The organism is Polaromonas sp. OV174, assembly GCF_900112285.1.
Classification (GTDB): domain Bacteria; phylum Pseudomonadota; class Gammaproteobacteria; order Burkholderiales; family Burkholderiaceae_C; genus Polaromonas.
The window spans coordinates 1-57,093 of record NZ_FOKZ01000022.1; the positions used below are offsets into that span (position 1 = coordinate 1).

Sequence of the window (57,093 nt, forward strand, 5' to 3'; positions counted from 1 at the left end):
CCGGCAGGTAGGGTAGGTAGCTGGCAGGCATCAAGCTCTAACGTCCAGACTTCACCAAACGATGACTTCAGGCTTCTGCCGCGCAGACTCCTAGGTAAAAAGAAAGAGTTAACTTTGATCTATCCCGAAAAACCGCGGAATAACATGGTGTCTTGTGAAATAACATGCCAAGAAAAATTCGAAAAAACTGTTTTCTATTATTAAGTTGGATCGCTGGTCTGCATGAATGCAAAGGTCTATTGGTTTTGCCGAAGTCGCCGCCCAGGTGGTTTTCGCGCTTCCCCTTGCTGGGCAAGCTGTGAGGGGTTAACCAGCAGGCACTATGCCCGAAAAAGATTCGAAACCGACCATGCCTGTACGTGGTTTTCAGCCTTTGGCTTGGCTTGAGGCCTCTTCACAACATGCGCTTCCTGTAGAACGAGAAACATACAAGCTACAAGCCCCGACTAAAACCCTTGCCATCAAAGTTTTGTCCTCGCCCGGGAACTTCTCGCCGTCTAAACTCACGAACCAGCGGCCAATTTTCAATTGAGGGTGGATAAAAGGATGACGATGTTTTTGACTTACTCCGATAAAGTGCCGCGCCGTGTGCTGGCGCTGGTGTCTATGGTCTGCGTGGCCCTGCTGGCCTTCGGTCTGTATTTGCAGCATGTGGTGGGGCTGGAGCCTTGCCCCATGTGCATCGTGCAGCGTTACGCGCTGGTGCTGGTGGCCCTGGTGTCCGGCATCACCGCTGCTACCGATAAAAAAGGGCTGCAGTTCACGGGTCTGGGCCTGCTGATATTGACTGCTGGTTTCGGTGCTTTTGTGGCGGCTCGCCAGAGCTTTTTGCAGTGGTATCCACCCGAAGTCGCCTCCTGCGGCCGTGACTTTTACGGAATGATTGAAACCTTTCCGCTCAAGCGCGCCATCCCCATGATCTTCAAGGGCAGCGGCGACTGCAGCAAGGTCGACTGGACTTTCCTGGGCGCTTCGATTGCCAACTGGTCCTTTGTCTGCTTTGTCGCTATCACCGTGGTGGCGCTGGTGCTGGTGGTCCGCCTGGCGCGCAAGCCTTAAGGCCTTGGCTCGCCGCTGAGCCGACTTACTCTGATGACCAGGTCCAGGCGACCTGGAGAAACGACCCGGATAAGCGGCAGGGCGCGTTTGCCCCCAACTTGCATGGTCAATCCCCGGCTATAGCTATAGGCCGGGCGCCCTGAGGCCCTCCTGCCCTCCTGAACTGAGACTGAGTGCCAAGAGGCCGTCCACCGCGTGGACGGCGTCAAGGTATCGCCGCAAAGCTGTAAATACTGTATATTTGTACAGTTAAATATGCAGTTTTGAGGCCTCACCATGCTTTCCCCGATTCCTGTGGACCGCGCCTTGCCGGAACTTGCCCATGTGTGGCGGGCCGGCGAGCTGGGCAGCGCCAGCCTGCCAAGCATTGGCACGGGTTACGCAGCGCTTGATGCCGTGCTGCCCGGCGGCGGTTGGCCGCAGGGTGCGCTGATCGAGGTGTTGCAGCCGCAGGCCGGCATGCAGGAATGGGGTTTGGCCTTACCGGCCCTGGCTGCCGTGCAGGCGCAGAACAGCCAAGGGCTGAGCGTGCTGGTGGGGCTGCCTTATCTGCCCTTTGGCCCGGCGCTGGGGGCGCGCCAGTTCAATATGCAGCGCCTGCTGTGCGTCAAGGCCAGGCAGGGCGATGCCCCTTCGCTGTTGTGGGCCACGCGCGAGGCCTTGCAATGCGCCGACGTGGCTGCCGTGCTGTCCTGGCTGCCCGACGCCCGCAGCGCGCATTTGCGCCGCCTGCAGATGGCCGCGCATGCACACCACAAGCTGCTGTTTGTCTTTCGAACGCCACGCGCGCAGCAGGAGTCCTCGCCCGCGCCGCTGCGCCTGCTGCTCGAAGGCGTGACGAGCGAGGCCGCCAATCTGCGGGTCCATGTGCTCAAGCGCCGCGGCCCGCCGCTGGCGGCGCCGGTGCTGCTGGACACGCGGCCGGCCCGGCTGGCGGCGCTGCTGGCGGCCAGCCGCGAGCGGGCGCGCCGCCAGCGCGAAGAGGCCGCGCCCAGGCGGCTGCCTTCCTTTGCTTCGCTTCTCGCCACCTCACCGCAAAGCTCTGTCCATGCGCTGCTGGATCGCATTGCACACCTCGATCACCACTGAGCCCGCTCAGGCCGCGTGGGACAGCGCCGCCGTGCAGCGGGCGGTGGCCTGTATTGCGCTGGGCTTGACGCCGCGTGTGGCGCTGCTCGACGAGGCCGTGCTGCTGGAGGTGAGCGGCAGCCTGCGCCTGTTTGGTGGCCTGGTCCGCCTTATGCAGTTGCTGGAGCGACGTTTGCTCGATTTTTTCGAGTCAAACAAGGCTGTAGCGCTTATTCAACGGGCGCAAGGTGCTACTTCTTTGATAGCGTTGGGGCGGTTGCGCATGAAGATCGAATCCTCAGAGAGCGAACCCCCAGCAGCGCTGCGCCAGCGTGTCGCCGACCTGCCCATGCACACCCTGAGCGCGGCGCGCCCGCATCTGGGCGTGCTCGAACGCATAGGCTGCCGCAGCTGGGACGACCTGCTGCGCCTGCCGCGCGACGGCGTGGCCAGGCGGTTTGGCGCGGAGCTGCTAGCCGCGCTGGACCGCGCTCGCGGCAGCGTGCCCGACAACTACGACTGGCAGGTGCTGCCCGAGCAGTTTGAGGAAAAACTGGAACTCGACACGCTGGTCAGCCACGGCCAGTCGCTGATGGCCGGGGCCGAGCGCCTGCTGCTTCACCTGCAGGCCTGGCTGCTGGGCCGGCAAAGCGGGCTGAGTGCGCTCAGGCTGACCTGGCACCTGGACCAACGCCGCTTTCAATCCGACGACGTGCCCCCCACCGGCGAGCTGGAGATTCGCACCGCCCAGCCCGCGCAGGATTTGCGCCATGTCGCGCGCCTGATCGCCGAACACCTGGCGCAGCAAAAGTTGCCGGCGCCGGTGCATAGCTTGAGCCTGCAGTCGCTGGTGACCGAGCGCCTGGCCGATGCCGCCGCCGCCACCGCCAGCCTGCTGATGGCCGAACGCAAGCAGGGCGACAGCGCGCTCGAGTTGGTCGAGCGCCTGAGCGCACGCCTGGGCGCGGCCAATGTGCAAGCCTGGCAAGCCGCGGCCGATCACCGGCCCGAGCGCATGCAGCGCTGGGTGAATGCCCAGAGCGCTATTCAATCGATAGCTGGTGGCGCCCGTCTTATAAGGGCTGGGGGCCTAAAAGGCTTGAAAAATCCGGTTTCGGGCGAAACCCGGGCCGACGCCCTTTATCCCACCTGGCTGCTGCCCGAGCCGCTCAAGCTGCAGGTGCTGCGCGACAGCCCGCTCTACCAGGGCACGCTGGTGCGCCTAGCCGGGCCGCAGCGGCTGGAGGCCAGCGGCTGGCTCATGTCCGGTGAGGCGAATGACGTGGCGGAGGGTGCCCGTGGCAAGCCGCCGGCCATGCGCGACTACTTCATCTACCGCAGCCCGCTGGCGGGTTTGTTGTGGATTTACAGCGAACGCCTGGCGCTGGATAGGCTACAGGCCGGGCAGCGGCGCGCCTGGTATCTGCATGGCTTTTTTGCCTGAGCTTGTCATGTCGGCCATCCCACTTCCAGAGCTTCCCCAACTTCCTGAATACGCCGAGTTGCACGCGCTGAGCAACTTCAGCTTCCAGCGCGGCGCCTCGCACGCGCAGGAGCTGGTGGAGCGCGCCGCCCGTCTGGGCTACCGGGCGATGGCCATCACCGATGAATGTTCGGTCGCCGGCGTGGTGCGGGCGCATGTCGCGGCCAAGGCGGTGGGGCTGCAGCTCTTGCCGGGCGCCGAGTTCCTGGTGCAGGCGGCGCAGACGGAACAGGCCTTTCGCCTGGTGGTGTTGCCGCACAACGCCGCCGGCTGGGGCAATCTGTGTGAGTTCATCACCGCTGCCAGGCAGGCCGGCGACGATGTTGCAAAAGGCAGCTACCGGGTCGCCCTGGGCGAGAGTGACTTTGCGCTGCTGGCCGACTGCGAGGTCTTGCTTGTGCCCTTGCCGAATGCTATTAATACAGAAGCGCTTTGCGCCCATGCTGCCTGGGCCACAGGCCTTTTTGGCTTGAATGCCTGGCTGGCCGTCGAACTGCTGCAAGGCCTGGACGACGCGTTGCGCCTGCAGCAGCTGCAGCAGGTCGCCGGCCGCACCGGCCTGCGCCTGGTGGCGGCGGGCAATGTGCTGATGCATGTGCGCTCACGCAAGCCGCTGCACGATGTGATGACCGCCATAGCGCTGGGCAAAACCGTGCACGAATGCGGCTTTGCCTTGCAGGCCAACGCCGAGGCGCACCTGCGCCCGCGCATGCGCTTGGCCGGCATTTACCCGGCCGACTTGCTGCGTGCCACGCTGGCGGTGGCGGCGCGCTGCCGCTTCAGCCTGGACGAGATTCGCGGGCTCTACCGTTATCCGCGCGAGGACATGGTGCCGGTGGCCGAAACGCCGGCGCGCTGGTTGCGGCGGCTGACCTGGCAGGGCGCCCACGGGCGTTACCCGCAGCGCCTCCCCCGAAAAATCAGGCGGCAACTGGGCAAGGAGCTGGACTTGATCTCGGAGCTGGGCTACGAGATGTACTTCATCACCGTGCATGACATCGTGCGTTTTGCCCGGGGGCAGCAGATTCTTTGCCAGGGCCGTGGCTCGGCGGCCAATTCGGCCGTGTGTTTTTGCCTGGGCGTCACCGCCGTCAATCCGCAGGAAAGCAAGTTGTTGTTTGAGCGTTTCATCAGCCGCGAGCGCCGCGAGCCGCCCGACATCGATGTGGACTTCGAGCATGAACGGCGTGAGGAGGTGATCCAGTACATCTACCAAAAATACGGCCACGACCGCGCCGCCCTGGCCGCCACCGTGATCCGCTACCAGCCGCGCAGCGCGATCTGCGATGTCGGCAAGGCGCTGGGGGTGGCGCCCGACTTGATAGAGCGCTTTGCCAAAGAGCATTTCTGGTTTGACGGCAGCGAAGCGCTCCAGCAAAAACTTGAAGAGGCCGGCCTGCAGGGGCAGACCGGGCCGGTGTTGCAGTGGCTGGATCTGGCGGCGCAACTGATTGAGTTTCCGCGCCACCTGAGCCAGCATGTCGGCGGTTTTGTGCTGACGCAGGGCAAGCTGACGCGGCTGGTGCCGGTGCAGCCGGCGTCCATGGAGGCGCGCCGCATCATCCAGTGGGAAAAGCGCGATCTGGAAGCGATGGGCCTGCTCAAGGTCGATGTGTTGGCGCTGGGCATGTTGTCGGCGATTCGCCGCTGCCTGGCGCTGGTGAACCAGACAAGCCGCAGCCAATATGAGATGCACACGATTCCCCTGGAGGATGAAAAAACCTACGACATGATTTGCGCGGCCGACACCGTGGGCGTGTTCCAGATCGAGAGCCGGGCGCAGATGTCCATGCTGCCGCGTCTGAAGCCACGCAGTTATTACGACCTGGTGGTGGAGGTCGCCATCGTGCGGCCAGGCCCCATCCAGGGCGGCATGGTGCACCCCTACCTCAAACAGCGCGAAATATTTGCGCGTACCGGCAGCGTCGTGCCCGAATACCCGGCACTCAATCCGGCGCTGAAGCGCACCCTGGGCATACCCATCTTCCAGGAGCAGGTCATGCAAATCGCCATGATTGCCGCCGACTTCACGCCGGGCGAGGCCGACGATTTGCGCCGCTCCATGGCGGCCTGGAAACGTGAGGGCGGGGTGGGGCGTTTTCATGGCCGGCTGGTCAATGCCAAGGTCAAAAATGGCTACAGCGCCGATTTTTCGGAGCGCATCTTCAAGCAGATCCTGGGCTTTGGCGACTACGGTTTCCCCGAAAGCCACGCCGCCAGTTTTGCCAAGCTGGTCTATGTGAGCAGCTGGCTCAAGTGCCACGAACCCGCCTGTTTTCTGGCGGCGCTGCTCAACTCGCAACCCATGGGTTTTTATGCCCCCGCGCAACTGGTGCAGGACGCGCGCCGGCATGGCGTGGAGGTGCGCGCCGTGGACGTGACGGCCAGCGCCTGGGATTGCACGCTGGAGCCCGTCAAGGAAGCGGCCCAGCCTGCGGTGCGGCTGGGCCTGCGTCTGGTGGCCGGCCTGCGCGAAGACGCCGCCAGCCGGCTGCTGGCGGCTCGCGTCCAGGCGGTTTTCACCTCCACCGAAGACCTGGTGTCGCGCGCCCAGCTCGGCACGCAGGAGGTCAACGCCCTGGCCGCCGCCGACGCCTTGCAGCCGCTGGCCGGCCACCGGCGCCAGCAGGTGTGGGAGGCCGCCGCCATTCGCCCCGCGCCGGCCTTGCTCAAGTCCGTGCCCACGCATGAAACGGCGCTTGCGCTGCCTGAAACGCCCGAAGGCGAAAACATCTTGTTCGATTACCAGGCCACCGGGCTGACCTTGCGCCGCCACCCCGTGGCCCTGCTGCGGCCACGGCTGGCGCGCCTGGGCCTGCTTTGCGCCAGTGAGCTGCACGCCTTGCCCAACGGCGAAGCGGTCGCGGCCTGCGGCATCGTCACGGTGCGCCAGCAGCCGCAAACCGCCAAAGGCACCATCTTCCTCACGCTGGAAGACGAAACCGGCCCCATCAATGTGATTGTCTGGAAATCGCTGCGCGAGCGGCAGCGCAGCGAAGTCCGGCATGCCCGGCTGCTGGTGGTGTACGGCGTGTGGCAGCGCAGTTCAGCGGGCGATGGGGCCGCTTGTCACCTGGTGGCGCAGCGGCTGCAAGACCTCACGCCCTGGCTGGGGCGGCTGGGGACTTCCAGCCGTGATTTTCATTAGGGACGCTGGGGGCTTAGGGATGCTCGCGCCAGGCCTGTTGCAGCAGCGCGCAGACTTCCTCGTCGCTGACCTGCAAAAAGTCTTCGTACCACTGGCCTACCGCCCGAAACGGCTGCGGCGTCAGGGCGCAAATCACTTCATAGCCCTCATCCCGCAGCGCCTGGCAAGTGTCAGCGGCACCCACCGGAACGGCCGCCACCAGCTGCACCGGCTGCTGCTGGCCTATAGCCTGTAGCGCCGCGCGCATGGTCGAGCCCGTTGCCAGTCCGTCATCGACCACAATCACGCAGGCCTGGCGCAACTGGGGCGGCGCACGCTGGCCACGGTAGCGTTGTTCGCGCCTTAGCAGCTCGGCCTGTTCCCGCGCCACGACGGCGGCCAGCGCATCGGCACTGGGCATGAGGCCAGCCAGCGAGTTCATCACGCAGACGCCGCCGCCGGCGATCGCGCCCATGGCGTATTCCTCTTGGCCAGGCAGGCCCAGTTTGCGCACCACCTGCACATCCAGCGGGGCTTGCAGCGCGCGTGCCACTTCATAGCCCACCACCACACCACCGCGCGGCAGGGCGAGTATCAGTAGCCGGGGCTGCTTGGCGTAGTGCGTCAGTTGCTCAGCTAGCACGCGTCCGGCCTGGCGACGGTCGCGAAAAGGCAGTTGCGTCATGATGCTTGCGAGGCGGGCTCCTGATGCATCAGGTGGCGGCTGAACCAGGAGGCGGCCAGTTCGGCCACCTGTTCCAGCGCGCCGTGTTCCTCGAATAAATGCGTGGCACCGGGCACAATGGCCAGCTGTTTTTCGCAGCGCATGTGCAGCAAGGCCTGCTCGTTCAGTTCCAGCACGGCGTGGTCGGCGCCGCCCACGATCAGCAGCGTGGGTGCCGTGACGGCGGCCAGCGCTACCGGTCCGGCCAAGTCCGGGCGACCTCCGCGCGAGACCACGGCGGCAATGCGCGGACCCAGTCTGGCCGCGTCGATGATGGCGGCGGCGCTGCCGGTACTGGCGCCGAAATAGCCTATGGGGGCGTGCTGCAACTCGGCTTGTGCCATGGCCCAGGTGGTGGCGTCCTGCATGCGGCGGGTAAGCAGGGCTATATCAAAGCAGTGTTCGCGGGTGTGCTCGTTGGCCTGCGCTTCCTGTGCCGTCAGCAGGTCAAACAGCAAGGTGGCCAAGCCGGCTTGCTGCAGACTTTTTGCCACCAGACGGTTGCGGGCGCTGTGTCGGCCGCTGCCGCTGCCGTGGGCAAACAGCACCACGCCACCATGGCCGGCCGGCACGGTCAGGTCACCGTAAAGCCAGGCATCGCCGCAGGGAATGCGGACTTCATGGGCCAGGAGGGCAGGTGTCAGACTGTTCATGGAAGTCTCCAACTAGGGCATACGCTAGGCAAAGCCAGGAAGTGTGCTGTCAGAACGTTCGCATCTTTTACAGGAACGCCGCCGTAGGGCGATGGCTTTTTCTATTCTCAGGAGGAATGGCCTGCGAGTCCATACCTTTACAGGCCCTGTATGGGCCTATATTGCTACCAAATGCACGTCCCTTGCCGCCGCGTCAGGGTTTTTAGCGCCTGCAGCAGCTATGGCGCTCAGGGCTCTGCCTGGCAGCCGGCAGGCTTGAAGATGCGTTCGGTCGAGGCCGGGGAACTGGCCAGCTTGCCGGCGGGTCGGCGCGGTCGCACCAGCAACTCCCCGCCACAGTTGGGGCAAAGCCCTTTGAGCCGGGTGACTGTGCAATCGCTGCAAAACGTGCATTCAAAGCTGCAGATGCGTGCCTCGGTGGACTCGGGCGGCAGGTCTTTGTCGCAGCATTCGCAGTTGGGACGGAGTTGCAGCATGGGTCTTTCCTTCCAGGTGGAATTAGCTCAACTTCTTGACCAGCACCTGGCTCTTGCGGTCCCAGTTGTACTTGCGCTTGCGGGCTTCCGGCAGCCACTCCGGGTCTACCGGCACGAAGCCGCGCTTGATGAACCAGTGCATGGTGCGCGTGGTCAGCACAAAAATGCTTTGCAGGCCGGCGGCGCGGGCGCGCTGCTCGATGCGTTTGAGGACTTTTTCACCATCGCCCTGACCCTGACTTTGCGGCGACACCGTGAGCGCTGCCATTTCTGCGGTTTTGGCCTCGGGATAGGGGTAGAGCGCGGCGCAGGCAAAGATCACGCCGTCGTGTTCGACCACGGTGTAGTGGTCGGCGTCGCGTTCGATCTCGGTGCGGCTGCGCTTGACCAGCGTGCCGTCTTTTTCAAAGGGTTCAATCAGCTGCAGGATGCCGCCCACGTCATCGCTGGTGGCTTCGCGCAGGGATTCGAGTTTTTCGTCCACCACCATGGTGCCTATGCCATCGTGCACATAGATCTCCAGCAGCAGTGCGCCGTCCACCGAGAAGGGGATGATGTGGCTGCGTTCGACGCCGGCCTTGCAGGCTTTCACGCAATGCTGCAGGTAAAAGGCCGTGTCAGTGGGTTGCTGCGGGCTGGGCAGGCTGGCCAGCAGCTGCTCGGCGGCGGCCAGCGGCAGCTCGGTATCTATCAGGTTGTCGTCACTGGCGGGCTGGTCGGGCTTGATGCGTATGCCGGGAATTTCGGTCACGAAAATCAGCTTGTCGGCCTGGAGTGCCGTTGCCACGCTGGTGGCCACCTCTTCCATGGTCAGGTTGAAGGCCTCGCCGGTGGGGGAAAAACCGAAGGGCGAAATCAGCACCATGGCGCCCATGTCCAGCGTGCGTGAGATACCCGCCACATCCACCTTGCGCACCAGGCCCGAGTGCTGAAAGTCCACGCCATCCAGAATGCCGACCGGCCGTGCGGTGATGAAGTTGCCAGACAGCACGCGTACCGTGGAGCCGGCCATGGGGGTGTTGGGCAGGCCCTGGCTGAAGGCAGCTTCGATTTCATAACGCAGCTGGCCGGCGGCCTCCTGGGCGCAGTCCAGTGCCACGCCATCGGTGATGCGCATGCCATGCGAGTACCTGGCTTCGTGGCCTTTGGCACGGAGCTGCTCATTGACCTGCGGGCGAAAGCCATGCACCAGCACGATCTTCACGCCCATGCTCTGGATCATGGCCAGGTCTTGCGCCAGGTGCGGCAGCTTGCCGGCGGCAATCGCCTCGCCGCAGATCGCGACCACAAAGGTCTGGTTGCGGAACTTGTGGATATAGGGCGCGACCGAGCGAAACCAGGGCACAAAGGTGAAATTGAAGACGGCGGACATGGGCACGCTTTCGGGGTCAGAGGGGGTCAATGAAGCTGGCGTCGCTGGGTCATAAACCGGGCCGGTGGTGGGGCTGCGGGTTTTCCCGGAACGACGGAAATTTGCAATGAGTGTAAGGGAGTCGCCGCATGTTCGCTGCCTGCTGATCAAGGTTGCCTTATGTCTTCAGTACAGGTATGGTTCGGCTTCATGGAACAGTTTGTAACAGGATTCTGGGGGTGTTTTTTTGGCACCGCTGGCTTGATGCTGGCCGGTTCCGTATTGGCTTTCCTCAGATCGCTGCGTCGGGTGGCCTTGAATGCGGCCTTGTCTGCGCTGGCAGCGTCTTTTTTCGTGCTGGCTTTTCTGGGCGGGCTGCCGATCAATGACCCCGATACCCTGGCGCGCTTCCTGGCGCATGTGGCCTGCGGGGTTTCGGCGCTGCTGGTTTACCAGCTGCTTTCCATACTGGGCCTGCTGCGTCGGCCCGAAAGCCGGCATCGCGTCACCATGGCGCTGCTGGCGTTTGCCGCCGTGATGACGTTTGTCGGCTGGTTTTTGTCGCCACTGCAGGCTTTGCTGCTGGGCGCGCTCATGGCTTGCCTATTAGGTCTGCTGGCACTGGCCTTCAGTGTGCGCAACGCCTTGCGGGGTGACCGGCTGGCCTGGGTGGCGGTGTCAGGGGTTTTCTTCATGCTGATCGCCCTGGTCGGCTTGTACTGGGTTGCACTGGACCGGGCCGAGGTTCCCTGGCAGGTCCATATGTTCAGTGCACTGGCCGGAACCATTTATATGGCCATCATGGCTTCGATGATGTGGATGCGTTACGCCTACCTGATCGACTTGAACCATGTGATGGCCTGCGGGCCCAGCCATGACCCGGTGACGCGCATGCGTTCGCACAAGGAAACCGGGCGCATGGTGGGCGCCGCTTTCAAGTGCCGTCCCAGCGAAAGCGCGCCTCTGGGGGTCATTGTGGTGTCGATTGCCAATCTGTATGTGCTGGAAAAGCTTTACGGCCTGCCCGCGGTCAACCATGCGCTGTTTGTCTGCGCCGGGCGCCTGCGCCGTGCCGTGCCTGCCCACATTGAAATGGGTCGCCTGGCCGGTGATGGTTTTTTGCTGCTGGTGCGCAATGCTCGAGACAGTGGCCGGCTGATTCAGTTCGGACGCATGATCCAGGCGCAACTATCTCGCTCTGTGGCACTCAATACCGGCCAGAAAGGCGGCGCCTTGGGCAAGCAGCAAACCTGGTGGGCCGCCGACGTTGGTGTCGGGGTGCTCAAGGTGTCCCAGGCCGAGGCCCGTGTATCTGCGGCGGTGGCCATGGGTCGGGGCATGTCGCGCACGGCCTGGAGCTATCCCAGCCGGGTGGCCTGGTATGACGAAAAAAGCGATGAAATCGTCGGCATGCCCGTCGTAGAGTCCTGATCGCCGTCCAGCGACTGGCCAGAGCCGGCCAGGAACACCGATAATCAGCGGCTTTGACTGCTGGTTTTTCCTTGTCACCTCTGGCCATCACCTTTCCCGAATCGCTGCCGGTTTCCGGCAAACGCGAGGACATCGCCGCCGCGCTCAGCGCGCACCAGGTCATCATCGTTTGCGGCGAAACCGGCTCGGGCAAGACCACGCAGCTGCCCAAGATCGCGCTGGCGATGGGGCGCGGCAAGCTTAACTACCCGCCCGGCCAGGGCAAGCTGATTGGCCACACCCAGCCGCGCCGGATTGCCGCTTCCAGCGTCGCCAAGCGGATTGCCGAAGAGCTCAAAACCCCGCTGGGCGACGTGGTGGGTTACAAGGTGCGGTTTCAGGACCGGCTGAGCCGCGACGCTTCGGTCAAGCTGATGACCGACGGCATCTTGCTGGCGGAAACCCAGACTGATCCGCTACTCAAGGCCTATGACACCATCATCATCGACGAGGCCCATGAGCGCAGCCTGAACATTGATTTCTTGCTGGGCTATTTGCGCCAGCTGCTGCCGCGCCGGCCTGATCTGAAGGTGATCATCACCTCGGCCACGATTGATGCCCAGCGCTTTGCTGATTACTTTGCCAGCGCCAAAGGGCCGGCACCGGTCATCATGGTTTCGGGCCGCATGTTCCCGGTGGAGCAGCGCTGGCGCCCTTATGAAGAGTCGCGCGACTACGACTTGAACAACGCGATCGCCGATGCGGTGGACGAACTCTGGCTCAGCCCCCACAGCGCCGGCGACATCCTGATCTTTTTGCCCGGCGAGCGCGAGATTCGCGAAGCCGCCGACCATTTGCGCAAGCATCTGGCGCACCAGCCGCTCAATCGCAATGCCGAGGTCTTGCCGCTGTTCGCCCGCCTTTCCCAAGCCGAGCAGGACCGGATTTTTGACGGCCACACGGGCCGGCGCATCGTGCTAGCCACCAACGTGGCCGAAACCTCGCTCACCGTGCCCGGCATCCGTTATGTGATTGATGCCGGTACGGCCCGCGTCAAGCGCTACAGCTTTCGCAACAAGGTCGAGCAGCTCATGGTTGAGCCGATCTCGCAGTCGGCCGCCAACCAGCGCGCCGGCCGTTGCGGCCGGGTGGCCAACGGCATCTGCATACGCCTTTATGACGAGCAGGACTTTTTGGGCCGGCCGCGCTTTACCGACCCCGAAATTCTGCGCAGCTCGCTGGCCTCGGTGATTTTGCGCATGAAGTCGCTGCACCTGGGAACGATTGAAAGTTTTGCCTTCATCGAGCCGCCGCAGGGCCGCGCCATTGCCGACGGCTACCAGTTGCTGGCCGAACTCGGTGCGGTGAATGAGGACAACGAACTGACGCCGGTCGGCTGGACGCTGGCCAAGCTGCCGCTGGATCCGCGTGTGGGACGCATGATTCTGGAGGCCAAGGACAGGCAGGCGCTGGATGAAGTGCTGGTGATCGCCAGCGCGCTCAGCGTGCAGGACGTGCGCGACCGGCCCATGGACAAGCAGGCGCAGGCCGACCAGGCGCATGCCAAGTTCGACGATGAAAAAAGCGAATTCAGCGGCTATTTGCGGCTGTGGAAATGGCTGGGCGACTCGCGCGGCGGTCACGATGCGGTTCACAAGCTGACCAATCGCCAGTATGAAAGCCTGCTGCGCGAGAACTTCGTCAATATCCGCCGCGTGCGCGAGTGGCGCGATATTCATTCGCAGCTGCACAGCGTGGTGGGCGAACAAGGCTGGCATTTGAATGACAGGCCGGCTAGCTACGAGCAGCTGCATCTTTCCATGCTCTGCGGCCTGTTGGGCAATATTGGCTACAAGGGCGAGGAAGACGAGCACTATCTGGGCGCGCGCGGCATCCGGTTTTACCGCCATCCCGGCGCCCGGCTCAGCAAAAAGCCGGGCCGCTGGATAGTCGCCGCCGAGCTGGTGGAAACCACGCGTCTTTTTGGCCGCGGCCTGGCCAATATCGAGCCGCAGTGGCTGGAGCAGGTGGGCGGCCATCTTTTAAAGAAGCAGCTGCTCGATCCGCACTGGGAGAAAAAAGCCGCGCAGGTGACCGCGCTGGAGCGCGCCACGCTCCATGGCTTGGTGGTTTACAACGGCAGGCGCGTCAATTTTGGCCGGGTTGATCCGGTGGCGGCGCGCGAGGTGTTCATCCGTGAAGCGCTGGTGGCCGGCAACTGGGACACCAAGCTGCCCTTCCTGGCCGCCAATGAAAAACTGATTGCGCAGGTTCAGGATCTGGAGCACAAGGCGCGCCGCCAGGACGTGCTGGTCGATGAAGAGCTGATTTATGCCTTTTACGACCAGCAATTGCCCGCCGATGTGTGCAGCGGCGCGAGTTGCGAGAGCTGGTACAAGGCCGAGGCGAAAAAACAGCCCAACTTGCTGCTGTTGACGCAGGACGAGCTGATGCGCCACGAAGCCGCCGGCATCACGACGCAGGCCTTTCCCAAGACGCTGCGCCTGGGCGGCGTCGATTGCCTGGCAACCTATCTGCATGAGCCGGGTGACGCCAGAGATGGCGTGACGGTGGATGTGCCGCTGTTTGCGCTCAACCAGGTCAATGAGGAGCGCTGCGAGTGGCTGGTGCCCGGCATACTGAAAGACAAGATTCAGGCGCTGATCAAAACCCTGCACCAGCGCCCGCGTTCACGGCTGGTGCCCTTGCCCGATACCGCCGCCCGCATGGCCGCCGAGCTGATGGTGCCGGAAAAATTCGGCACCGGCTCGCTGACGGACGCGGTGCTGAAGTGGGTGCGCGATGCGACGTCGCTGGACATCAAGCGCGGCGACCTGAAGCTGGACATGCTGCCCGCCCACCTGTTCATGAACTTTCGGGTGCTCGATGAGCATGGCCGGCAACTGGGCTCTGGCCGCAATCTGGGCGCGCTCAAGGGCGAACTGGGCTCGCAGGCGCGTGGGGCTTTTCAGGCGCTGGCCGGCTTGAAGACGCGGGTCAGCCCCGAGCATGCCGGAACGCCCGGGAATTTTGAGTCAAACAAGCTTCCAGCCCAGGCAGGACGGTCGCAAGCAGCTACTAAAACTGTAGCGAATCAAGCCTCGCCCAAGTCGCCAGCGGTGAAGATGGCCGAGCGCTACACCAGCTGGAGCTTTGGCGAGTTGCCCGAGCTGATGGAGATCGGCAAGGGAAGCCAAACGCTGATCGGTTTTCCGGCGCTGATTGACCTGGGTGACGCGGTGACCATAGAAGTGTTTGACGAGCCCAATGTGGCCGCCGCCAAACACCGCGCCGGCTTGCGGCGCCTGTTTTCGCTGCAGATCAAGGACGCGCTGAAATACCTGGAGAAAAACCTGCCCGAGCTGCAGAAAATGGCCACTTCCTACATGCTGGTGGGCCGTGCCGCCGACAACTCGGGCGGCGGCACGGTGGACGAGCTGCGTCAGCAAATCATTGAAGTGGCGCTGGACCGGGCCTTTTTGCTGGAGCCGCTGCCGACCTGCGAGGCCGACTTTAAAAAGCGCATTGACGACGGGCGCGGGCGCCTGACCCTGATTGCCAGTGAAGTGGCGCGCCTGGCCGCCGGCATTCTGACCGAGTTTGCGGTGGCGCAGAGAAAGATCAAGGACACCAAAAATGCCGCAGAAGCCACGCAGGATGCCGCCCAGCAACTGCAGCGCTTGCTGCCCAAGAAGTTCTTGACCACCACGCCCTATGGGCAGCTGCAGCACTTCACGCGTTACCTCAAGGCCATCACCTTGCGGCTGGAGAAGTGGCGCACCGATCCGGCTCGCGACGCTGCGCGCATGGCCGAGTTACGGCCGCAGGAGCAGCGCTACTGGCGTCTGGTGGCCGAACGCAAGGGCGTGGTGGATGCGCGCATGCAGGAGTTCCGCTGGCTGCTGGAAGAGCTGCGCGTGAGCTTTTTTGCGCAGGAGCTGCGCACGCCGCAACCCGTGAGCGTGAAGCGGCTGGACAAGGCCTGGGCGCAGATCAACAGTTGAGGATAAGCGCTCGGCTGGCCATGGCTTGTTGGGCCATGACGGGACCGGTAAAGAGGTCACTGTATTGACATACAACATTGCTATGCTGACGCGTTGTTCAATATGAAGAGTGACTTGTCATGCAAATACCTGTGTCGGCCCCGCGAAAGTATCTTGCCGCGGCTTTTAGTGTTTTGGCCCTGCGTGCTGCGGTTTTGGGCATGCTCCGTGCGGGCGCTCCGGCGGCCCTGATGTCGCTGGCGCTGCTGTCGGGCGGCCATGCCAGTGCCGCGCCCCTGGTGGTCGCGCACCGCGGCGGCACCGGCGATGCGCCGGAAAACACGCTGACGGCGATTCGGAGTGCCTTGAAAAACCAGGCCGATGTGCTTTGGATCACGGTGCAGATCTCCAGCGATGGCGTACCGGTGTTGTACCGTCCGGCCAACGTCGCGGCCCTGTCAGATGGACAAGGCTTGGTCAATACATTGACGCTGGCGCAATTGCAACAACTCAACGTCGGTCATGCCTTCAGTCGCAACGATGCGGATGGCCAGAAAACCTATCCTTACCGCGCGCAAGCGTTGCAGATGCCGACGCTGCAAGAGGCGCTACGCCTGATTCCGAAATCAGTGCCGATTCTGATTGATCTGAAGCAATTGCCGGCTGCGCCGCTGGTGGCTGCAGTCGCACAGGTGCTGGGCCAGGAACAGGCTTGGGACCGCATCCGGGTGTATTCGACCGAAGCCGAAATTTTGCGCCTGATGGCGAATTACCCGCAGGCACGTTTGTTTGAGTCGCGCGATGCCACCCGGGATCGCCTCAGCAGCGTGGCGCTTTCCGGTGCTTGCGAAAAACCACCGTCAGCCGGAAGCTGGGTTGGCATGGAGTTCGAGCGCACGGTCACCGTGGTGGAAAAATTCACGCTGGGCGAGGGGACATCAGTGGTCAAAGCGCGCTGGTGGACGCCGGCAGCGGTGAGCTGTTTCAAGACCCATCCGGATGTCAAAATTGTGTTGTTCGGCATCGACTCGGCGGCGGCCTACCAGGCCGCGGAAGCGTTAGGCATCGACCATGTGATGACTGATTCGCCACGCAAAATGAAGACCATCCGTGCCACGAAGTAGCAACGATTGAATGTGTTGGGGAGAATTGAAGCCGGGCGATACAAGGAGGGGCAACGCGCCTACCGCAAAGGGGGCTTGCAATGCAAGCCCCCCTTTTGCGTGAGTGGCGACGAGACGGTTAAATTCGCCCCATCAGCAGCAGCACGACTAGGATGAGCACCACCAGTCCAATGCCCCCGCTGGGGCCGTAACCCCAGCTTCGGCTATGGCCCCAGGTTGGCAGGACGCCCACCAGGATAAGAATAAGAATAATCAGCAGAATGAGCGAGATGGACATGGAAGCACTCCTTGGTAGATGCCTTGATTCTTGCCCGGGGAAGGGCGCCATCAAGCAGGAAGGGAGCGCGTTTCATCGTCAGGGGCCGCCTACAGTCTTTTACAGTTTGGCCAGCCGCTGCAGCGCCATGTTCAGCGTTTCATCCTTTTTGGCAAAACAAAAGCGCACCACGCGCTGGTCAAAGCCATCGCCATAAAACGCCGACAGCGGGATCGCGGCCACACCGATTTCGGTGGTCAGCCATTTGCAGAATTCGGCCTCGTTCAAGTCGCTGACTTCCGAAATATCCACGCACTGGAAATAAGTGCCCTCGCTGGGCAGCAGCTTGAAGCGCGTGTCGGCCAGGCCAGCGCGAAACAGGTCACGCTTGCGCTGGTAAAAGGCCGGTAGCTCCAGGTAGGGGCGCTCATCGGCCATATAGGCGGCCAGGCCGTATTGCACCGGCGTGTTGACGGTGAACACATTGAACTGGTGCACCTTGCGGAACTCGGCGCTCAAGGCGGCTGGCGCCGCGACGTAGCCGACCTTCCAGCCTGTCACGTGGTAGGTTTTGCCAAAACTGCTGACGATGAAGGCGCGCGCCGCCAAACCCGGAAAACGCGCGGCGCTCTGGTGGATCTGCCCCTTGGCCGCATCGAAGACCATATGTTCGTAGACCTCGTCGCTGATCAGCAACACGTCGGTTGGCGCCAGGATGTCCTGCAGCTTGAGCAGGTCGGCCTCTAGCCAGACCGCGCCGCTGGGGTTGTGCGGCGAGTTGATCAGGATGGCGCGGGTTTTGGGCGTGATGGCGGCCGAGATTCTGTCGAAATCCGGGCGAAAGCTGCCTGGCGTCAGGGGGACGCGCACCACGCTGCCGCCGGCCAGCTCGATATTGGGCACATAGCTGTCGTAGCAGGGCTCCAGCACGATCACCTCGTCGCCGGGGTGAACCACGGCCAGGATGGCGGTGATGATGGCCTGGGTGGCGCCTGCCGTGATGGTGATCTCGGTGTTGGGGCTGTAGTTGCGGCCGTGCAGCTTGGCTATTTTTGCCGCGACCGCTTCGCGCAGCACTGGCACGCCGGTCATGGGCGGGTACTGGTTGAGCCCTTGCTTCATGGCGTCGGTGACGGCGTTGACCAGTTTCGGGTCACAGTCAAAATCCGGGAAGCCCTGGCCCAGGTTGACCGCGCCTGTTTCCGCGGCCAGCGTGGACATCACGGTGAAAATGGTGGTACCAACGGCCGGCAGCTTGGTTTGGAGCGTGGGGGTGCGTTCGAGAATGGTCGTCATGATTGAGCTGAATGTGTGGTTCTTGTTCAAGCCGTCGCCGCGGAACCGGCTTGGCCGGGCCGCTGGCGGCGCCCCTTGAGGGGAAGCAGCCGCTGGCCACCTCGGAGGGTTAAATCTCGTAGTCGTTGATGCGACCGGCCATGGCCTTGGTGATCAGGGTGCGGTCAAGTTTGTCGCTGAGCAGTTCGGCGAATTTATAGACGAAATTGCGCAGGTAGGCGCTGCGCTTGAAGGCGACCCGGGCCACGTTCACGCCAAACAGCGCACCCGCAGGGATGGCCAGCAGGTCGCTGTTGGTGCCGTCGTCCTTGAGCGCCATCTCGGCCACAATGCCGACACCCAGCCCTAGTCGTACATAGGTCTTGATGACGTCGGAATCGATGGCCTCGAGGGCAATCCGCGGCTGCAGGCGCTTGGCGGCAAAGGCCTGGTCAATCTTGGTGCGACCGGTAAACGAGGGGTGGTAGGTGATCAGCGGCTCCAGCGCCAGGTCTTCCAGCGTGATGCCGTCTTTTTTGGCCAGAGGGTGATCCACGGGTATCACCAGCATGTGCTGCCATTCGTAGCAGGGCAGGGTGACCAGATCCTCGAAATGGGTCAGCGATTCCGTGGCAATGCCGATCTCGGCGACTTCATCCAGCACCATGCGCGCCACCTGGTCGGGCGAGCCCTGGTGCAGACTGACATTGACCTTGGGGAAGGCTTCGCGCAGCCTCGCCACTGGCTGCGGCAAAACATAGCGGGCCTGGGTGTGGGTGGTGGCAATGGAAAGTGTGCCGCTGTCCTGGGCCGAAAACTGCTCGCCTATGCGCCGCAGATTGCCCACTTCGCGCATGATGAGCTCTATGCTCTTTAGTACATGCTGGCCGGGCTCGGTCACGCGTTTGAGGCGCTTGCCGTGACGCGCAAAAATCTCCACACCCAACTCCTCCTCCAGCTCGATGATGGCCTTGGAGACGCCAGGCTGCGAGGTATGCAGCGCTTTGGCGGTTTCGGTCAGGTTCAGGTTGCGCCGTACGGCTTCCTGAACAAAGCGGAATTGGTGAAGGTTCATATCGAATTGTGGCTAATAGTTTGTTTTATTATGCCCGTTTTGCGCTAAAGAAAGGCTCGTTTTTTAGCGAACTGGCTGCTGGCCTGCCAGGGGCTAGGACAGTGCTATATCGGCCAGCAATGCCGTCAGTTGCTCGTGCTCGCCGGCGGTGGGCAAAAGCTCAATCGCCACGCCGGGGTGCGCGGCTCTGATGTGCTCGACCAGGCGTGGCAAATCTTCGCGCGCATGTTTGCCTACCCCAAGGAAAAGGGGAAATATCCTTATGGGGCGGGCACCATCAGCTATCAAATTTGCGGCAGCCTCGGCCAGCGAGGGCGCGCAGAGCTCCAGGTAAGCGCAGCAGACTTTGGCGTCTGGCTGGCGGGCGAGGATGCGCGCGGCAACGGCTTCAATGGGCGCACGCCATAGCGGGTCACGTGAGCCATGGGCCAGCAGCACAATGCCTGGTAAGGTCGATGGTGAAAGCGTCATGTCGGAAAGCGCATGATTGCGACGGCGAGCCGGTATAGGCGCTTAGTGTCTGAGGACCAGCCAGCCAAACGCTCCCAGCGACACGGCCATGTAAAGCAAGCCCGGTGTTGCTGCCGCCAGCCAGGGCTGCCAGTTGCGCAGGTTGCCAATATAGCCAAACACGTTGTTGAGCAGGAAAAAGCTGATACCTATCATGACGCCGGCAAACACATAGGCGGCGATGCCGCCCGAGCGGAAATGCAGGTAGGCGAAAGGCAGGGCCAGCATCACCATCACCATACAACTCAGCGGGTAAAACACCTTTTTCCAGAACTCAATTTCATAGCGCTGGGCGGTCTGGCTATTGGCTTCAAGATGGCGGATGTAGTTGAAAAGATCGATGGTGGCCATGCGATCGGGCTTGAGCAGCGCCACCGACACCATTTCTGCACTGATTTCGGTGGGCCATCTAAAGCTGTCTAGGGTCGCCCGTTTGACCCTAGCTACTTCCTGGGTGGGGTTCTGGCCGGTGCTGGGGACTTCAAATTCCGTCCGTGTGGCCTCCTCAAGCAGCCAGGCGTCATCCTTGGTGAATGAGGCAACCGGCGCTTGGGTGGTCGAAACAATCAATCCCTTGTTGTTGAATTCGAAAATCTGCACGCCGTGCATCTCATTGTCAGGAGACAGGGTTTTGACGTTGGCGACAACGGTGTTGTAGGTTTGTTTTTCTTTCAGCCAGGCCCCCGTCTGACCCACGGTGATCTTGCCTTGGTAGCGGGCCTTGAGCAGTTGCGCGGCGCGCTCGCTGGCCGGTGCCACGTAATCTCCCACGGCAAAACTCAGGGCCACAAAAAAAGCACCGAGAGCCAGCAGCAACCTGAGCGCTCGCCATGGCCCCAGGCCGCTGGTTCGCAAAATGGTGTATTCAGAACTCTGGGCCAGGCGCGCCATGACGAAAATGCTGCCTATCAGCACCGAAATCGGAAGCAGTTCATAAAGGTGGTTGGGAATCAGCAGGGCCACATAGAGCAGGGCATGCTTGATTTGGTAAACGTTGGCCGCACCATCACTGAGACTGTTGTTTTTCCCCAGATATTGCAATTCGTCGACCAGGTCAAAGAAGCAAAACAAGGCCAGAAAACCCAAGGCAACCAGGGCAATGGCGGTCAGGACTTCGCCGTAAATCAGGCGGCGTATGGTTTTCATGACTTGCTGCTTCCGTTGGCGCCTATGGCTGGAGATGGCTGTGTTCGTCTTGGTCTCAGCCTGAAAACCCGGTTGGTGTGCCGTTTGGCCAGCCAGGCCATGCCGAGCAGAAAAATACCGCCATGCATGGCAAGCAGCAAATGGCCAAAGCCAACCAGGCCGACCAGAATCCAGCTTTGGCCCAGGTTGACGAGGTTGTTGTAAACCACAAAAGTCAGCAGCACGAAAATCATGTTGCCACTGCGTCCACCACGCGGATTCACGCTGGCCAGGGCGACCGCAAGAATCACGAAGTTGATGGCAGCCAAAGCCAGTCCTATGCGCCAGGCCAGTTCACCGAGGTTGGCCGGCGTGGGTGCCTTGATCAGGGCCTTGATCGAAAGCAGCTTGGGCTCCGGCAAGCTTTCGTTGAAGGAATTTGAGCTCCCCGTTTTGGTGCCGTATTCTTCGAAGTCACTAATTTTGAGGGCGGATTGCCCAATCTCGTTTTCCAGTCGCTGTCCGTTCGATAGCATCAGGAACTGGGTGTCGCCCTGGGTCTCTATGCGACCCGAGCGCGCCGTGGTGACGGAGTTCTTGCCCTTTTCCGTTGCGGCAATGAATACATTGTTGCTGGCTTGCTCGCCCGCCAGATCGCGGTCTATGAAGAAGACGCGGTTGCCACTGGATGATTCCTGAAACTGGCCGGGCGCAATCCGATCCAGGTCGCCGCGTTGTTCGTAGCGGCTTTGCATGTCCTTGGTTTGCTGGTTGGCCCAGGGCCAGACAAAAATGGCCATCAGGGTGATCACCAGCAAAACCGGCCAGGCAAAACGGAACAGTGGTTTCAAGAAAACCGCCAGCCCCTGGCCGCTGGTGAACCAGACCACCATTTCGCTGTCACGGTACATGCGGGACAAGGTGCTGACCATGGCAATGAAAAGCGATAGGGTCAGAATGGTTGGCAGGCGGCCCAAGGCCGAGTAGGCCATGAAGAGCATGACATCTTGGGGGTTGATGAAGCCGCGCGAAGCCTGGCCTAGCGTACGGATCAGCACGATGGTCATGACGATGGTGACCAGCACCACTAGGGTGGCTCCGAAACTGCGTGCCAATTCTTTGCGAATTGAAGATTGGAATAACATTGACTGAATAGCTGCTTTTGCTTTGTTTTATTTTTGTTTTACTTTGGTTTATTTACCAGACCCTGAATTATGGACTTTGAACTCAAAACACTGACCCGCGCCCGTATCTGTAGCGAAAAATGTGATGCCCTGCTGGTGCTCATACCCCAGGATCTGAGTCCAGCTGACGATCCTTTGTCGGCATTGGCTGCACTGGCCATCAAGTCAGGTGATTTTGAAGCCAAGCCAGGCAAGCTGCTCGGCACCTATCGCACGCCAGATATTGCCGCAACGCGGGTTTTGCTGGTGGGCGTGGGGGATGGCAGTCCAAAAAATATCCGCGCTGCAGTGACTGCCGGGTTCGCCGCTCTAAAGACCAGCAATGCAAAACGAGCCGTGCTTTGCCTGAGCGCACTGGATAAGCCGTCACCCGAGGTCGTGCGCGCAGCGGTGGTGGCCAGCAGCGAAGCGACCTATTCCTACAGCACCACCAAATCCAAGGCGGCGCCGGCCAAGCTGCAGCGCATCGTGGTCGCCGTGAACGAGGTGGCGAGTGTCAAGGCCGGATTCGACAAAGGCGTCGGCTTGGTCCAAGGTATTGAGTTTGCAAAAGAGTGGGGCAACCGGCCGGCCAACCACGCTACGCCCACCTTGCTGGCAGGCGCGGCCAAGGAACTTGGAAAACTGGCCAACATCAAGGTGGACGTGCTGGGTCCCAAGGAGGTTGCCAAGCTGGGAATGGGTTCGTTCATGGCCGTTGCTCAGGGCACGGCAGAGCCTTTGCGCTTTATTGTGCTGCGTTACGAGGGCGCGGCCAAGGCCGCGGCGCCCGTGGTATTGATTGGCAAGGGCATTACCTTTGATACCGGCGGTATCTCGATCAAGCCCGCGGCCGAGATGGACGAGATGAAGTTTGACATGTGCGGTGCCGCGAGTGTTCTGGGCACCTTCCGGGCCCTGGCCGAGTTGCAGCCTGCGTTGAATGTGGTGGGATTGATTCCGGCGTGTGAAAACATGCCAGGGGAGCGCGCCATCAAGCCTGGCGACGTGGTGACCAGCATGAGCGGGCAGACCATAGAAATCCTCAATACCGATGCCGAAGGCCGGCTGGTGCTGTGTGACGCATTGACTTATGCGGCGCGTTTCAAACCCAAGGCGGTGGTGGATATTGCCACGCTGACCGGCGCCTGCGTCATTGCCCTGGGTGGCGTGCGCAGCGGACTTTTCTCCAGCAATGATGCGCTGGCACAGTCATTGGCGGATGCCGGTGAATCCTCCCTGGATTTGTGCTGGAGGATGCCGCTCGATGATGAGTATGCTGACGGGTTGAAGTCAAATTTTGCCGATGTCGCCAATGTGGCCGGCAGGGCAGGCGGTTCGGTGACGGCCGCCAAGTTCTTGCAGCGTTTTGCAGCAGACTTCCCTTGGGCGCATCTGGACATCGCCGGCACGGCCTGGAAAGGCGGCGCCGCCAAAGGTGCAACAGGCCGTCCGGTGCCCCTGCTGGTCGACTATTTGCTGAGTCAGGTCGTACCGCCTGTGAGCGGCAAAGTGCCGTCCAAGGCCAAGCGCATCACGAAAAGCAAGCCAGCTGCTAAAACCCGGGCATGACCGAGATCGCCTTTCATTTCAATGTACCCGACAAGCTGGCGTATAGCTGCCGGTTGCTGCGAAAGGCCTACCTGAGTGGCGCCAAGGTCGTGGTGACGGCTGAGCCCGAGCGCCTGAACGAACTCGATCAATTGCTGTGGAGTTTTTCTCCCACGGAGTTTGTGCCTCATTGCCGCGCCAGTGCCTCCGGGCACAACCTGACGGCCACGCCGGTGCTGCTTGCCGAGTCGCTGACAGAGTGTCCGCATTACGAGATTCTCGTTAATCTGGGGCTGGGCATTCCTGCCGAATTTGAGCGGTTTGAGCGCTTTATTGAAGTGGTGGCGCGGGACGACGAGGACCGCTTGGCTGCGCGCGACCGCTGGAAGCATTACACCGATAGGGGCTATGCCATGAAGCGTTATGACCTTGCAGCGGCGAGGGAGGGGGCATGAGCCGCGCATCCGTTCCACCCCGTTTCGTCCCCACGCTGACCGAGGTCGTTCAGCCCGAGTCTTTGCCAGCACCGCTCCTGGATGAGGCCGGTGTTCCTGCGGCGCCGCCAGCCGAGCAGGTCGACCAAATGGTGCAGCGGGTGCTGCAGCGCGTAGATCTGATGCTGGAGCGGCATTTGCGGGAGGCTGTGGGGCAACTGATCCTGGAGCACACCCAAACCCTGGCGCCCCGTCTGCGCGAGGAAATTGAGCTGGTGGTACGCCGATCCGTCAGTCAGGCTTTTGAACAGGAAGCCGCGCAAGCGCCTGTCCGATTTTAAACCCGACTTCAGACTCTTCTCGTCTGTTTTTGCCTGATGCAGCGCAGGCTGATCTGCCGTTGCCGCTATTCAAATTGCCTGGGGAGGGGAGCGCTTCGGGTAAACCCCCTTATCCAGAATATCCTAGGGGCGTTGCTATGGTGCGGGCCCGAAAATTGCGTTATGTTCGGCTCCGTTGAGTTAAAAAATTCGTTCTCAACCTTTAACGGTAATTTCCTAATCGGAGTGTTTTTATGCGAATCAAACTGAAACTGACAGTAGTGGCTGCGCTTGCTATGGTGGCGGGTGTTGCTTCTGCGCAAGACGCAGTAGTGAAAATTGGCCACGTGGGGCCGATGTCCGGTTCACAGGCCCACTACGGCAAGGACAATGAAAATGGCGTGCGCATGGCCATTGATGATCTGAATGCACAGAATCTTGTCATCGGTGGCAAAAAGGTCAAATTTGAAATTGCCGCTGAAGATGACGCTGCCGATCCAAAACAGGGCACGGCTGTCGCACAAAAACTGTGCGATATGAAAGTGGCTGGTGTGGTCGGTCACCTGAATTCGGGTACGACCATTCCCGCTTCCAAGGTGTACAACGACTGCGGCATTCCCCACGTCACGGGCGCTGCAACCAACCCCAACCTGACCAAGCCTGGCTATAAAACGACTTACCGAATCATCGCCAACGACAATGCGCTGGGTGCTGGGCTGGCCTTTTATGCGGCAGATGCTCTGAAGCTGAAAAAGGTCGCCATTATTGATGACCGTACCGCTTATGGTCAGGGCGTTGCCGAAGTGTTCAAAAAGACGGCTCAAGCAAAAGGGATGACCGTGGTGGACGAGCAGTTCACTACCGACAAAGCTACCGATTTCATGGCCATTTTGACGGCCGTCAAGTCGAAAAATCCTGATGCCGTCTTCTTCGGCGGTATGGATGCCCAGGGTGGCCCGATGTTGCGTCAGATGGAGCAATTGGGCATGAGCAACGTCAAGTATTTTGGCGGCGATGGCATTTGCACCGCTGAAATTGCCAAACTGGCAGGTGGCGCCAAGACGCTTAGCAATGTGATCTGTGCTGAAGGTGGCGCATCCTTGGCCAAAATGCCTGGTGGTGAAGCCTGGAAAAAGCGTTACGACGCAAAATACCCTGGTCAGTTCCAGATTTACAGCCCGTACACCTATGATGCGACCTTCGTTCTGGTTGACGCCATGAAGCGTGCCAACTCGACCGATCCCAAGGTCTACACCCCAGAATTGATCAAAACCAATTTCAAGGGCGTGACCACCACCATCGCTTTCGAGCCCAATGGTGAGTTGAAAAATCCGGCCATTACCTTGTATGTCTACAAGGACGGCAAGAAATCCGCTTTGAACTAAGTTCTGCAGCGGAAACAAAAAAAGCCACCGAAAGGTGGCTTTTTTATTGGTCTTTCGACCTGCTCGGTTTTGGAGTCACCGGGCTAATTTTGGCGGAAGAGGCGGGATTCGAACCCGCGGTGAGTTTTACCCCACGCACGCTTTCCAGGCGTGTGACTTAAACCGCTCATCCACCCTTCCGCGAAGCCTCTAATTGTAGCAGTGCTTGAGCCTACTTTGATCTCATGAGTGCACGAAATGTTCCGGTTAGTGAAGTGCGCCTTGAAATCGGTGCTTTTCCAGTTGGGCCAGAGTGACAAATTTCAGGGTGTTGTAGTGGGTGGCCTCGAGAATCACTGGCGGCGCACACCCGGCTTCCAGCGCCTCGCGCCAGCGATTGGCACACAGACACCAGCGGTCACCCGGCTGGAGCCCGGCAAAGCGTTGCTGGGGGCGCGGCGTGAGCAAGTCATTGCCGCGGGCGCTGGAAAATGCCAGAAATGCCTGGGTCACCCGTACGCACACCAGATGCGAGCCGAGGTCGGACGCATCGGTATTGCAGCAACCGTCCCGGAAATAGCCGGTCAATGGGTCGTAAGAGCAGGAAAGCAATTCCGTACCCAGCACATTTTTGACAATCATGGTCTTGCCTCTGAACGGAGATCTATGCTTATCGACTAAGTCTTGTTGGCCTGCACCATTTTCATGGCTGAGGCAATCAGGGCCGACACCTCGGTCATGTTGCTGGGCACGATCAGGGTGGTGGTGGCGTCGTTGGCAACACTGGAATAGGCTTCGACAGCTTTTTCGGCCACCTTGAGCTGCACGGCCTGCTCGCCGCCTGGCTGACGAATCGCAGCGGCAACAACCTCAATGGCTTTTGCATTGGCTTCGGCCACCGCGGTAATGGCGGCGGCTTCGCCTTGCGCGTTGTTGATGGCAGCCTGTTTTTCGCCTTCGGAGCGGGCGATAAACGCTTCCCGTTCGCCGGTGGCAATATTGATCTGTTCCTGCTTGCGGCCCTCGGAGGCGGCGATCAGTGCGCGTTTTTCGCGCTCGGCGGTGATTTGTGACTGCATGGCATGGAGAATTTCCTTGGGTGGCGTCAAATCCTTGATTTCGTAGCGCAAAACCTTGACGCCCCAGTTCAGGGCCGCTTCGTCAATCGCCGCCACCACTTGCGCATTGATGATGTCGCGCTCTTCAAAGGTTTTGTCCAACTCCAGCTTGCCGATGACGGAACGCAGTGAGGTCTGCGCCAGCTGAGTCACCGCCACGATGTAGTTGGAGGAGCCATAGCTGGCGCGCATGGGGTCTGTGACCTGGAAGTACAGGATGCCGTCGACCTGTAGCTGGGTGTTGTCGCGGGTGATGCAGACCTGGCTGGGAACATCCAGCGGGATTTCCTTCAAACTGTGCTTGTAGGCCACCCGGTCGATAAAGGGCACCAGAAAATTCAGGCCCGGCGTGAGACTGCCATGGTATTTGCCCAAACGCTCGATCACCCAGGCATTTTGCTGCGGCACCACCTTGATGCTACGGACGATAAAGATGCCTGCCAGGATGAGGATGACGAGTGCTATTTCCATGGATTCTCCATTTATTGATTGAGTGAAGGTGAATTTGGGTCCGGGTGACGCAACGGCGTGCGTTTGCTACAGGCTCTTGAGCCTACAGTTTTTCAATGACCAGGCGGTTGCCCAGCATTTCCTTGATGCGAAAACTGCCAGGACTGGCCGGTGCGGCCGGATCGCTGGTCACCGCTGTCCATTGCGCGCCGCGAAATTTCACGGTCGCCGTACCGTCGGCATTCCAGCGCAGCACTTGTACCGGCTCACCGATGTCAAGGTGAACATCCCGGTTGGCATTGACCGAAAAGGGGGCAGGGCTCTTGCTGCGGTGCCAATACCAGGCGGCGACCGCGCCGCCGCCAATCACCGCCGTGATTACTATCTGGCCTATCAACGGCAGGCCCAGATGAGCGGCAATGGCACCGGCAGCAAGCCCCAGAGCCATCATCAGCAGGTAAAAGGTGCCCGTCATCAGCTCAACCGCTACCGCGGCCCCAGCTAGCAACCACCAGATACTTGATTCGCTCATGATTCCCCCTTTTGTCGATGATGCGCTACATTTTGGAGCAAATACACCCTTGTACGAGCGCATAGACACAATATCTCCGTACACTTCGCAGTCCTTTATCAAAACGTTCGGGCTCAACCTGTCTATGCCCATCGAGCGTTGTCCCATGCCCTCCGACAGGTTCAGGGCTCCATGAATTGCTGCTAACGCCATGAAATTTCGCTTTCCGATTGTCATCATTGACGAAGACTTCCGCTCCGAGAACACCTCGGGATTAGGTATTCGCGCACTGGCGCAAGCCATAGAAAGCGAAGGCTTTGAGGTGTTGGGCGCGACCAGTTATGGGGACTTGTCCCAGTTTGCGCAGCAGCAAAGCCGTGCCAGTGCCTTTATCTTGTCGATTGACGATGAAGAGTTCACGCCCGGGCCTGACCTGGATCCGGCCGTGCTGGACTTGCGCAAGTTCATCGAAGAGGTGCGGCGTAAAAACCTGGATGTGCCGATTTATGTCTACGGCGAGACCAAAACCTCGCGTCATATTCCCAACGACATCCTGCGCGAACTGCACGGCTTCATTCATATGTTTGAAGACACGCCAGAGTTCGTGGCACGCCACATCATTCGCGAGGCCAAAAGCTATCTGGAAGGCGTACAGCCCCCATTTTTCAAGGCCTTGCTGGATTACGCCGATGACGGCTCCTTCTCCTGGCACTGCCCGGGGCATTCGGGTGGCGTGGCCTTCCTGAAAAGCCCGGTGGGCCAGATGTACCACCAGTTCTACGGTGAGAACATGCTGCGTTCCGACGTGTGCAACGCTGTGGAAGAACTCGGCCAGCTGCTCGACCATACCGGCCCGATAGCGGCGTCCGAGCGCAATGCCGCGCGCATTTTCAATGCCGATCATTGCTTTTTCGTCACCAATGGCACGTCGACCAGCAACAAAATGGTGTGGCACCACACCGTAGCGCCCGGCGATGTCGTGGTGGTTGACCGCAACTGCCACAAGTCCATCCTGCACGCCATCATCATGACGGGCTCGATTCCGGTGTTTTTGAAGCCGACACGCAACCATTTCGGCATCATCGGACCGATTCCGCAGAGCGAATTCGAGCCCGACACCATACGCGCCAAAATTGCCGCCAACCCGCTGCTCAAGGGCGTTGACGCCGCCACGGTCAAGCCCCGGGTGTTGACGCTGACGCAGTCCACCTACGACGGCGTGCTGTACAACACGGAAACCATCAAAGGCATGCTGGACGGTTATATCGATAACCTGCATTTTGATGAAGCCTGGCTGCCCCACGCGGCCTTTCATCCGTTTTACGGCACTTACCACTCTATGGGGAAGAACCGGATTCGACCCAAAAATGCGGTGGTCTATGCCACCCAGTCGATCCACAAGCTGCTGGCCGGTATCAGCCAGGCTAGCCAGGTGCTGGTGCAGGATTCACAAAATACCAAGCTGGACAGGCATCTCTTTAATGAGGCCTATCTGATGCACACCTCGACCTCGCCGCAATACAGCATCATCGCCAGCTGCGACGTGGCCGCCGCCATGATGGAGCCGCCGGGCGGCACCGCGCTGGTGGAGGAAAGCATTGCCGAGGCACTCGATTTCCGGCGCGCCATGCGCAAGATCGCCGAAGAATATGGCGGCGACTGGTGGTTCAAGGTCTGGGGGCCGGACAAGCTGGTGGAGGAGGGCATAGGTCTGGCCAAAGACTGGATCATCAAGGGTGAGTCGCGCAGCGCCAAGACGGCGAAGAACGGCGCCAACAACTGGCATGGTTTTGGCCAGATGGCGACCGGCTTCAATATGCTGGATCCGATCAAGTCGACCATCGTCACGCCCGGTCTGGACCTCAATGGCAAGTTCTCCAAGACCGGTATTCCCGCCAGCATCGTGACCAAGTTTTTGGCCGAACACGGTGTGATCGTGGAAAAAACCGGCCTTTACAGCTTTTTTATCCTGTTCACCATTGGCATTACCAAGGGGCGCTGGAACACCTTGCTAACGGCGCTGCAGCAGTTCAAGGACGATTACGACAAGAATCAGCCGATGTGGCGCATCCTGCCCGAGTTCTGCCAGAAGTTCCCGCGCTATGAGCGCATGGGCCTGGCCGACCTGTGCCAGCATATTCACGCCCTTTACACCAAGTACGACATTGCGCGCCTGACGACCGAGGTCTACCTGAGCGATCTGGCGCCGGCCATGAAGCCTAGCGATGCCTATGCCCATATCGCGCACCGGACCACCGAGCGGGTGGAGATTGACCACCTGGAGGGCCGTATCACGGTTGGGCTGGTCACGCCTTACCCACCAGGCATTCCCTTGCTGATTCCCGGGGAAGTGTTTAACAAGAAAATTGTCGACTACCTCAAGTTCTCCCGCGAGTTCAATGCCCAGTGCCCTGGCTTTGAAACCGATATCCATGGGCTGGTGGCCCAGGAAGACAGCAAGGGCAAGATTCGCTACTACGCTGATTGCGTCAAGAAGTAGCCGGGAAACAGCGGCTGGCGTGCGCGCCGGCCGCTCTCACAAGGCGAAGTCTTCGCGCACTCGCATGAAGCTGGCAAAGCGGGGAATACCGCTGTTATTCAAGCCTCTGAAGCGGTAAGTGACCTGAGCCCCAAGATGCGGCGGGTTTTCCCGCTGGGCATCGGTAAAGCCGCTGCCCAACTTGAACCGCAGCCCCGGCTGGCCGTTGACCGCCGGCATTTCAAGCAGCAGCGCCCCCAGCTTGCCGACATATTTTCCCTTGCCGGGAATATGCGCCACCACGCGCGCTTCGCTGTCTTCGTGGGTTTTGAGCTTGAGCAGATCGTCGTTGCGCTGCGCCTTGTAGAGCGATGCGCCACGATGCAGCATCAGGCCCTCACCGCCATGTTTGACGGTCTTGGCCAACAGGCTGAGCAAGGCCTGGTGGCTGGCCACCTTGGACTGCGCCACGGCCTGCACCCAGGGCTGGTCGATCCGGCTGACCCAGCCATTCAGGATGGGAAGCCGCTCGGTGAAACTGCCGCCTTCTGCCGGCAAGTCAAAGACCATGAAGCGCATGGCACGCCAGGCCTCGTCATTGGGCGTTTGCTGTCGCACGGTGGAAACGGCTTTGGCGAACTGGCCGCGACCGGCCCACAGCTCGCCGTCCAGCGCGACCTTGGGCCAGCCTGCCGTGAACCAGTCCGGTGTGGCTATGCGCTCACCTCCCCGGGTCAAGAGCTTTTCACCATCCCAGTAGCCACGCACGCCATCGAGTTTTTCGCTGACCCAGTAGTCGGCCAGAAGGATGCCGGGACGGTAGACATTGGCCAGCATCAGTGGCGGTGGCGCCGCTGCCGCGAGCAGGGGCGAAGCGGCGACGGCGAAGCCGATCAGCGATAGAAAAGAGCGCCGCCGCATGCTAAGCCGTTGGGGATGAATTTGCTATTGAAAAAATAGCTACTGTCGCCCACTGGACGGGCGCTAAAGCCACTTTTTTCTTAAAAATCAGGCCAGCGCTTCGCTGCTGCGGCTGATGCCGGCCGTCTGGCTGAAGCCGCCGTCGACATAGGTGATTTCGGCAGTGACGCCGCCGGCCAGGTCGCTCAGCAAAAATGCCGCGACATTGCCGACATCTTCAATGGTGACGTTGCGGCGCAGCGGCGAGGCCGAAGCCACCACGCTCAGCAGCTTGCTGAAGTCCTTGATGCCGCTGGCAGCCAGGGTCTTGATGGGGCCGGCGCTGATGCCGTTGACACGCATGCCTTTGGAGCCCAGGGATTCGGCCAGGTAGCGCACCGACGCTTCCAGGCTGGCCTTGGCCAGGCCCATGGTGTTGTAGTTGGGGATGGTGCGCTCCGCGCCCAGATAGGTCAGGGTGAGCAGTGCGGCCTTGTTGTTGAGAAAGGGCAGTGCGGCCTTGGCCATGGCTGGAAAGCTGTAGGCGCTGATGTCATGGGCGATCGTGAAGCCCTCGCGCGAGAAACCTTCCAGAAAATCGCCGGCAATCGCTTCGCGCGGGGCGTAACCAATGCTATGCACAAAGCCGTCAAAAGTCGGCCAGGTCTGGGACAGATCGGCAAACAGCTTTTCAATTTGCGCGTCATCGCCGACGTCGCAGTCGAAGATCAGCTTGGAGTCAAAGTCCGCGGCGAATTCGGTGATGCGGTCCTTGAAACGTTCGCCTACGTAGCTGAAGGCCAGCTCGGCGCCCTGTGCGCGGCAGGCCTTGGCAATGCCATAGGCAATGGAGCGGTTGGACAGCACGCCCGTGATCAACAGTTTTTTGCCGGTGAGAAAACCCATTTTTATGCTCCAGTGTGTTTGGTGAGTCGGCCAAGTGGGCGCCAGCGAGCCGGCGCCCGAATTTCTGCCGAGCTAAGTAGGGCAGAATTGTCGCATGCGGGATTTCTATTTTTTACGGGCCCTGGCGATGGGCCTGATGGCATGCCTTGCCCCGGCCTCATGGGCGGCCCACGCATATGCCCAGTTTGGCGACATCAAATACCCCGTTGGCTTCAGTCACTTTGACTATGTGAACCCGGCGGCGCCCAAGGGCGGCGAGATCCGCATGGTGCCGCCAACCCGGCCCACCAATTTTGACAAGTTCAACCCCTTTACCTTGCGCGGCACCGCGCCTTACGGCATTGGCAGCTTGCTGATTGAAAGCCTGCTGGTCGGCAATGCCGAGGAGCCCACCACGGCCTATGGCTTGCTGGCTGACGATGTGGTGGTGGCGGCCGACAAACTCTCGGCCACCTTTCATCTCAACGAAAAAGCGCGCTTTCACAATGGCGCGCCTGTGCTGGCGGCCGATGTGCTGCACTCCTGGAGCCAGCTCACGGGCAAGCTCGCCGCGCCGCAATACCGCACGATTTATGCGGAGGTCAAGGGCGTCACGGTGCTGTCCGAGCGGGTGCTGCGCTTTGACTTCCTCACGCCCAACCGGGAACTGCCGCTGGTGGTGGGTGGCATGCCGATCTTTAGCCGCGACTGGGGCAAGGTGGCCGGTGTCAGCAAGCCCTTTGACCAGATCGTCTCCGAGCCGCCCATAGGTTCGGGGCCCTACAAGATTGCCAACCTTGCGATGGGGCGGGACATCACCTATGTGCGCGACCCGGCTTACTGGGGTGCTGAGCTGCCGAGCCGCAAGGGCCAGTTCAATTTTGACCGCATTACCTTCAAGATTTATCTGGACGAAACCTCGCGTTTTGAGGGCCTGAAGGCCGGCGAATACGATTTTTTGCGTGAGTTCATCTCGCGCAACTGGGCGCGCCAGTACACCGGCAAGCAGTTCAGCTCGGGCGAGCTGGTCAAGCGCGCCTTTGAAAACCGCAACCCCGGTGACTTTCAGGGCTATGTCTTCAACCTGCGCAAGCCCAAGTTCCAGGATGTACGGGTGCGTCAGGCCATAGGCCTGGCCATGGACTTCGAATGGATGAACCGGCAGCTGTTTTATGGCCTTTACAAGCGCGTGAACGGCTACTTCCCCAATAGCGAGTTTCACGCCGAAGGCCTGCCCAAGCCCGACGAGCTGGCCTTGCTGGAGCCTTTGCGCGCCAAACTCAACCCGGCCGTGTTTGGCCCGGTGCCGTTGTCACCCAGCACCACGCCACCCGGCAGCCTGCGCGAAAACCTGCGCCAGGCCCAGGCGCTGCTGAAAGAAGCCGGCTGGACTTACCGCGATGGCGCACTGCGCAATGCCCAGGGCGAGGCCTTCACCATGGAGTTTCTGAACGACCAGCCCTCGCTGATCCGCATCGTCGGGCCGTTTCAGAAGGCGCTGGAGAAGCTGGGCATCGGCATGACTTATCGCGTCGTCGACTTCTCTCTGAGCAAGCAAAAGCTGGACGGTTTTGACTTTGAAGTCACCACGCTGCGCCTGCCCGGCAGCACGGCACCGGGGGGTGAGCTGCTGGAGCTGTTTGGCTCCAAGGCCGCCGCCACGCCGGGCTCCTCCAATCTCTGGGGGATCGCCGATCCGGCGGTTGATGCGCTGCTGCAAAAAGTGGTGAAGGCCACCACCCGGCCCGAATTGAGCGCCGCCATGCGAGCGTTGGACCGAGTCTTGACCAATGGCTACTACTCGGTGCCCCAGTATTACGGCGACGAGTTTTTTATCGGCTACCGACCCGGCCGCTTTGTCCTGCCGGCAGTGATTCCGCCGTATTACCAGGCCGATAGCTGGGCCATGAGCACCTGGTGGGCGAGATGACCCCCACGCTTGTCACTTCGTGTACTGCGCTGCCCCCCGAGGGGGCCGCTGCGCCTGAGGCCCGGCAGAGCCGGTTCCTCGGCCCCTGCTTGAAGGGATCTTTCGCGCGCTCACGCGCTGCAATTTCCGCTGCTCTTCACCCACGCTCGAAAGTTTGACCTATGGCCAGCTACATCCTTAAGCGCCTGCTGCTGATGATTCCGACCTTGCTGGGCGTGCTGCTGCTGACCTTTGCCATGGTGCAGTTTGTGCCGGGCGGGCCGGTGGAGCAAATGGTGGCGCAGTTGCAGGGCCGGGATTCGGGTGGCGAGCGGGCCGCCGCAACGGGTGCCGGCTACCGCGGCCGCCAAGGCCTGGATGCCCAGCGCATCGAGGAAATCAAGGCCTTGTACGGCTTTGACAAGCCCGTGCATCAGCGCTTTTTCCAGATGCTGGGGCAGTTCGCGCGCTTTGACCTGGGCAACAGCTTTTACCAGCACAAGGATGTCTGGCAGCTGATCAAGGAAAAAATGCCGGTATCCATCAGTCTGGGCCTGTGGACCTTTTTCATCAGCTACCTGATCGCCGTGCCCCTGGGGGTGGCCAAGGCGGTGCGGGCGGGCACGCGCTTTGACTTTGTCACCACGCTGGTGGTGCTGGTGGGCTATGCCATTCCCGGTTTCGTGCTGGGCGTGGCGCTGCTGGTGGTGTTTGGCGGCCAGCTGCAATGGTTTCCGCTGCGCGGCCTGACCTCGGCCAACTGGGACACCTTGAGCTGGGGCGCCCGTATCACCGACTATCTTTGGCACATCACCTTGCCCGTCATCGCCATGGTGCTGGGCAGCTTTGCCGTGACAGCGGTGCTGACCAAGAACTCGTTTCTGGAGGAAATCCGCAAGCAGTATGTGCTGACGGCCCGCGCCAAGGGCCTGAGCGAACGTCAGGTGCTCTGGAAGCATGTGTTTCGCAATGCCCTGATTCCCATCATCACCGGCTTTCCGGCAGCCTTCATAGGGGCTTTTTTCACCGGATCGCTGCTGATAGAAACGCTTTTTTCGCTCGACGGCCTGGGTTTGCTGAGCTATGAAAGCGTGATTCGCCGCGACTACCCGGTGGTGCTGGGGACGCTTTATTTATTCACGCTGATTGGCCTGGTGACCAAGCTGATCAGCGACCTTTGCTATGTGTGGGTAGATCCGCGCGTGAAGTTTGATTGAGTATGAGCAGCCTTCCAACCCCCGTCTCGCCGCCCTCGCTGTCACCTTCGCGCCGCGCCTGGCAGCGCTTTCGGCGCAACCGCCTGGGTTTCTGGAGCCTGCTGCTGTTCAGCCTTCTGGTGGTGTTCAGCCTGTTTGCCGAGGTCTTGTCCAACGACAAGCCGCTGCTGGTCAACTACAAAGGCGGGTATTACTTTCCGCTGCTCAAGGACTATTCGGAGAAGACCTTTGATGGCGACTTTGATACGCCCACCGATTACCTGGACCCTTTCATCAGGGACAAATTGAGTCGAGACGGCAACTGGGCGCTTTACCCGCCCAACCCCTATGGCCCGCGCACCATCAATTATTTTGCCAAGGAGCCCAATCCCTCGGCGCCCTCGCAGGGCAACCTGTTCGGCACCGACGACCGTGGGCGCGATCTACTGGCGCAGCTGATTTATGGCTTTCGCTTAAGTGTGCTTTTCGGGCTGGCGCTGACCGTGATTGGCGTGGTGATAGGCGTGATCACAGGAGCGATTCAGGGTTATGCGGGCGGTAAAACCGATCTGGTATTTCAGCGCTTCATGGAAATCTGGAGTTCCATGCCCGAGCTTTACCTGTTGATCATTTTTAGCGCCGTTTTTGCGCCCAGTGTGGCCTTGCTGCTGCTTTTGCTCAGCCTGTTCGGCTGGATGGGCCTGTCGGACTATGTGCGCGCCGAGTTTTTGCGCAATCGCCAGATGGACTACGTGCGCGCCGCCCGGGCCCTGGGCGTGAGCAATCTGCAGATCATGTGGCGCCACATCCTGCCCAACAGCATGACGCCTGTGGTCACGTTTTTGCCGTTTCGCATGAGTGCGGCCATTTTGGCGCTGACCTCGCTGGATTTTCTCGGCCTGGGCGTGCCGCCTGGAACACCCTCGCTGGGCGAGCTGCTGAACCAGGGCAAGGCCAATATCGATGCCTGGTGGATATCCTTGTCGACCTTTGCGGTGCTGGTCGCGACCTTGCTGCTGCTGACTTTCATGGGCGATGCCTTGCGCGACGCCCTGGATCCGCGAAAGCTTGACCAATGACTCTGCTGCAAGTCACCAACCTTGGCGTCTCCTTTGCCGGCAAACCGGTGGTTCACGGCATCAATTTTTCCATTGCTGCGGGGGAAAAACTGGCCCTGGTCGGGGAGTCGGGTTCGGGCAAGACGGTCACGGCCCTGAGTCTGCTGCGCTTGGTGCAGAACGCCGAGATCAGCGGTCAGGCGCTGTTTGCCAGCCCGGAACCTCAGGCGAATGGGTCGCTGGACCTGCTGTCCATGCCAGAAAGCGGTTTGCGCCGCATTCGGGGGCAGGACATCGCCATGATTTTCCAGGAGCCCATGACGGCACTGAACCCCTTGTTCAGCGTGGGCGATCAGATCGCCGAGGTTGTGCAGCTAAAAAAGGGTTTGACGCAAACGGAGTCTGCGGAGGTAGCTATTAAATTGCTAGCGGATACCGGTATCACCGAAGCCGCGCGACGGGCCCGCTCTTTTCCCCATCAGCTGTCGGGCGGGCAACGCCAGCGCGCCATGATCGCCATGGCGCTGGCCTGTGCGCCCAAGCTGCTGCTGGCCGACGAGCCGACCACGGCGCTGGATGTCAGCTTGCGCGGCCAGATTCTGGACTTGCTGAGCGATTTGCAGCAGCGCATGGGCATGGCCGTGCTCATGATCACCCACGACCTCAATCTGGTGCATCGCTTCGCCGACCGGGTCGCGGTCATGCAAAACGGTCATATCGTGGAGCAGGGGCCGGTGGCAGAGGTGTTTGCCCGGCCGCAGCACCCCTATACCCGGCAATTGATAGACAGCAAGCCGGTTCGCAATGTCGTTGAGGGCGGGGCGTCGAATTTGCCGTCTACCCTGCAGGCCCACCAGTTGCGCGTGGCCTATCCCGTCGCCGTGCCTGGTTTTCGGGGCTGGTTCAAGCGGGCGGAGTTTGTCGCCGTCAAGGAGGCCAGCTTTGATATTCCTGCCGGCCGCACGCTGGGGCTGATTGGTGAGTCGGGCTCGGGCAAGTCCAGTCTGGCACTGGCCAGTCTGGGGCTCATGCCTTTTTCCGGGCAATTGCAGGCGGCGGGTCAGGCCTGGGGCCGACAGGCGGCCGGCAACAAGGCCATTCGTCGGGCCGTTCAAGTGGTTTTTCAGGATCCGTTTTCCTCGCTGTCGCCGCGCATGACGGTGGAGGCTATCGTCGAAGAGGGCTTGCTGGTGCATGAGCCGGCATTGCTTCAGGCTGAAAGGCGGCTGCGCACCCTGCAAGCGCTGGCCGATGTGGGCATGGACGAGGCGCAGTTTCCCGGCTTGCTGCAGCGCTATCCGCATGAGTTTTCTGGCGGACAGCGCCAGCGGCTGGCGATTGCCCGCGCGCTCATCATCAATCCCCAGTTGCTGGTGCTGGATGAGCCCACCAGCGCCCTGGATGTGACCATTCAAAAACAGGTGCTGGCGCTGCTGCAGCGCTTGCAGCGTGAGCGCGGGCTGAGTTATCTGCTGATCACCCACGACGTGGCGGTGATACGCGCCATGGCCCATGAGGTGATGGTGATGAAGGATGGCGAGGTGGTGGAGGCTGGCACGGTTAGTGAAGTGCTGGATACGCCGCGTCATCCCTATACCCGGGTACTGGTGGCGCAAGCCTGAAAGCGGCAAAATTAAGGCTTGGCATTTTCTCTTGCCCTTGATGTGAAGGCGCGGCCAAGCGATTCAGGCACGAAAATTGTTTGCATCACTGGGTTGGGTGCGTTAGAATACGCCCTTCACGACCAAATGGGCGGGTTTTCACCGCCCATTTTTTTTGGGCGTTTGTTTTTTACGGACTGTCGAGCAAGAAAACTGAATGGCCTTACAAGAGACGATTGAGCAAACTGTTACGGGGTTGGGGTACGAGCTGGTAGAAATTGAGCGGACCAGTGGCGGTTTGCTGCGTGTCACGATTGACATGCCCTATACGCCCGAGGCCGAGCAATTCATCAATGCGGAAGACTGTGAAAAAGTCACGCGGCAGTTGCAGTTCGTCCTGGAGGTCGAGGGTGCTGAATATTCACGGCTGGAAGTCAGTTCCCCCGGCATCGACAGGCCTTTGCGTAACGAAAAAGATTTTGAGCGCTTTGCCGGCGAGTTGATTGATCTCACGCTCAAGGCGCCGATTGGCGTGGCGGCAAGCGCAGGCTCCACGATTTCGGCCAGCCGCAAGAAGTTTCGCGGCACGCTGGAGCGCGCCGAGTCGGGAGGCTGGCAAATCGTCTGGAGCGATGAGCCCGCCGTCAAGCCTGGCCAAAAAGTTAGCAAAAAAAGAATTCCCGCACCGCTGCAGGCACTCGGGTTCACGCTGGATGAAATTCAGCAGGCGCGTTTGGCGTCTGTCGTTGATTTCAAGGGGCGTAAACCAAAGCTCGCCCCGGTTGCCGATAGACCTACAGAGAATTAATTTAGAAAGGCAGGCTTGTGAAATGAATCGCGAACTGTTGATGTTGGTTGATGCCATCTCGCGTGAGAAAAACGTTGAACGTGACGTCGTTTTTGGCGCCGTCGAGCTTGCGCTCGCCTCGGCCACCAAGAAGGTGTACCCGGAGGGCGTGGACATCCGCGTTGCCGTGGACCGTGATAGCGGCAATTACGAAACCTTCCGCCGCTGGCTGGTCGTGGCCGACGAGGCCGGTCTGCAAAACCCGGAAGCCGAAGAGCTGGTAAGCGACGCTCGCGATGAAATCGCCGACATCGAAGAAGGTGATTACATTGAAAAGCCGGTCGAGAGCCTGCCGATTGGCCGCATTGGTGCGCAAGCGGCCAAGCAGGTCATTCTGCAGAAAATCCGTGATGCCGAACGTGAAATGCTGCTCAGCGATTTCATGTCGCGTGGCGACAAGATTTTTGTCGGCACCGTCAAGCGCATGGACAAGGGCGATCTGATCGTCGAGTCCGGTCGTGTCGAGGGCCGTCTGCGCCGCGGCGACATGATCCCGAAAGAAAACCTGCGCTCTGGCGACCGTGTTCGCGCCATGATCATGGAAGTCGACACCACGCTGCGTGGCGCTCCCATCATCCTGTCGCGTACTGCGCCCGAGTACATGATCGAGTTGTTCCGTCAGGAAGTGCCTGAAATCGAGCAAGGTCTGCTGGAGATCAAATCCTGCGCCCGTGATCCCGGTTCGCGCGCCAAGATTGCCGTGCTCTCGCATGACAAGCGCGTTGACCCGATCGGCACCTGTGTTGGCGTTCGCGGCACCCGTGTCAATGGCGTGACCAATGAGCTGGCCGGTGAGCGCGTCGACATCGTCCTGTGGAGCGAAGATCCGGCCCAGTTCGTGATCGGCGCACTGGCGCCTGCCAATGTGTCTTCTATCGTCGTTGACGAAGAGCGTCATGCCATGGATGTGGTGGTGGACGAGGAAAACCTCGCCATTGCCATCGGTCGCGGTGGTCAGAACGTGCGCTTGGCGTCGGAGCTGACCGGCTGGAAGATCAACATCATGGATGCCAGCGAGTCGGCGCAAAAGCAGGCCAACGAAACCGACAGCAGCCGCAAGCTGTTCATGGCAAAACTGGATGTGGACGAAGAAATCGCCGACATCCTGATCGCCGAAGGCTTCACCAGCCTGGAAGAAGTGGCTTATGTGCCGCTACAGGAAATGCTCGAAATCGAGTCTTTCGACGAAGACACCGTCAACGAGCTGCGCACGCGCGCCAAAGACGCGCTGTTGACCATGGAAATTGCCAAGGAAGAAAGCGCCGATGGCGTTTCGCAGAATCTGCGTGACGTGACCGGGCTGACCCCTGAGCTGATTGCCAAGCTCCAAGAGGCGGGTGTACAGACCCGTGACGACCTGGCCGATCTGGCCGTGGACGAGCTTACCGATATAACCGGCCAGTCCGCGGACGAGGCCACAGCCCTGATCATGACAGCACGCGCCCATTGGTTTACCGATGACGCTGGCACCGCCGCTGCACCCGCAACGGCTCAAGATCAATGATCATGGAGGCCAGTCAGGAAAACCAAATATGTCCAGTACCACTACCGTCGCTGAATTCGCAGCTGAATTGAATAAATCACCCGCTACCCTGATCGAGCAATTGACCAGCGCAGGCGTAGCCAAGACGCAGGCCAGCGATCCCCTGTCCGAGGCCGACAAACAAAAGCTGCTTGGCTATTTGCAGGCCAGCCATGGCACTGTTGCGGCCGAGCGCAAAAAAATCACGCTGGTGAAAAAATCCACCAGCGAAATCAAGCAGGCCGATGCCACCGGCAAGGCCCGCACCATCCAGGTGGAAGTCCGCAAGAAGCGCACCTTCGTCAAGCGCGAGGATGGCTCTGACATGCCCGTTGAAGAGGCTCACGAAGTAGCCGCAGCGCCATCCGCGCCGGCCATTCCGGATGCCGAGCTGGTTCGCCGCGAGGAAGAAGCCAATCGCCACGCCGAGTTGCTGCGTCGCCAGGAAGAAGAACTGGCCGAGAAGCGCCGTCTGCGTGAAGAGCAGGACGCCAAGGAAGCGGCGCGTGAGCTGGAGCGTCAGGCTGCCGCACAAAAGGCTGAGGCTGAAGCCCAGGCTGCGGCTGCTGCCCTGGCAGCAGAAGCCGCCAAGAAAGCCAAGCCTTCCATTGGGAAAATTGAAAAACCAGCCCCAGCTGTAACGGCTGAGGCGACCAAGGCCGCTGATGCAGCGGCGGCGGAGCAAACCAGCAAGGCGGCCGAGGCCGCGACCGTGCTGGCTGCGGCCAAGGCCAAGGCCACCGCTGAGTTTCAGGCGGATGCCGCCAAGGCGCAGGATCTGCAGGAGCGTCGCCGCAAGGCCGAAGCTGAAGCCGCTGGCATTCGTGCCATGCTGTCCGCGCCCAAGCGTGTGTTGGTACCGCATGTAGACCCCAAGGTCGCCATGAAGGGCACTTTGCACAAGCCAGCAGCTGCACCCGGCGCAGTGGCCAAGCCAGGCGCTCCTGGTGCGGTGGCAGCGCCAGGCGCCGCCGGCAAGAAAGAAGTCAAGTCGGAGAACCTGTCTTCGACTTGGAAAGATGATGCTGCCAAGAAAAAGGGCATCCCTAGCCGCGGCGCTCCGGCGGTTCCCGGTCGCGGTAATTTCCGCAGTGGCCCGCGTGGTCGCCGTGGCAGCACCGGTCGCGAAGTGCGTTCCGAGTCCAACTTTGTGGCGCCTACGGAGTTCAAGGTCATTGAAGTTCACGTGCCGGAAACCATCACGGTGGGGGAGTTGGCTCACAAGATGAGCATCAAGTCCTCCGAAGTGATCAAGCACCTGATGAAGCTGGGTCAGATGGCCACCATCAATCAGCCGCTGGACCAGGACACCGCCATGATCGTGGTGGAAGAAATGGGCCACAAGGCCTTGACTGCCGCACTGGACGACCCGGAAGCCTTTACCGACGAGGACGTGCAGGGTCAGCAGTCAGAGTCGCTGTCGCGCGCACCGGTGGTGACCGTCATGGGTCACGTTGACCACGGCAAGACCTCGCTGCTGGACTACATTCGCCGCGCCAAAGTGGCCTCCGGTGAAGCCGGTGGCATTACCCAGCATATCGGCGCCTACCACGTGGAAACACCACGCGGCGTGGTGTCCTTCCTGGATACCCCGGGTCACGAGGCGTTTACCGCCATGCGTGCCCGTGGCGCCCAGGCCACCGATATCGTGATTTTGGTTGTGGCCGCCGATGACGGTGTCATGCCGCAAACCAAGGAAGCAATCAAGCACGCTCGTGCAGCGGGCGTTCCCATCGTCGTGGCGATCAACAAGATCGACAAGCCGGATGCGAACCTCGAGCGCGTCAAGGGCGAGCTGGTCACCGAAGGCGTGGTGCCGGAAGAGTTCGGCGGTGATTCACCGTTCGTGCCAGTGTCCGCCCGTACCGGCGCAGGCATCGACGATCTGCTGGAGCAGGTGTTGCTGCAAGCCGAAGTGCTGGAGCTGAAGGCTCCGGTCGATGCCATGGCCAAGGGTCTGGTGATTGAAGCCCGCCTGGACAAGGGCCGCGGCCCGGTTGCCACGGTGCTGGTGCAGTCCGGTACGCTGAAAGCTGGTGACGTGGTGTTGGCGGGTTCGACCTATGGCCGCGTGCGCGCCATGCTGGATGAAAACGGCAAACCGGTCAAAACCGCTGGTCCTTCGATTCCGGTCGAAATCCAAGGTCTGACGGAAGTGCCTCAGGCCGGCGACGATTTCATGGTCATGACGGACGAGCGCCGCGTGCGCGAAATCGCCACCTACCGCGCTGGCAAGTTCCGCAATACCAAGCTGGCCAAGCAACAGGCGTCCAAGCTGGAGAACATGTTCTCCGACATCAACGCCGGCGAAGTCAAGATGCTGCCCATCATCATCAAGGCCGATGTGCAGGGTTCACAGGAAGCGCTGGCGCAGTCACTGCTCAAGCTCTCGACCGACGAAGTCAAGGTCCAACTGGTGTACTCCGGTGTGGGTGGTATTTCCGAGTCCGACGTCAATCTGGCAATTGCCTCCAAGGCGGTGCTGATCGGCTTTAACACCCGGGCCGATGCCCAGGCGCGCAAGCAGGCCGAGAACAACGGCATTGATATTCGTTACTACAACATCATTTATGACGCTGTGGACGAACTCAAGGCCGCCATGTCCGGCATGCTCACGCCCGACAAGAAGGAAGAAATCATCGGTAATGCCGAGATTCGCCAGGTGTTCAAGGTCAGCAAGATCGGCTCGATTGCCGGCTGTATGGTCACCGCCGGTGTGGTTCGCCGCTCCGCCAAGTTGCGCTTGCTGCGCGAAAACGTGGTCATCTTCACGGGTGAGCTCGATTCGCTCAAGCGCTTCAAGGACGATGCCAAGGAAGTCAAGGAAGGCTTCGAGTGCGGCTTGAATGTCAAGAATTACAACGACATTCAGGTTGGCGATATTCTTGAGTTCTTTGAAATCAGGGAAGTTGCACGGACCTTGTAAAAAACGGACAGCCCGCCATCTTCTTAGAGTTGGCGGGCTATTTCGGTGAAAGTCAGTATTACAAGCCAAGCCATCAAGTTCAAATTTTTGTTTCATGCGTAAAAAGTCATCCACCCCCAACCGCGGCTTTCGTGTTGCCGACCAGATCCAGCGGGATCTGACGGAACTGATCGCGCGCGAGTTGAAGGACCCCAGGGTCGGCATGGTGACGATTCAGGCGGTTGAAGTCACGCCTGACTACGCGCATGCCAAGGTGTTTTTCAGCGTGCTCATTGGCGACGCCAAAGAGTGCGAAGTAGCCCTCAACCAGGCCGCCGGTTTCCTGCGCAACGGCCTGTTCAAACGTCTGATGACGCACACGGTTCCGACCCTGCATTTTCATTTCGACCGCACCACTGAGCGTGCGGCCGACATGAACGCCTTGATTGCCAAGGCGGTTTCCTCTCGCGCCCAGGACGACTGAGTTCGCGCCGTTCCCCTTTGACAGGTTCGGGGACAACGGTGCCAACCGAGCGCTCGGTTCCAGCCCGTGCGCTGAGCCTGTCGGAGTTTTATGACGCAAACATCTTCTCATCGCCAGAAAATTCAGCGACGTCCCGTGCATGGCGTGCTGCTGCTCGACAAGCCGCTGGGTTTGTCGAGTAATCAGGCCTTGCAAAAAGCCAAATGGCTGCTGCGCGCCGAGAAGGCCGGTCATACCGGCACGCTTGATCCCCTGGCCACCGGCGTGTTGCCGCTGTGCTTTGGCGCGGCCACCAAGTTCAGCCAGCTGCAGCTCGATGCCGACAAGACCTACGAAGCCGTCTTGCTGCTGGGCCAGAAAACCACGACGGCTGACGCCGAAGGCGAAGTGATTGAGACGCGGCCGATACCCGAGATCACGCCCGAGTTGCTGCAAGTCATGACGCAGCGCTTTACCGGCCCGCTGGCGCAAATTCCCCCCATGTATTCTGCCTTGAAGAAAGATGGCAAGGCGCTTTATGAGTACGCGCGCAAGGGTGAAGAAGTGGAGCGGGAAGCTCGTCACATCACTATTTATAAGCTAAATATGGCTCTAGCCCAGGATCCACGGGCGGAAGTAGCTATCAAAATCGTAGTCAGCTGCAGCAAGGGCACTTACATCCGCACCTTGGGCGAAGACATCGGCGAGGCACTCGGTTGCGGCGCCCATCTGGGTTCGCTGCGGCGGATTGAAACCGGTGGCTTCGTGGCGGCGCAATGCGTCACGCTGGCCGCGCTGGAAGCCATGAGCGAAGCCGAGCGCGACGCTTGCCTGTTGCCGCCGCAGACGCTGGTGAACGATTATCCGGTCGTCACATTGGACGCTGAGAACGCAGGGCGTTTTTTGAGCGGCCTGCGTCGTCGCGGTCAGTGGGGCGCCGATGCGCCGCTGGTGCAGGTGTATGGCTCAGCACCGGCGGCATTTTTAGGCACCGCCCACATTGCGGCGGATGAACTGATTCCCCAGCGTCTGCTGAGTCCGATCGAGATTCAGAACATCCTGCAACCGGCGCAGCCGCCGCCTGAAGTTTTCCTGCCCGTTTCCACGGCCGCGCCATTGGGCGCAGGCTCTTTTCAACATTAATCAAGTACCGTTTCCCCAAGTTCCCAGAAAGTCAACCATGAGTCAAAAACAGATCCGTAACATCGCCATCATCGCCCACGTCGACCATGGCAAGACCACCATGGTCGACCAGTTGCTGCGCCAGTCCGGCACCTTTGCCGACCACGAAAAAGTCGTAGACACCGTGATGGACAACGGTGCCATCGAGCGCGAGCGCGGCATCACCATTTTGGCCAAGAACTGTGCCGTGAGCTGGGAAGGCACGCACATCAACATCGTTGATACCCCAGGCCACGCCGACTTCGGCGGCGAAGTGGAACGCGCTCTGTCCATGGTCGACGGCGTGGTGCTGCTGATCGATGCGCAGGAAGGCCCCATGCCCCAGACGCGCTTTGTGACCAAAAAGGCCCTGGCCCTGGGCCTGCGCCCCATCCTGGTGGTGAACAAGGTCGACAAGCCGGGCGCACGTCCCGATTTCGTGGTCAACGCCGCTTTCGATCTGTTCGACAAGCTGGGCGCGACCGACGAACAGCTCGATTTCCCCGTGGTCTATGCCTCGGGCATCAACGGCTGGACCTCGCTGGAAGAGGGCGCGCCGGGCGAGCAGTGGGGCCCCGACATGTCGGCCCTGTTCAATACCGTGCTCAAGCATGTACCAGCCCAAAAGGGTGACCCGGAAGCGCCGCTGCAGCTGCAGATTTCCGCACTCGACTTCTCGACCTTTGTGGGCCGCATCGGCGTTGGCCGCATCAGCCAGGGCACGATCAAGCCCATGATGGATGTGGTCGTGATGGAAGGCCCGGATGGCAAGGCTGTCAAAGGCCGCATCAACCAGGTGCTGAAGTTCCACGGTATTGACCGTGTGCAAGTGACCGAAGCCGGCCCCGGCGACATCGTGCTGATCAACGGCATTGCCGATCTCGGCATTGGCGTGACCGTCACCGACCCGACCAACCCGGCGCCGCTGCCCATGCTCAAGGTGGATGAGCCGACCCTGACCATGAACTTCTGCGTCAACACCAGCCCGCTGGCCGGCCGTGAAGGCAAGTTCGTCACCAGCCGCCAGATCTGGGACCGCCTGCAAAAAGAACTGCAGCACAACGTCGCTTTGCGCGTCAAGGAAACCGACGAAGAAGGTATCTTTGAAGTCATGGGCCGGGGCGAGTTGCACCTGACCATCTTGCTGGAAAACATGCGCCGCGAAGGCTACGAGCTGGCCGTCTCCAAGCCACGCGTGGTGTTCAAGGATGTCGATGGCGTGCGCCATGAGCCTATCGAGTTGGTGACTGCCGACATCGAAGAAACCCATCAAGGTGGTGTGATGCAGGCCCTGGGCGAGCGCAAGGGCGAACTGGTCAACATGGAGCCGGACGGCCGTGGCCGTGTGCGCCTGGAATACCGCATTCCTGCGCGTGGCCTGATTGGTTTCACCAATGAGTTCCTGAACTTGACCCGTGGTTCCGGCCTGATCTCCAACATCTTCGACAGCTATGAGCCGCATAAAGGCGACATCGGCGGCCGTAAAAACGGTGTGCTGATCTCCATGGACGACGGTGAAATCTTCACCTACGCTCTGGGCAAGCTCGATGACCGCGGCCGTATGTTCGTCAAGGCCAATGATCCGGTATACGAAGGCATGATTGTCGGCATCCACAGCCGTGACAACGATCTGGTGGTCAACGCCACGCGTACCAAGCAGCTGACTAACTTCCGTGTGTCCGGCAAGGAAGACGCCGTCAAGATCACGCCGCCTATCGAGTGCACGCTGGAATACGGTGTGGAATTCATCGAGGACGACGAACTGGTGGAAATCACGCCAAAATCCATCCGTCTGCGCAAACGTTTCCTGAAGGAAAGCGAGCGCAAACGCGCTGGCCGTTAATCCTTTAGCCGCTTCGGCGGCTTAAGCTAGAGAGTATTGGAAAGGGCCGCTGCCTGACAGTGGCCCTTTCGTCGTCTGCAGGTGTTGCCTTTGCGCTATTACCCAGGGTGTTTCATGAAGCTCACGCAATTCACGCATGGCAGGGCAGTGGTCCTGATGGTTGTCGTCACACTGATGTGGTCTATCGCCGGCGTGGTCACCAGGCAGCTGGAATCAGCGCGCAGCTTTGAGATCACCTTCTGGCGCAGCTTTTTTACCTTGTTGTCGCTGCTGATCATCCTGCCGATGTTTCAGGGCCGGGTCGTGTTCGCCAAAATCCGCAGTGGCGGCCGGGCGCTATGGCTGTCGGGTGTTTGCTGGAGCGTGATGTTCACGGCCTTCATGGTGGCGCTGACGCTCACCACCGTGGCCAATGTGCTGGTGACCATGGCGGCCAGCCCGCTCATTACCGCCTTGCTGGCGCGTGTTTTCATAGGCCACCGCATTCCCCCGCGTACCTGGCTGGCCATTGTCATGGCCGGTGCCGGCATTGCGTGGATGTATGGCGGGCAGATGGATTTGTCCAGCCATCTGGGCGGCACGCTGGTGGCGCTGCTGGTGCCTTTGGCCAGCGCGGCCAACTGGACCGTGGTGCAGCATAGCCGTGCCCATGGCCAAAATATCGACCTGGTGCCTGCCGTGCTGGTGGGGGCGGGGATTTCCTCTTTGGCGACCTTGCCCCTGGCTTTTCCCTTGTCGGCGACGCCGCATGATATTGGCCTGCTGGCCCTGCTTGGGCTTTTTCAGCTGGCGATTCCCTGTGTGCTGGCGGTGCTCTGTGCCGGTGTGCTCAAGGCGCCGGAGGTCGCGCTGCTGGCCTTGCTGGAGGTGATTTTTGGCATCTTGCTGGCCTGGGTGGGAGCCAACGAGGTACCGGGTGCCAGCGTGTTGACCGGCGGTGCGCTGGTCATAGTCGCGCTGGTGATCAATGAACTGATTGGATGGAGACAGAAATCATGAATGCTGAACTTATGACGAGTGACGAGAAAAATAGTCCGCCTAACAGCGAGGTGCAGGTAGAGCGCCGCGGCGGTGTCGGGCTGATCACGCTGAATCGGCCCAAGGCGCTCAATGCGCTGTCGCTGCCCATGGTGCGCGAACTGCTCGCCACCTTGCAAGTCTGGCGTGACGACCCTGCCGTTTTGGCGGTGGCGATTCGCGGCAGCAACAAGCATGGCCGTCCGGGCACGCCCGAGAGCCTTTTTGGCGGGTTTTGCGCCGGCGGTGATATCCGTTTTTTCCACCAAGCCGCCCTGGCCGGCGGTGCAGAACTGGCTGCGCTGGACGATTTTTTCACCGAGGAATACGGCCTCAACCACCTGATCCAGACCTATCCCAAGCCCTATATCGCTTTCATGGATGGCGTGGTGATGGGCGGCGGCATGGGCATCAGCCAGGGGGCAAAAGTGCGCATCGTCACCGAGCACACCAAGATGGCCATGCCAGAGACCAATATCGGCCTGTTTCCGGATGTGGGCGGCGGTTATTTCCTCAGCCGTTGCCCGGGCCATGCCGGTGAATACCTAGCATTGACCGGCGATGTCATCGGCGCCGATGAGGCTCTGGGCTATGGACTGGCCGACGTCAAGGTGGAGGCCGCGCGGCTGCCGACGTTGTGGAATGATTTTGCCAGCCAGGATTTTGCCTCCAGCGCTCAGGTTGATGCCTGGATTGCTACTGAATTGGTAGCTGACCGCGCCCGTCCTGTCTTGGCTACAGGCCAAATTGATGCCTGTTTTTCGTTGGCACGCGTCAAACACATCGTTGATGCTCTGGAAGGCGCGCAGGACGATGTCTGGGCCCGCAAGACCGCTGCCACCCTGCGCAAGCGCTCGCCGCTGATGCTGCATGTGACGCTGGAGCAGATTCGCCGGGCCCGTGGCATGACGCTGGCCGACGATTTGCGCATGGAGCGTGACATGGTTTATCAATGCTTTCACCTGCGCGCTGGCGCGCAAAGTGAAACCGTTGAGGGCATACGCGCGCTGGCCGTGGACAAGGATTACAAACCGCAGTGGAATCCAGCCCGTATCGAAGACGTGAAGCCAGGCATGGCCGATGCGTTCTTTGTCAGCCCCTGGACGGCGGACACGCACCCTTTGCGCGCCTTGTAAACACAGCAGGTGCGCTGCCCACGGCCGGGCAGGGCACCTGTTGGTCTGTTAGCCGCTTAGCGGTTTCTGGACTTCATGGCGCGATCCACCTCGCGCTTGCCTTCGCGGTCCTTGATGGTGTCGCGCTTGTCGTGCTCGGCCTTGCCCTTGGCCAGACCAATCTCGCATTTCACCTTGCCGGCTTTCCAGTGCAGGTTGAGCGGCACCAGCGTGAAGCCTTTTTGCTCCACCTTGCCCATCAGCCGGCGAATTTCGTCCTTGTGCATCAGCAGTTTTTTGGTCCGCACGGAGTCGGGGCGCACATGGGTCGAGGCCGTGCCTAACGGGTTGATCTGGCAACCGATGATGAAGAGCTCGCCGTTGCGTATCACCACGTAGCCGTCGGTGAGCTGCACCTTGCCTTCGCGCAGAGACTTCACCTCCCAGCCTTCCAGCACCATGCCGGCCTCAAAACGTTCCTCTATGTGGTAGTTGAAAGTGGCTTTTTTGTTGTCGGCTATGCGAATCGCAGCGGCGGCTGCCTTGGCTGACAGATTGCTGGCCGGCTTGGCGCCGGCTTTGCCTGAGGAGGCCGCGGCTGGTTTTTTGGAGGAGGATGCTTCTTTTGTGGCCATGGCTTGAGGTAAGGGCGAAGGCGCGATAGTGGCTAATACAATTGCGCCCAGCCTTTGATTGTATGAAAACCGTTCACAAGTCCGTTCTAATTTGGTACAGCGCCGCAGAAATGTTTGCGCTGGTGACCGATGTCGCCAGTTATCCGCAGTTTTTGCCCTGGTGCGACCAAGCCAGCGTCGACGAGGAAAACCCCCAAGGCATGACCGCCAAGGTGGGTATTTCCATTGCCGGCCTGTCGCACAGCTTCACCACCCGCAACCGACATGAGGCCGACCGCAAAGTCAGCATCCAGCTGGTGGATGGCCCGTTTTCAAAACTCGAAGGTGATTGGCACTTTTCTCCTTTGGGGGACGGCAGCCAGCGCGCCTGCAAGGTGGAATTCACCTTGTGCTACGCCTTTGAAAGCGGCGCGCTGTCTACGCTGGTCAGCCCGGTGTTCGACAAAATCGCGGGCAGCATGGTTGACGCCTTCGTCAAAAGGGCCGCCCAGGTTTATGGCGAGGCCTGAGGGCATGAAAGCGGGTGCCTCATGAAAGTTGTGCTGTTGTACTCACCCGCGCCCCGGCAGGTTAAGGAGTGGGCACTTGAGCTGGCTGCGGATGCCAGCATTGCGCAGGCGCTGGCGCAATGCCGGGTGTTGGAGACCTTTCCCGAGCTCCAGGCCGGTCGTCTGACGCTGGGGGTGTGGGGTCGCAAAGCCGCTCTGACGCAAAAACTGATGGACGGGGACAGGGTGGAAATTTACCGGGCCTTGCGGGTAGACCCCAAAGTCGCCCGGCGCGAGCGCTTTAACCGTCAGGGTGCGAAAAGTGCCGGGCTATTCGCCAAGACCCGGGCGGGAGCCAAAGCCGGCTATTGAATCCGGCCTGATCGGCTGCCAAGGCTAAAAAGCCCTGCCGGCTCTATTTGGCGCAGTCGCTCTCGGTGATGCCTTGAATGCGCTTTGTTTCTGCGGCACGGGTGCCGTCATCCATAAACTCCCGCTCGCCTTTGGCGTTGACGGTCGAAATCCTGACGCCGGATTGCAGGCTGGTCAGGCCTTTTTTGGCTCGCTCGCAATTTTCAGCCTTGGCCTTTGCTATTTTGTCTTCTTCCGCCTTGTTCTTGGCGGCTTCCTCTTCTTCAGCCTGTTTTTTCTTGGCCTCAAGCTGCGCATCTTTGCCAGACAGTTTGGGCGCGCTGGCCTTGGCTGCCGGCGCCGAAACGGCGACTGCCGGATTTTCATTGGCAGGCTGTGCCGCCACAGGCTTCTGGTTGCCGGGGCGCTTCAGAATATTTTTTTCCTGAATGTCAGCAGGTGGCGAGCGGTCGCTGAATACTTTACGGCCATCTTTGTCTATCCATTGCCACTGGGCCACGGCCGTGACGGCAAATGATCCACAGGCGAGCGCCAAAAAAATGGTTCTTGAAGCAAATTTGAAGTCCATTTCACCAGTGTAGCGCCGCGCCGCAGGATTTTTTTGAGGAGCGGCGGCCATGGCTGACTTTTACGCCCCGGTCAGCATCCCCGGGTCAAGCCCACAGCCGACTTGTCTTTCGGGAGAAAGGTACAATCGCGTTTTTGGAGCTCTCTCTATGCGCCTCATCGGCAAAGCGCTTACCTTCGACGACGTATTGTTGGTGCCAGCGTTCTCCCAAGTCCTGCCCAAGGACGCCTCACTTTCCACCCAGTTTTCCCGCAATATCCGCCTGAACCTACCTCTGGTGTCGGCGGCCATGGACACCGTCACCGAAGCCCGGCTGGCGATTGCCATTGCGCAAGAAGGCGGCATGGGCATCGTGCACAAAAACCTGACGGCCCAGCAGCAGGCGGCCGAGGTGGCCAAGGTCAAGCGCTACGAAAGCGGCGTGCTGCGTGATCCGGTCGTGATTACGCCGACGCACACGGTGCGCCAGGTCATGGCCCTCAGCGAACAATTGGGCATTTCGGGCTTCCCTGTGATCGACGGTGGCAAGGTCGTCGGCATTGTGACGGGACGCGACATGCGCTTTGAGTCGCGCATGGATGTGCCGGTCAGCACCATCATGACGCCGCGCGAGCGCCTGATCACCATGCCTGAAACGGCCACCCTGGCCGACGCCAAGGCCTTGCTCAACAAGCACCGGCTGGAACGTGTGCTGCTGATCAATGATGACTTCGTGCTTAAGGGCCTGATCACCGTCAAGGACATCACCAAACAGACCACTTTCCCCAATGCCGCGCGCGACGCACGCGGCCAGTTGCGCGTTGGCGCGGCGGTTGGCGTGGGCGAGGGCACCGAGGAGCGTGTTGAAGCGCTGGTCAAGGCCGGCGTCGATGCCATCGTGGTGGACACAGCTCACGGCCACAGCAAGGGCGTGATTGAGCGGGTGCGCTGGGTCAAACAGAATTACCCGCACGTTGACGTCATTGGCGGCAACATTGCCACCGGTGCGGCAGCGCTGGCACTGGTTGAAGCCGGCGCCGACGCGGTCAAGGTCGGTATTGGTCCTGGCAGCATCTGCACCACCCGCATCGTGGCCGGTGTCGGTGTGCCGCAAATCATGGCCATTGACAGCGTCGCCACCGCCTTGCGCGGCACCGGCGTTCCGCTGATTGCCGACGGCGGCATTCGCTACAGCGGCGATATCGCCAAGGCCATCGCGGCCGGCGCGGGCACGGTGATGATGGGCGGCATGTTTGCCGGCACCGAAGAAGCGCCTGGCGAAGTGATTTTGTTCCAGGGCCGTAGCTACAAGAGCTACCGCGGCATGGGCAGCATTGGTGCCATGCAGCAGGGCAGCGCCGATCGTTACTTCCAGGAAGCCACCACCGGCAACCCGAACGCAGACAAGCTGGTGCCCGAAGGCATCGAAGGCCGCGTGCCCTACAAAGGCTCCATGGTCGCCATCATCTTCCAGATGGCCGGCGGCTTGCGTGCCAGCATGGGCTACTGCGGTTGCGCCACGATCGAGGAAATGCACAACCAGGCCGAGTTTGTGGAGATCACCTCGGCCGGCATACGCGAAAGCCATGTCCACGATGTGCAGATCACCAAAGAAGCCCCCAATTACAGGGCTGATTGAACCTTGAACCGACCCACAGGCGTCTGATAAACCAGACGCCTTTTTCTTTTTTGCCTAGAAGACTAGCCCCTCATGCAACACCAGAAAATCCTCATTCTCGATTTCGGCTCCCAGGTCACCCAGCTGATTGCGCGCCGCGTGCGCGACGCCCATGTTTTCTGCGAAGTTCATCCCTGCGATGTGACGGACGACTGGGTGCGCGAGTACGCCAAAGATGGCTCGCTCAAGGGCATCATCCTGTCGGGCAGCCATGCCAGCGTCACCGAAGACAGCACCGACCGCGCACCGCAAGCCGTGTTTGAGCTGGGCCTGCCGGTGCTCGGTATTTGTTATGGCATGCAAACCATGGCACAGCAGCTCGGCGGCAAGGTTGAAACCGGCCACATGCGCGAATTTGGTTCAGCTGATGTGCGCGCCCGTGGCCATACCGCACTGTTCAAAGACATTGCCGACTACACCACGGCCGAAGGCCAGGGCATGCTGGATGTCTGGATGAGCCACGGTGACAAGGTCACGGAAATGCCGCCCGGCTTCAAGCTCATGGCGTCTACCGACTCCTGCCCGATCGCCGGCATGGCCGACGAAGAGCGTCGCTTTTACGCGGTGCAGTTTCACCCCGAAGTCACGCATACCAAGCAGGGCGATGCCATTTTGCGGCGCTTTGTGCTCGGTATTTGCGGCACGCGCCCTGACTGGGTCATGGGCGACTACATCAGCGAAGCGGTCGAAAAAATCCGCCAGCAGGTGGGTGACGAAGAAGTCATTCTCGGCTTGTCCGGCGGCGTCGATTCGTCGGTGGCTGCGGCGCTGATCCACCGCGCCATCGGGGACCAGCTGACTTGCGTATTTGTCGATCACGGCCTGCTGCGCCTGAACGAAGGCGACATGGTGATGGACATGTTTGTCGGCAAGCTGCACGCCAAGGTGATTCGCGTCGATGCCGCCGACCAGTTTTTGGGGCACCTCGCCGGCGTCAGCGAGCCTGAAGCCAAACGCAAGATCATTGGCCGCGAGTTTGTCGAGGTATTCAAGGCCGAGGCCGCCAGGCTCAAGGCTGGCGACGGCGGGCACAAGGGCGCCAAATGGCTGGCCCAGGGCACGATTTACCCGGATGTGATCGAGTCCGGCGGTGCCAAAAGCAAAAAAGCCGTCACCATCAAGAGCCACCACAACGTCGGCGGCCTGCCCGAGCAACTGGGTTTGAAGCTGCTGGAGCCGCTGCGTGAACTGTTCAAGGACGAAGTCCGCGAACTCGGCGTGGCGCTTGGCCTGCCGCACGACATGGTGTACCGTCATCCCTTCCCCGGCCCTGGCCTGGGCGTGCGGATTCTGGGCGAAGTTAAAAAAGAATACGCCGACCTGCTGCGTCGCGCCGACGCGATTTTTATCGAAGAGCTGCGCAACTTCAAGGACGCGGAGACCGGCAAGACCTGGTACGAGCTGACCAGCCAGGCTTTCACCGTGTTTTTGCCGGTGAAAAGCGTGGGCGTGATGGGCGACGGCCGCACCTATGACTACGTGGTGGCGCTGCGCGCCGTGCAAACCAGCGATTTCATGACCGCCGACTGGGCCGAGTTGCCTTACGCGCTGCTCAAAAAGGTTTCCGGCCGAATCATCAACGAAGTGCGCGGCATCAACCGCGTCACCTACGACGTCAGCAGCAAGCCGCCAGCAACGATTGAGTGGGAGTGATTTGAGCCTGTCAGTGGGCGATTGATCGCCGTCGAAAGGTGACGAAACCCTCTTGTTTTTCAAGAGGGTTTTTTTATGGCTATCGACCTGTGCAAGGTTTTCCCTGGTCAAGCGATTCAGCCTGAATGGGTCTGTTGACCGGAGTAATCACGCGACGGGGCACAAACTGCACCGATTCGCGCCGGGTGTGCTCAACGGTACTGCGGTATGCGTTTTTCCAGAAAGGCTGCGATGCCTTCGCCGCCATTGCTGTGGTGCAAATTCTGCACGAAGTAGTTGCGCTCGCTGGCAAGTTGCTGGCTCAAGGTATTTGTCGACGCGTCGTTGATTAGCTCCTTGATGCTGGTCAGGGCATTGGGGGCGCGCGCATTGAGCTGTTCTGCCAACTGAAGCGCCTGTGAGAGTGCGCTGCCCGCGCCGGTCACGCGATTCACCAGACCCAGCGCAAGCAGCCGCTGGGCACTGATGCGCTCGCCGCACATCAGCAGCTCGCTGGCCAGGGCACGCGGCAGGGCGCGTGCCAGCTTCCAACTGCCACCGCCGTCGGGTGACAGTGCCACCGTGCTGTAAGACATCGCGAACACGGCGTTGTCGGCGGCGACCACAAAATCACAAGCCAGCGCCAGTGAAAAACCGGCACCGGCGGCCACGCCTTCAACGGCGGCAATCACCGGTTTCGGGTAGGTATGGATGGCCTCAATCCAGTTGTGCAGGCCTTCGATGCTTTGGGCCTGTAGTTCGGGTGCTTCGCGCCGGTTGGCTTGCAGACGCTGCAAATTGCCGCCGGCGCAAAACATCGATCCCTCGCCGGTGATCACCACGCTGCGGATCTCGGGGTTGTTCTCGGCGGCGTTGAGGGCTTCAATGCCTGCTGCGTAAATTTCGGGCCCGAGCGTATTTTTTTGCTCAGGATTGCTGAGCGTCAGAATGAGGCTAAGGCCCTCGCTGGTGCTTTTCAGCGCGCCGGACATTCAGCTCTCCTGATGGGTCAGGCTGAGGCCGATGGCGCCGCGGCGGCGTAGCCACGGGGAAGGGCGGTAGCGCTGGTCGCCATACACGGTCTGCATGTTGAACAGCACTTCCAGCACATTGGTCGGGCCGTAACGGTCGCCCATGGCGAGCGGGCCCATGGGATAGCCCAGGCCCAGCGTGACGGCGGTTTCCAGGTCTTTCGGGCTGCAGATGCCTTGTTGGCAGATGTCGCTGGCAATGTTGACGATGGTGGCGACCACGCGCTGCGTGACAAAGCCGCCGCTGTCTCGTATCACACTGACGGACTTGCCGTCGCGTGCAAACAAGGCATGGGCGGCATCGCGCATGTCGGTGCGCGTGGCGGGGTTGGTGGCCAGCACGCGGCGCTTGGTGGCAGCGTCGTCAATCAGCATGTCTATGCCAACGGTGCGCGCCGGGTCCAGCCGTTCCACGACGGCGACCGTGGTGATGTCAAAGCCCAGCGGTGCTACCAGCGTCAGCGCTTCCATGGAGGGTGATTGGCCTGTTTCGATCTTGGCGCCCAGATCTTTGAGCAACTGCAGCAACTCAGAGCGCCTGGCGGCCCGCGGGGAAACCCAGACCGGTGGCATGTTTTCCACGACGGGGGCAGCAGCTTCGGCCTCAACGTGGCTCACGCCGTCTTCGTAGCGGTAAAAGCCCTCACCCGTTTTGCGCCCCAGCATGCCGCCAGCCAGGCGCTGCGCCGTGATGACGCTAGGGCGGTAGCGATCTTCCTGATAGTACTGGTGATAGATGGACTCCATGACCGGGTGTGATACGTCCAGTGCGGTCAGGTCCATCAGCTCGAAGGGACCCAGTTTGAAGCCGGCCTGCTCGCGCAGGATGCGGTCTATGGTGGCGAAATCGGTGATGCCTTCGCTGACGATGCGCAGGGCTTCTGTGCCGTAGCCGCGACCGGCATGATTGACGATGAAACCCGGGGTGTCTTGCGCCAGCACCGGCGTGTGCCCCATCTGGCGGGCATATTGGCTCAGGGCGTCGCAAACGGCCGCACTGGTTTTCAGGCCGGCGATGACTTCCACCACCTTCATCAGCGGGACGGGATTGAAGAAGTGGTATCCGGCCAAGCGCTCGGGGTGCTTGAGCGAGGCGGCAATAGCCGTGATCGACAGGGATGAAGTGTTGCTCGCCAGGATGGTGTGGGCGGACACAATGGTTTCGAGTTCGGCGAACAGGGCTTTCTTGGCGTCCAGCCTTTCCACGATGGCCTCCACCACCAGGTCGCAGTTCGAAAGCTCGGACAGCGAGTTGGCGACCCCGAGGCGGGCCTTGTGGTCGTTGGCCGCTGCGGCTTCCAGCCGGCCTTTTTCGACCAGCTTGTCCCATTGTGCGCAGATAGCCTCGCGCGCTTTTTCAGCGGCTCCCGCCTGCACATCCTGCAGCATGACCCGGCTACCCGCTTGCGCGGCGATTTGCGCGATGCCGCGACCCATGGCACCTGTGCCAATAATTCCGATGTTTCTGTGAATTAGTTCCATTTCTGAATTATGGCTGACTGAGTTTGCGAAGGGGGCGTGGGAAAATTTGACGACTCATGACAGTCATCCGCCTCCCTCTCAAATACATACTCGGCGCCCTGTTGTTGGGGTCTGCTGCCAGTAGTTTTTCGGTCTCCTTGGGGCGGATGCGCGGGGCCACTCTGGTCGGCCAGCCTCTGGACGCGACGCTGACGGCGCAACTGGGCAGGGCCGAAGAGCTGTCGACCTTTTGCGCCTCGGCAGAGGTTTTTTTCGGCGACAGTCAGATCGCGCCAAGCCGGGTCAGCACATCCATGACCGCAGGCACCCACGCCGGAGAAGTACTGATCAGGATACAGACCAGCGTTTCTGTGAACGAGCCCGTGGTGACGGTCTACCTGAGCGAGGGTTGTGCGCAAAAAAATACGCGCAAATACGTGCTTTTTGCCGAGGTTTCGAGCAGCAACGCCAGTCAGGCACCGGCTGTCAGCGGCGAAGCGGTAAGGGCGCAGCCGCCTGTGCAGCCATTGTCCACCGACAGTGGCCCCAGGATGAGCGCAGAGGGTGCCCCCCGCTTGTCACAGCCAAAGGCCGCGACCGCCAAAGTCCGTCCGGCCAAGGCGAGCCCGGCTAGTACGGCTGCTGGCGCCTCGCCCGGCCCCGCCGCGGCGTCCGTGCGAGCGGCTGCCAAAGTGACGGCGCAGCCACCCCGCAAGCCCCCGCTTTCCCGTCTGAAGC

At 60.7% G+C, this 57,093-nt stretch carries 49 protein-coding genes and 1 tRNA gene (1 of these 50 only partly in view); 30 read left to right on the plus strand and 20 right to left on the minus strand.

Features of this window, described 5'->3' with window-relative positions; translation table 11 throughout:
- The 5 genes from BM160_RS22770 to BM160_RS17315 all read left to right on the plus strand — a co-directional run.
- On the plus strand, positions 1-204 hold a 204-nt coding region (locus BM160_RS22770; protein WP_218156625.1), incomplete at its 5' end, for a hypothetical protein.
- Positions 205-552: 348 nt separating this feature from the next.
- A complete protein-coding gene (locus tag BM160_RS17300) occupies positions 553-1,059 on the plus strand; it encodes a disulfide bond formation protein B (RefSeq protein ID WP_092007418.1) in 507 nt (168 codons plus the stop codon).
- Between the two features lie 276 nt (positions 1,060-1,335).
- Positions 1,336-2,148 (plus strand): translesion DNA synthesis-associated protein ImuA, encoded by an 813-nt coding sequence (imuA, locus tag BM160_RS17305; protein WP_092007419.1) that lies wholly within the window; start codon positions 1,336-1,338, stop codon positions 2,146-2,148.
- Positions 2,108-3,571: a DNA polymerase Y subunit UmuC family protein gene (locus BM160_RS17310; RefSeq protein WP_092007420.1), complete on the plus strand. Its 1,464-nt coding sequence runs from the start codon at positions 2,108-2,110 to the stop codon at positions 3,569-3,571. The genes imuA and BM160_RS17310 overlap by 41 nt, the downstream gene beginning before the upstream one ends.
- Positions 3,555-6,758, plus strand: a complete 3,204-nt coding sequence (locus BM160_RS17315; protein WP_255368989.1) for an error-prone DNA polymerase — start codon at positions 3,555-3,557, stop codon at positions 6,756-6,758. Before BM160_RS17310 ends, BM160_RS17315 begins: the two co-directional genes overlap by 17 nt.
- A gap of 13 nt (positions 6,759-6,771) precedes the next feature.
- Here BM160_RS17315 and BM160_RS17320 read toward each other — a convergent pair whose 3' ends face one another.
- From BM160_RS17320 to argA, 4 genes are all read right to left on the minus strand, one after another.
- Complete coding sequence (locus BM160_RS17320; RefSeq protein ID WP_092007422.1) at positions 6,772-7,422, minus strand: phosphoribosyltransferase; 651 nt, start codon at positions 7,420-7,422, stop codon at positions 6,772-6,774.
- On the minus strand, positions 7,419-8,114 hold the full coding sequence (locus tag BM160_RS17325) for a dienelactone hydrolase family protein (protein WP_092007423.1): 696 nt from the start codon (positions 8,112-8,114) through the stop codon (positions 7,419-7,421). Before BM160_RS17325 ends, BM160_RS17320 begins: the two co-directional genes overlap by 4 nt.
- 227 nt (positions 8,115-8,341) lie before the next feature.
- Complete coding sequence (locus BM160_RS17330; RefSeq protein WP_092007424.1) at positions 8,342-8,590, minus strand: DUF1272 domain-containing protein; 249 nt, start codon at positions 8,588-8,590, stop codon at positions 8,342-8,344.
- Positions 8,591-8,612: 22 nt separating this feature from the next.
- On the minus strand, positions 8,613-9,962 hold the full coding sequence (gene argA, locus BM160_RS17335; RefSeq protein ID WP_092007425.1) for an amino-acid N-acetyltransferase: 1,350 nt from the start codon (positions 9,960-9,962) through the stop codon (positions 8,613-8,615).
- A 189-nt stretch (positions 9,963-10,151) separates the two neighbouring features.
- On the opposite strand from argA, the gene BM160_RS17340 reads away from it, so the two are divergent.
- The 3 genes from BM160_RS17340 to BM160_RS17350 all read left to right on the plus strand — a co-directional run bounded on the left by BM160_RS17340 (position 10,152) and on the right by BM160_RS17350 (position 16,458).
- On the plus strand, positions 10,152-11,372 hold the full coding sequence (locus tag BM160_RS17340) for a diguanylate cyclase domain-containing protein (protein WP_177219056.1): 1,221 nt from the start codon (positions 10,152-10,154) through the stop codon (positions 11,370-11,372).
- Positions 11,373-11,443: 71 nt separating this feature from the next.
- Positions 11,444-15,355: an ATP-dependent RNA helicase HrpA gene (gene hrpA / locus BM160_RS17345; RefSeq protein ID WP_092007477.1), complete on the plus strand. Its 3,912-nt coding sequence runs from the start codon at positions 11,444-11,446 to the stop codon at positions 15,353-15,355.
- Positions 15,356-15,555: 200 nt separating this feature from the next.
- Positions 15,556-16,458, plus strand: coding sequence for a glycerophosphodiester phosphodiesterase family protein (locus BM160_RS17350; protein WP_092007478.1), 903 nt, complete (start codon positions 15,556-15,558; stop codon positions 16,456-16,458).
- A 118-nt stretch (positions 16,459-16,576) separates the two neighbouring features.
- On the opposite strand, the gene BM160_RS17355 is transcribed toward BM160_RS17350, so the two are convergent.
- The 6 genes from BM160_RS17355 to lptF form a co-directional block, all read right to left on the minus strand.
- Complete coding sequence (locus BM160_RS17355) at positions 16,577-16,735, minus strand: DUF3309 family protein (protein ID WP_092007427.1); 159 nt, start codon at positions 16,733-16,735, stop codon at positions 16,577-16,579.
- Positions 16,736-16,834: 99 nt separating this feature from the next.
- Positions 16,835-18,010: a pyridoxal phosphate-dependent aminotransferase gene (locus BM160_RS17360; RefSeq protein ID WP_092007428.1), complete on the minus strand. Its 1,176-nt coding sequence runs from the start codon at positions 18,008-18,010 to the stop codon at positions 16,835-16,837.
- 109 nt (positions 18,011-18,119) lie between these two features.
- Entirely contained in the window at positions 18,120-19,064 is a 945-nt protein-coding gene (locus tag BM160_RS17365) for a CysB family HTH-type transcriptional regulator (protein WP_092007429.1), read from the minus strand.
- A gap of 93 nt (positions 19,065-19,157) precedes the next feature.
- Entirely contained in the window at positions 19,158-19,535 is a 378-nt protein-coding gene (locus BM160_RS17370; protein ID WP_092007430.1) for a sirohydrochlorin chelatase, read from the minus strand.
- A 42-nt stretch (positions 19,536-19,577) separates the two neighbouring features.
- A complete protein-coding gene (lptG, locus tag BM160_RS17375) occupies positions 19,578-20,720 on the minus strand; it encodes an LPS export ABC transporter permease LptG (RefSeq protein WP_092007431.1) in 1,143 nt (380 codons plus the stop codon).
- Entirely contained in the window at positions 20,717-21,844 is a 1,128-nt protein-coding gene (gene lptF, locus BM160_RS17380) for an LPS export ABC transporter permease LptF (protein ID WP_092007432.1), read from the minus strand. Before lptF ends, lptG begins: the two co-directional genes overlap by 4 nt.
- A 69-nt stretch (positions 21,845-21,913) precedes the next feature.
- Between lptF and BM160_RS17385 the strand changes: the two genes are divergently transcribed.
- The 4 genes from BM160_RS17385 to BM160_RS17400 all read left to right on the plus strand — a co-directional run bounded on the left by BM160_RS17385 (position 21,914) and on the right by BM160_RS17400 (position 25,552).
- Positions 21,914-23,434, plus strand: coding sequence for a leucyl aminopeptidase (locus BM160_RS17385; RefSeq protein WP_092007433.1), 1,521 nt, complete (start codon positions 21,914-21,916; stop codon positions 23,432-23,434).
- A complete protein-coding gene (locus tag BM160_RS17390) occupies positions 23,431-23,868 on the plus strand; it encodes a DNA polymerase III subunit chi (RefSeq protein WP_092007434.1) in 438 nt (145 codons plus the stop codon). The genes BM160_RS17385 and BM160_RS17390 overlap by 4 nt, the downstream gene beginning before the upstream one ends.
- The gene (locus BM160_RS17395) at positions 23,865-24,188 is read left to right on the plus strand and encodes a hypothetical protein (protein ID WP_092007435.1); all 324 of its coding nucleotides are present in this window, start codon (positions 23,865-23,867) and stop codon (positions 24,186-24,188) included. Before BM160_RS17390 ends, BM160_RS17395 begins: the two co-directional genes overlap by 4 nt.
- Before the next feature lie 233 nt (positions 24,189-24,421).
- Positions 24,422-25,552: a branched-chain amino acid ABC transporter substrate-binding protein gene (locus tag BM160_RS17400; protein WP_092007436.1), complete on the plus strand. Its 1,131-nt coding sequence runs from the start codon at positions 24,422-24,424 to the stop codon at positions 25,550-25,552.
- A 90-nt stretch (positions 25,553-25,642) separates the two neighbouring features.
- Here BM160_RS17400 and BM160_RS17405 read toward each other — a convergent pair.
- The 4 genes from BM160_RS17405 to BM160_RS17420 all read right to left on the minus strand — a co-directional run bounded on the left by BM160_RS17405 (position 25,643) and on the right by BM160_RS17420 (position 27,631).
- A tRNA-Ser gene (locus tag BM160_RS17405) sits at positions 25,643-25,732 on the minus strand.
- Between the two features lie 66 nt (positions 25,733-25,798).
- On the minus strand, positions 25,799-26,173 hold the full coding sequence (locus BM160_RS17410) for a DUF2237 family protein (protein WP_092007437.1): 375 nt from the start codon (positions 26,171-26,173) through the stop codon (positions 25,799-25,801).
- A gap of 35 nt (positions 26,174-26,208) precedes the next feature.
- Positions 26,209-27,120, minus strand: a complete 912-nt coding sequence (locus tag BM160_RS17415) for an SPFH domain-containing protein (protein ID WP_092007438.1) — start codon at positions 27,118-27,120, stop codon at positions 26,209-26,211.
- Positions 27,121-27,202: 82 nt separating this feature from the next.
- On the minus strand, positions 27,203-27,631 hold the full coding sequence (locus tag BM160_RS17420) for an NfeD family protein (RefSeq protein ID WP_092007439.1): 429 nt from the start codon (positions 27,629-27,631) through the stop codon (positions 27,203-27,205).
- Positions 27,632-27,821: 190 nt separating this feature from the next.
- Between BM160_RS17420 and BM160_RS17425 the strand changes: the two genes are divergently transcribed.
- Entirely contained in the window at positions 27,822-30,110 is a 2,289-nt protein-coding gene (locus BM160_RS17425) for an arginine/lysine/ornithine decarboxylase (RefSeq protein WP_092007440.1), read from the plus strand.
- Positions 30,111-30,146: 36 nt separating this feature from the next.
- Here BM160_RS17425 and BM160_RS17430 read toward each other — a convergent pair whose 3' ends face one another.
- Together BM160_RS17430 and fabI are read right to left on the minus strand one after the other, a co-directional pair.
- Positions 30,147-31,010, minus strand: coding sequence for a DNA ligase (locus tag BM160_RS17430; protein ID WP_092007441.1), 864 nt, complete (start codon positions 31,008-31,010; stop codon positions 30,147-30,149).
- An 87-nt stretch (positions 31,011-31,097) separates the two neighbouring features.
- A complete protein-coding gene (fabI, locus tag BM160_RS17435; RefSeq protein WP_092007442.1) occupies positions 31,098-31,895 on the minus strand; it encodes an enoyl-ACP reductase FabI in 798 nt (265 codons plus the stop codon).
- Between the two features lie 94 nt (positions 31,896-31,989).
- On the opposite strand from fabI, the gene BM160_RS17440 reads away from it, so the two are divergent.
- The 12 genes from BM160_RS17440 (at position 31,990) to BM160_RS17495 (ending at position 48,532) form a co-directional block, all read left to right on the plus strand.
- Positions 31,990-33,804 carry an extracellular solute-binding protein gene (locus BM160_RS17440; RefSeq protein WP_369821801.1) on the plus strand — a complete coding sequence of 605 codons (1,815 nt, stop codon included), beginning with the start codon at positions 31,990-31,992 and terminating at the stop codon, positions 33,802-33,804.
- Positions 33,805-33,965: 161 nt separating this feature from the next.
- Positions 33,966-35,000 carry a microcin C ABC transporter permease YejB gene (locus BM160_RS17445; protein WP_092007443.1) on the plus strand — a complete coding sequence of 345 codons (1,035 nt, stop codon included), beginning with the start codon at positions 33,966-33,968 and terminating at the stop codon, positions 34,998-35,000.
- A 2-nt stretch (positions 35,001-35,002) separates the two neighbouring features.
- Complete coding sequence (locus BM160_RS17450; RefSeq protein WP_092007444.1) at positions 35,003-36,058, plus strand: ABC transporter permease; 1,056 nt, start codon at positions 35,003-35,005, stop codon at positions 36,056-36,058.
- Positions 36,055-37,659 (plus strand): ABC transporter ATP-binding protein, encoded by a 1,605-nt coding sequence (locus BM160_RS17455; RefSeq protein WP_092007445.1) that lies wholly within the window; start codon positions 36,055-36,057, stop codon positions 37,657-37,659. The genes BM160_RS17450 and BM160_RS17455 overlap by 4 nt, the downstream gene beginning before the upstream one ends.
- A 196-nt stretch (positions 37,660-37,855) precedes the next feature.
- The gene (gene rimP, locus BM160_RS17460) at positions 37,856-38,446 is read left to right on the plus strand and encodes a ribosome maturation factor RimP (protein WP_092007446.1); all 591 of its coding nucleotides are present in this window, start codon (positions 37,856-37,858) and stop codon (positions 38,444-38,446) included.
- Between the two features lie 22 nt (positions 38,447-38,468).
- Complete coding sequence (gene nusA, locus BM160_RS17465) at positions 38,469-39,989, plus strand: transcription termination factor NusA (RefSeq protein ID WP_092007447.1); 1,521 nt, start codon at positions 38,469-38,471, stop codon at positions 39,987-39,989.
- 28 nt (positions 39,990-40,017) lie between these two features.
- On the plus strand, positions 40,018-42,933 hold the full coding sequence (infB, locus tag BM160_RS17470) for a translation initiation factor IF-2 (protein WP_092007448.1): 2,916 nt from the start codon (positions 40,018-40,020) through the stop codon (positions 42,931-42,933).
- Positions 42,934-43,027: 94 nt separating this feature from the next.
- Complete coding sequence (gene rbfA, locus BM160_RS17475; protein ID WP_092007449.1) at positions 43,028-43,396, plus strand: 30S ribosome-binding factor RbfA; 369 nt, start codon at positions 43,028-43,030, stop codon at positions 43,394-43,396.
- Between the two features lie 90 nt (positions 43,397-43,486).
- On the plus strand, positions 43,487-44,518 hold the full coding sequence (truB, locus tag BM160_RS17480) for a tRNA pseudouridine(55) synthase TruB (protein WP_092007450.1): 1,032 nt from the start codon (positions 43,487-43,489) through the stop codon (positions 44,516-44,518).
- Positions 44,519-44,555: 37 nt separating this feature from the next.
- A complete protein-coding gene (gene typA, locus BM160_RS17485; RefSeq protein ID WP_092007451.1) occupies positions 44,556-46,379 on the plus strand; it encodes a translational GTPase TypA in 1,824 nt (607 codons plus the stop codon).
- A 114-nt stretch (positions 46,380-46,493) separates the two neighbouring features.
- Positions 46,494-47,378 carry a DMT family transporter gene (locus tag BM160_RS17490; RefSeq protein WP_092007452.1) on the plus strand — a complete coding sequence of 295 codons (885 nt, stop codon included), beginning with the start codon at positions 46,494-46,496 and terminating at the stop codon, positions 47,376-47,378.
- Positions 47,375-48,532 carry an enoyl-CoA hydratase/isomerase family protein gene (locus BM160_RS17495; RefSeq protein WP_255368990.1) on the plus strand — a complete coding sequence of 386 codons (1,158 nt, stop codon included), beginning with the start codon at positions 47,375-47,377 and terminating at the stop codon, positions 48,530-48,532. Before BM160_RS17490 ends, BM160_RS17495 begins: the two co-directional genes overlap by 4 nt.
- Before the next feature lie 56 nt (positions 48,533-48,588).
- Here the strand turns inward: BM160_RS17495 and smpB are convergent, their stop codons facing one another.
- On the minus strand, positions 48,589-49,146 hold the full coding sequence (gene smpB / locus BM160_RS17500; protein WP_255368991.1) for an SsrA-binding protein SmpB: 558 nt from the start codon (positions 49,144-49,146) through the stop codon (positions 48,589-48,591).
- 62 nt (positions 49,147-49,208) lie between these two features.
- Between smpB and BM160_RS17505 the strand changes: the two genes are divergently transcribed.
- Together BM160_RS17505 and BM160_RS17510 are read left to right on the plus strand one after the other, a co-directional pair.
- Entirely contained in the window at positions 49,209-49,655 is a 447-nt protein-coding gene (locus BM160_RS17505; RefSeq protein WP_092007454.1) for a type II toxin-antitoxin system RatA family toxin, read from the plus strand.
- A 21-nt stretch (positions 49,656-49,676) separates the two neighbouring features.
- Positions 49,677-50,006, plus strand: coding sequence for an RnfH family protein (locus tag BM160_RS17510; protein ID WP_092007455.1), 330 nt, complete (start codon positions 49,677-49,679; stop codon positions 50,004-50,006).
- Between the two features lie 43 nt (positions 50,007-50,049).
- Here the strand turns inward: BM160_RS17510 and BM160_RS17515 are convergent, their stop codons facing one another.
- Complete coding sequence (locus tag BM160_RS17515) at positions 50,050-50,625, minus strand: DUF4124 domain-containing protein (protein WP_369821802.1); 576 nt, start codon at positions 50,623-50,625, stop codon at positions 50,050-50,052.
- 97 nt (positions 50,626-50,722) lie between these two features.
- Between BM160_RS17515 and guaB the strand changes: the two genes are divergently transcribed.
- Both guaB and guaA read left to right on the plus strand, forming a co-directional pair.
- A complete protein-coding gene (gene guaB / locus BM160_RS17520) occupies positions 50,723-52,192 on the plus strand; it encodes an IMP dehydrogenase (protein ID WP_092007457.1) in 1,470 nt (489 codons plus the stop codon).
- Positions 52,193-52,264: 72 nt separating this feature from the next.
- A complete protein-coding gene (guaA, locus tag BM160_RS17525; RefSeq protein WP_092007458.1) occupies positions 52,265-53,884 on the plus strand; it encodes a glutamine-hydrolyzing GMP synthase in 1,620 nt (539 codons plus the stop codon).
- Positions 53,885-54,075: 191 nt separating this feature from the next.
- On the opposite strand, the gene BM160_RS17530 is transcribed toward guaA, so the two are convergent.
- Together BM160_RS17530 and BM160_RS17535 are read right to left on the minus strand one after the other, a co-directional pair.
- Complete coding sequence (locus BM160_RS17530; protein ID WP_092007459.1) at positions 54,076-54,855, minus strand: oxepin-CoA hydrolase, alternative type; 780 nt, start codon at positions 54,853-54,855, stop codon at positions 54,076-54,078.
- The gene (locus tag BM160_RS17535; RefSeq protein ID WP_092007460.1) at positions 54,856-56,376 is read right to left on the minus strand and encodes a 3-hydroxyacyl-CoA dehydrogenase; all 1,521 of its coding nucleotides are present in this window, start codon (positions 56,374-56,376) and stop codon (positions 54,856-54,858) included.
- A 56-nt stretch (positions 56,377-56,432) separates the two neighbouring features.
- Here BM160_RS17535 and BM160_RS17540 point away from each other — a divergent pair, with 56 nt between their 5' ends.
- A protein-coding gene (locus tag BM160_RS17540) for a type IV pilus assembly protein FimV (RefSeq protein WP_092007461.1) crosses the window boundary here: on the plus strand, positions 56,433-57,093 show its start. It continues 1,388 nt past the right edge of the window; 661 of the gene's 2,049 nt are visible here — the first part of the coding sequence; it begins with the start codon at positions 56,433-56,435; the stop codon falls past the right edge of the window.

Bases quoted from the DNA above. Each gene is read 5' to 3' on its own strand.
- nusA (WP_092007447.1), top strand. From the start codon at position 38,469: ATGAATCGCGAACTGTTGATGTTGGTTGATGCCATCTCGCGTGAGAAA.
- BM160_RS17535 (WP_092007460.1), bottom strand. From the start codon at position 56,376: ATGGAACTAATTCACAGAAACATCGGAATTATTGGCACAGGTGCCATG.
- BM160_RS17385 (WP_092007433.1), top strand. From the start codon at position 21,914: ATGGACTTTGAACTCAAAACACTGACCCGCGCCCGTATCTGTAGCGAA.
- BM160_RS17395 (WP_092007435.1), top strand. From the start codon at position 23,865: ATGAGCCGCGCATCCGTTCCACCCCGTTTCGTCCCCACGCTGACCGAG.
- BM160_RS17400 (WP_092007436.1), top strand. From the start codon at position 24,422: ATGCGAATCAAACTGAAACTGACAGTAGTGGCTGCGCTTGCTATGGTG.
- rimP (WP_092007446.1), top strand. From the start codon at position 37,856: ATGGCCTTACAAGAGACGATTGAGCAAACTGTTACGGGGTTGGGGTAC.
- BM160_RS17410 (WP_092007437.1), bottom strand. From the start codon at position 26,173: ATGATTGTCAAAAATGTGCTGGGTACGGAATTGCTTTCCTGCTCTTAC.
- BM160_RS17515 (WP_369821802.1), bottom strand. From the start codon at position 50,625: ATGGCCGCCGCTCCTCAAAAAAATCCTGCGGCGCGGCGCTACACTGGT.
- BM160_RS17490 (WP_092007452.1), top strand. From the start codon at position 46,494: ATGAAGCTCACGCAATTCACGCATGGCAGGGCAGTGGTCCTGATGGTT.
- BM160_RS17420 (WP_092007439.1), bottom strand. From the start codon at position 27,631: ATGAGCGAATCAAGTATCTGGTGGTTGCTAGCTGGGGCCGCGGTAGCG.
- guaB (WP_092007457.1), top strand. From the start codon at position 50,723: ATGCGCCTCATCGGCAAAGCGCTTACCTTCGACGACGTATTGTTGGTG.
- BM160_RS17440 (WP_369821801.1), top strand. From the start codon at position 31,990: ATGCGGGATTTCTATTTTTTACGGGCCCTGGCGATGGGCCTGATGGCA.
- rbfA (WP_092007449.1), top strand. From the start codon at position 43,028: ATGCGTAAAAAGTCATCCACCCCCAACCGCGGCTTTCGTGTTGCCGAC.
- BM160_RS17315 (WP_255368989.1), top strand. From the start codon at position 3,555: ATGGCTTTTTTGCCTGAGCTTGTCATGTCGGCCATCCCACTTCCAGAG.
- smpB (WP_255368991.1), bottom strand. From the start codon at position 49,146: ATGGCCACAAAAGAAGCATCCTCCTCCAAAAAACCAGCCGCGGCCTCC.
- lptF (WP_092007432.1), bottom strand. From the start codon at position 21,844: ATGTTATTCCAATCTTCAATTCGCAAAGAATTGGCACGCAGTTTCGGA.
- BM160_RS17530 (WP_092007459.1), bottom strand. From the start codon at position 54,855: ATGTCCGGCGCGCTGAAAAGCACCAGCGAGGGCCTTAGCCTCATTCTG.
- lptG (WP_092007431.1), bottom strand. From the start codon at position 20,720: ATGAAAACCATACGCCGCCTGATTTACGGCGAAGTCCTGACCGCCATT.
- BM160_RS17340 (WP_177219056.1), top strand. From the start codon at position 10,152: ATGGAACAGTTTGTAACAGGATTCTGGGGGTGTTTTTTTGGCACCGCT.
- BM160_RS17365 (WP_092007429.1), bottom strand. From the start codon at position 19,064: ATGAACCTTCACCAATTCCGCTTTGTTCAGGAAGCCGTACGGCGCAAC.
- BM160_RS17300 (WP_092007418.1), top strand. From the start codon at position 553: ATGTTTTTGACTTACTCCGATAAAGTGCCGCGCCGTGTGCTGGCGCTG.
- BM160_RS17355 (WP_092007427.1), bottom strand. From the start codon at position 16,735: ATGTCCATCTCGCTCATTCTGCTGATTATTCTTATTCTTATCCTGGTG.
- BM160_RS17360 (WP_092007428.1), bottom strand. From the start codon at position 18,010: ATGACGACCATTCTCGAACGCACCCCCACGCTCCAAACCAAGCTGCCG.
- BM160_RS17310 (WP_092007420.1), top strand. From the start codon at position 2,108: ATGCGCTGCTGGATCGCATTGCACACCTCGATCACCACTGAGCCCGCT.
- BM160_RS17445 (WP_092007443.1), top strand. From the start codon at position 33,966: ATGGCCAGCTACATCCTTAAGCGCCTGCTGCTGATGATTCCGACCTTG.
- BM160_RS17320 (WP_092007422.1), bottom strand. From the start codon at position 7,422: ATGACGCAACTGCCTTTTCGCGACCGTCGCCAGGCCGGACGCGTGCTA.
- BM160_RS17350 (WP_092007478.1), top strand. From the start codon at position 15,556: ATGCTCCGTGCGGGCGCTCCGGCGGCCCTGATGTCGCTGGCGCTGCTG.
- argA (WP_092007425.1), bottom strand. From the start codon at position 9,962: ATGTCCGCCGTCTTCAATTTCACCTTTGTGCCCTGGTTTCGCTCGGTC.
- BM160_RS17390 (WP_092007434.1), top strand. From the start codon at position 23,431: ATGACCGAGATCGCCTTTCATTTCAATGTACCCGACAAGCTGGCGTAT.
- BM160_RS17505 (WP_092007454.1), top strand. From the start codon at position 49,209: ATGAAAACCGTTCACAAGTCCGTTCTAATTTGGTACAGCGCCGCAGAA.
- infB (WP_092007448.1), top strand. From the start codon at position 40,018: ATGTCCAGTACCACTACCGTCGCTGAATTCGCAGCTGAATTGAATAAA.
- BM160_RS17510 (WP_092007455.1), top strand. From the start codon at position 49,677: ATGAAAGTTGTGCTGTTGTACTCACCCGCGCCCCGGCAGGTTAAGGAG.
- BM160_RS17330 (WP_092007424.1), bottom strand. From the start codon at position 8,590: ATGCTGCAACTCCGTCCCAACTGCGAATGCTGCGACAAAGACCTGCCG.
- fabI (WP_092007442.1), bottom strand. From the start codon at position 31,895: ATGGGTTTTCTCACCGGCAAAAAACTGTTGATCACGGGCGTGCTGTCC.
- typA (WP_092007451.1), top strand. From the start codon at position 44,556: ATGAGTCAAAAACAGATCCGTAACATCGCCATCATCGCCCACGTCGAC.
- imuA (WP_092007419.1), top strand. From the start codon at position 1,336: ATGCTTTCCCCGATTCCTGTGGACCGCGCCTTGCCGGAACTTGCCCAT.
- BM160_RS17495 (WP_255368990.1), top strand. From the start codon at position 47,375: ATGAATGCTGAACTTATGACGAGTGACGAGAAAAATAGTCCGCCTAAC.
- guaA (WP_092007458.1), top strand. From the start codon at position 52,265: ATGCAACACCAGAAAATCCTCATTCTCGATTTCGGCTCCCAGGTCACC.
- BM160_RS17370 (WP_092007430.1), bottom strand. From the start codon at position 19,535: ATGACGCTTTCACCATCGACCTTACCAGGCATTGTGCTGCTGGCCCAT.
- BM160_RS17450 (WP_092007444.1), top strand. From the start codon at position 35,003: ATGAGCAGCCTTCCAACCCCCGTCTCGCCGCCCTCGCTGTCACCTTCG.
- BM160_RS17455 (WP_092007445.1), top strand. From the start codon at position 36,055: ATGACTCTGCTGCAAGTCACCAACCTTGGCGTCTCCTTTGCCGGCAAA.
- truB (WP_092007450.1), top strand. From the start codon at position 43,487: ATGACGCAAACATCTTCTCATCGCCAGAAAATTCAGCGACGTCCCGTG.
- BM160_RS17415 (WP_092007438.1), bottom strand. From the start codon at position 27,120: ATGGAAATAGCACTCGTCATCCTCATCCTGGCAGGCATCTTTATCGTC.
- BM160_RS17325 (WP_092007423.1), bottom strand. From the start codon at position 8,114: ATGAACAGTCTGACACCTGCCCTCCTGGCCCATGAAGTCCGCATTCCC.
- BM160_RS17430 (WP_092007441.1), bottom strand. From the start codon at position 31,010: ATGCGGCGGCGCTCTTTTCTATCGCTGATCGGCTTCGCCGTCGCCGCT.
- BM160_RS17425 (WP_092007440.1), top strand. From the start codon at position 27,822: ATGAAATTTCGCTTTCCGATTGTCATCATTGACGAAGACTTCCGCTCC.